Below are 57,671 nucleotides of genomic sequence, written 5' to 3'. Positions count from 1 at the left end.
CCTTTATGCACCTTAGTTAGTAGTATATTAACAAAGCACTATCTCCTAAATTTCCCAATCATAAATTCACCCCAACTCACAAATTATAATCTTTGAATTGATATTCCAAAGGGGGCTTCATTCAATGACTGTAATTACAAAACTAAAGCAAACTGTTTCTGGATTAAAAAGTGCACAAGCTAGCTTAGAGGGATTCGCTCTTGATACGGATAACCAACAAGCGAAGCAACTTTTCCAAACAGCTGCGCAACAAACGCAAACGATTATCGATTCTTTAAACCCACGCGTTGAAGAAGTCCAACAAGAAGAACCACAATACTCACAGCAATAACAGATTCGTCATGCTGTGAAATAGAAAAAGGATGATATGCAGTCATCCTTTTTCTATCACATTACATATTGCAATAGAAATGGAATGATAATTATGCGAAAACTCGGCCTCATAACCGCGTTATTTGCCCTTCTATGTAGCTCTTTTGCCGGATGTGATAATAGTCCCTTAGATAAAAAAGTGAAAGAAGAAGCAAAACGAACGGAGAAAGAAAAAGGTCCCAAACTAACAAAGACGAGTACGGAATCCTTTAATCAATCTATATCACAAGGAGCCAAGAAAAGGGCTCTCGCTATGGATGAAATTATAAAAAGCACAGCAGTGAATTCAAATTTAGATCTCTACATAGCAGTTACACCTGAGCATCACGAAAGGTTTGGGCTAAAAGCTTTGCGTAAGAAGCTTCAAAAGCAGCTAAGTGATGAGCATCCTACTTTCGATGTTCGTGTAAGTACTGATAAAAAAATCTTTATGTTACTCGAAAAGCTTGAGAGCAAAATTAAGAAAAAAGAAGTATCTAAAGACGAGATCAATAAGCAATTAAAACTCATTGGGAAAAAAATGGAGTCTAACACTTAACGCTTTTTAATAGAAAAGGAAGGATCGCAATGTCTAGTAAAGATAAGAACTTAACCCCTGTGCAACAAGAGTATAAAAAATTCGAGCAAGAACGCGAACCGAAGCGCCCTGTCTTGAAAAATTGTATTAAAGCCTTTTTCGTCGGTGGTTTTATTTGCTTCATCGGACAACTCATTTCTACGTTTTATATCACATATTTCGATTTCACTGAGCGTTCAGCAGGAAATCCAACAGTCGCAACTCTCATTTTCATTTCCATGTTACTAACTGGTTTCGGTATATATGACCGCTTTGGGCAGTTTGCTGGAGCAGGCACAGCTGTACCCGTTACTGGATTTGGTAACTCTGTTATCGCCGCATGTATCGAACACCGAACAGAAGGGTTCGTACTCGGCGTTGGTGGAAATATGTTTAAATTAGCCGGCTCTGTTATTTTGTTTGGTGTATTTTCAGCTTTCGTCATCGCACTTATTAAAACGATTCTCGTTCAATGGGGAGGGCTATAAATGTTACAAGGACACCGAACGTGGGTATTTGAAAACAAACCAGTTATTATTTCGACAGGAGTCGTTGGCGGGCCATTTGAAGCAAAAGGAAACATTCCAGAAGACTTCGATATCCTTCATGAAGATTTATGGCTCGGTCAGGATTCCTATGAAAAAGCACATAAAATTTTATTCGAAGAAGCTTGTAGCCGTGCTACTGAAAAAGCAGAACTTCGTAAAGATGATATTCAATTCGTACTTGCAGGAGATTTAATTAATCAAATCACTCCAACAAGCTTTGCCTGCCGCACACTCGGCACACCATATCTCGGATTATTTGGTGCTTGTTCTACTTCTATGGAAGGATTAGCACTCGGGGCAAGCATTGTAAATGCAAAAGGCGCAAAATATTTATTAACTGGGGCATCTAGTCATAACGCTGCTGTAGAGAAGCAGTTCCGATATCCAACTGAATACGGCGGTCAAAAACCACCTACCGCACAATGGACAGTAACCGGGGCGGGGGCGGCTATTTTAAGCGACACTGGACATGGTCCTAGAGTAACATCTGCCACAATCGGGCGAGTGATTGATATGGGATTAACAGATCCTTTTAATATGGGTGGTGCGATGGCCCCAGCAGCTGTCGATACGATTGAGGCCCATTTACGCGAACGACAAATTGACGCCTCTTATTACGACTTAATTGTAACAGGTGATCTTGGACATGTCGGTCGCGAAATTGCTTATGACTTACTACATAAACACGGAACGAAAGTAACGAGCGAACAGTTTCAAGATTGCGGCACACTCATTTATAGAGAAGGGCAACCTGTCATAGCTGGTGCTAGCGGACCGGGATGTTCCGCAACAGTCGTGTACGGTCATTTATTAAACCGAATGAAAAGAGGAGAGTTCAAAAAAATACTTGTCGTTGCGACAGGCGCTTTACTATCTCCACTTACATTCCAACAAGAAGAAACGATTCCGTGTATCGCTCACGCCGTTTCGATTGAATTTGGAGGTGCAACGCAATGATTTTTTTCTGGGCTTTCGTCATTGGCGGACTCATATGTGTAATTGGCCAACTTATGTTTGATGTCGGCAAGCTAACACCCGCTCATACAATGGCAACACTCGTTGTTGCCGGTGCTATATTAGACGGATTCAATTTGTATGAACCATTAATCGACTTTGCTGGAGCCGGGGCAACTGTACCGATTACAAGTTTCGGTAACGCCCTCGTTCACGGCGCAATGGAAGAAGCTGCAAAGCACGGCATCGTCGGTGTCATTACGGGAATGTTTAAAGTAACAAGCGCTGGTATTTCTGCTGCTATCATATTCGGATTCATTGGTGCATTACTATTCAAACCGAAAGGATAAGAGGTGTTTGTATGACAGTTATCGCTAGCGTTAAAACCTGCCTTGCTAGTGTAAGGGGCGCTCAAGCAAGTTTAAGCTCCCTTTCACTACATTCACAGGACGCGGAATCAAAACGTGTATTTCATGAATGTATGTTAGAAATGGACAGCATCATCGCTGATTTACAGAATAGAGTTTCATTATTAGAACGTGAAGAACCTCAATATAAAGGGTTTTAAGTAGACTGGAGGAAATGACTATGTCTCACCTGCCGGAATGGACACTTGTCATTCTTCGCTCTGTATTCATATTAATTATTTTATTCGCTATTACGAAATGGTTAGGGAAAAGACAAATTTCTCAGCTCTCCTTTTTTGAATACATAGCCGGAATGACAATCGGTGACATCGCTGCCCAAGTATCTACGGGGCTCGATTCAAAATTTTTCCACGGCGTCTTTGCGATACTCATTTTCGCTGTGGTACCTTTTTTCACAGGAATCCTCTCTTTAAAGAACAAAACAGCTCGAGATTTTTTTGAAGGAAAATCTACCGTATTAATAAAAGACGGAAAGATACTGGAAGACAACTTAAAGAAAGAAAAATATACAAGTGATGAATTACTGGAACTACTCCGTGGAAAAAATGCTTTCAGCGTAGCTGATGTTGAATTTGCCGTACTAGAACCGAGCGGAGAATTAAATGTGTTATTGAAGAAAGATCGCCAACCACTTACAGCAAAAGACGTTGGCTTAAAAGTACCGAATGAAAAAGAACCACAAACTGTTATTATGGATGGCAATGTCTTAGATGAACCTCTATCCTCTAGCGGACATAACCGTGCTTGGTTACATTCTGAACTCGAAAAGCTTGGTGTTGTTATTGAAAATGTCTTTCTCGGTCAAGTGGATTCATACGGACAACTTACTATCGACATTTATAATGACAAACTACAAATGCCTTCTCCTCAAAACAAGCCTTTATTATTAGCATCTTTAAAAAAATGTCATGCTGATCTTGAACTATTTTCCCTAGAAACAAAGTCGAAATCAGCAAGCGAAATGTATAGTAAAAACGCGAAACATATCGAAAAGATATTAAATAAAGTAACCTATCTTTTAAAAGAATAGATATCGCAAGAACGCTTCAGTAAAAAGGCGTTCTTTTCTTTTTACTACAGATTTCATGACGTTTAAATTTATGTAATTCGGTTATGATGTTGAAGATACATAAGCAGGGAATTTCAAAAATATAGCGAATAATTCATGGTACAACTACATATTTTTTTGATTTAAAGTGGTTTCGTTTGACCTTTATTGACCATAATTGTATTATAAGACTAAGAAAGCTTTAGAAGGAGGAAATAACAGATGAATTTAATTCCTACAGTAATTGAACAAACAAATCGTGGAGAACGCGCTTACGATATTTACTCTCGACTATTAAAAGACCGCATCATTATGCTTGGTAGTGCAATTGATGACAACGTAGCTAACTCAATCGTTTCCCAGCTTTTATTCTTGGAATCTCAAGATCCAGAAAAAGATATTCACATCTACATCAATAGCCCTGGTGGTTCTATCACAGCAGGTATGGCAATTTACGATACAATGCAATTTATTAAACCACAAGTATCAACAATCTGTATCGGTATGGCTGCATCTATGGGTGCATTCTTACTTGCAGCAGGTGAAAAAGGAAAACGTTATGCACTTCCAAACAGTGAAGTAATGATTCACCAACCACTTGGCGGAGCACAAGGTCAAGCGACTGAAATCGAAATCGCTGCAAAACGTATCCTATTCTTACGTGAAAAACTAAACCAAATTCTTGCTGACCGCACAGGTCAACCACTTGAAGTACTACAACGCGACACAGACCGCGACAACTTCATGACAGCTGAAAGAGCTCTAGAATACGGCTTAATCGATAAAATCTTTACAAATCGTTAATAGATATTTAAAGCGGAAGCGTCCTATAATAGGGCGCTTTTTTATGGTTAAACCTCCGCACGTGCATACCCCCACAGACAAACACCAAACAACAAACAACAAAACAAAAAAGCTATCGCACATGCGCGATAGCTTTTTATTGTATATATGCAGCTAATGCTTCTAAAGCTTCTTCTGCATCTGAACCTTCTGTTGTAATTGTTATCATGCTACCAGTTCCAATTGCTAAGCTCATAATCCCCATTATGCTCTTTGCATTCACTGTCTTTCCATCTTTCTCGATGAAGATATCCGCATGAAAGCGATTAGCCTCTTGTACAAACAACGCAGCCGGACGTGCTTGTAAACCGTTTTTTAATGAAACCTTAACTCGTTTTTGAACCACAGCTCCATTTCCCCTTTAACCTCTTATTTTTTTGCTACCGTTTCCCCCGCGCGTAATTTCTCTGCAATCTCATCGATTTTACGCAAACGATGATTAATACCCGATTTACTAATTTTCCCCCCGGATACCATCTCGCCTAACTCTTTCAATGTTACATCTTGATAATCTCTTCGTAATTGTGCGATTTCTCGCAGTTTATCTGGTAATATATCAAGACCAACCGTCTCATCAATATAACGGATATTTTCAATCTGCCTTAGCGCTGCACCAATTGTTTTATTTAAATTGGCTGTTTCGCAGTTCACTAAACGATTTACTGAATTACGCATATCGCGAACGATTCGAATATCTTCAAATCTTAAAAGTGCATTATGAGCGCCTATAATATTTAAAAACTCCGTAATCTTTTCTGCTTCTTTCAAATACGTAATGTACCCTTTTCTTCTTTCCAACGTCTTACTATTTAAATCAAATCCGTTCATCAGTTCACATATAGCATCATTATGTTCCTTATATAACGAAAAGACCTCTAAATGATAAGATGATGTTTCTGGGTTATTTACTGAACCACCTGCTAAAAATGCACCACGTAAATACGATCGTTTACAACATTTCTTCTCAATCAATTCTTGTGATATATTTCGGATAAACGAAAAGTCATCTCGAACAATATGAAGATCAGCTAATATTTCGCGAGACTTCTCAACAAGCCGCACAATATATACATTATTTTTCTTCAATCGCATTTTTTTACGAACAAGTAATTCTACCGTCACGTCATATCCTTTTTTCAAAAGCGTATAAATCCTTCTTGCAATTGCCGCATTCTCCGTTTGAATATCGATAGATAGACGACGGTTTGAAAAAGAAAGCGATCCGTTCATTCGAAGTAACGCTGATAATTCTGCTTTCTCACAGCATTCCTTCACCTCAAGATTCGTTAGCTCTTTCTTTGTTTCTGATGCAAATGACACAGTCAACACCTCCTTATACGATTACTTTGGAACAAAAATCTTGTCCTATATGAAATGATGAGCGTTACCTCAAACGAGGCAACGCACATCTACAACAATGAATATAAAATAGAAGCTAGTTTTAATGTATCGTGCCTTACAACACGATCATCATACTTCGCTAATTGATCTTGAATGACATCAATATTACTCTCTGTAAAACGCTCTTCATCTACTACAACCGGTGCCGACAGTTCTTCCTCATATAACTGACGTAATTCACAAGGAATATCACGGTTATTTACAATTGCAGTATCGATAAATGGTTTACCTAAATGATCATGTAACGCCTGCACATGGTCAAACGCAGTATATCCCATCGTTTCACCAGCTTGCGTCATAACATTACACACATATACCTTCTTCGCTTTTGCAGCAAGAACAGCGTCCCCGATTTTGTTAACAACTAAATTCGGTAATATACTCGTATACAAACTTCCTGGACCAAAAACAAGTAAATCAGCTCGTTTAATCTCAGCCAACGTTTCATGTAACGGCTCTACATCTTCTGGAGTTAAAAAGACGCGGTTAATCTTCTTCCCGGAATAAGGAATCTTTGATTCACCTGTTACAATTTCTCCATCTTCTAGTTCCGCATGAAGTACCGCACTTTGGTTAGCTGCCGGTAACACACGTCCTCTGACATTTAACACTTTACTCGTTTCCGTAATCGCATGGAAGAAGTCTCCTGTAATCGAGGTCATACCCGCTAATAATAAATTTCCTAACGCATGACCTTTCAGCCCGTCTCCCGTTGTGAAACGGTGCTGAAATAAAGCTTCCACCAGCGGCTCTACATCTGATAACGCAACAAGTACGTTACGAATGTCACCTGGGGGTGGAATTTCGAGCTCATCACGTAATCTACCTGAACTGCCACCATCATCAGCGATTGTAACAACTGCTGTAATATCAACTGGATATTGTTTTAATCCTCGTAATAAAACAGAGAGTCCAGTACCGCCTCCCATAATAACAATTTTAGGTTTTCTCTCTTTTTTCATCCCTTAATGGCCCTTTCTCTTCTCCACATCACGATGAGATACATGAACGCTATACTCTGGTTTCAAATGTTTCCCAAGGTATTCTGTAAGCGTAACAGAACGATGCTGTCCACCTGTACATCCAATTGCAATTACAAGTTGACTCTTGCCTTCTCTTTTATAATGAGGCAGCATGAAAGTAATAAGATCCGTCAATTTTTCTAAAAACTTATGTGTCTCATTAAATTTCAGCACATACGATGAAACTTCTTCATCTAGTCCTGTTAATGGCTTCATATGTGGAATGTAATATGGATTTGGTAAAAAACGAACATCAAATACTAAATCTGCATCAATTGGAATACCGTACTTAAATCCAAATGACATAACATTTACACGAAATGCTTGCTCAGTTTCAGTTGAAAACAGATGAACAATCTTTTCACGTAATTCTTTCGGTTTTAAATCCGATGTATCCAGCACAATATTCGCTCGTGCCTTCATATCAGTTAATAAGCCACGCTCCATCTCGATTCCCTTTAACGGCAAACCAGTTGGTGCAAGTGGATGCGAACGTCTCGTTTCTTTATAACGAGTTACAAGCGTGCCATCTTTCGCATCTAAGAATAAAATATGAGGAATAATCCATGTACGTTCTGATAAATCATCAAGCGCTCCCCATAAATGTTCGAAAAACTCTCGGCCACGTAAATCAACGCCAAGTGCCACTTTATTCATTTTCCCTTTTGAATCCGCCATAAGTTCAATAAACTTCGGCAATAACATCGGTGGTAAATTATCTACACAGAAATATCCTAAATCTTCAAAACTTTGTAAAGCTACTGTCTTTCCAGCTCCAGACATTCCTGTAATAATTACCATTTTTATATCATTATTCTCTGTCATCGTATCCTCTCCTTGACGGTTTAACTCGGATCTAATCGATATGAAAGCAACTCAAAATCTGGGGTATATACAAATGTACCGTAGATTATGCCATTTCCTTTAATTAAATAATCAATAATGTGATAATCTCCTGGTGCCATTGCTAAATCATCAATTTTGTCAAATGTATGCCAACCAATGATGCCTTCTTCGCTCTCTAGTTTGTTTTCTCCTGCAAAATCTGTCGCTAAAAAGGAGAACATCATCCATTCAGAAACAACTTTATCACCTTCTTGGATGACAAAGGTGAAGACCCCTTTTAACGCTGGGTTCTTTAAATAAATACCTGTTTCTTCACGATACTCGCGAACAACGGAATCTCTTACTGTCTCACCACGCTCCATTTTCCCGCCTGGTGCAACCCACCAATTTCGGCGAGGTTTTTGGAGTAAGAGTACTTCATTATCTCTAATTAACACACAGTTTGTCACTCTTTGCATGTTTCTTCACCTCAGCTACTTGCAGTAAATTTCTCACTGCATACTCATTTCATTATACTATCAAAAACAGTTTGCTACAACGAAGGAGCCAGTCCTCTTTCGCTAAGCACATGCTACTCAACAATTTTAAAAAAGCTTTCTAGAACAAGCAATGTAAATGCCTAGACTTTCAATGAATAGCATGAAAAATCCCCTTAACGATTTTTATCGCCAAGGGGATTAAAGTACTTATTTCTTACCGAAATAAGTAACAATCGCAAATCCTAAAATAAAGGTAATAATTGAACTTATAATTGAAAATCCTCCAGTTGGAATACCCGGGAACACAATTACGATTGAGCCGATAACAAGTCCAATAATTACCGCAAATGTCATACTTTTATAACGATCTAACAAGAAACTAATTCCTTTACTACTTACAACAAACCCTACCATAACACCAGCACCGATAACTACGATTAAAGGTAAGTTGAGTGTAGTTAAAGCATTAATTGCTGTCGGATACACACCAATAATTAATAAAATAAATGATCCGCTAATTCCAGGAAGCAACATAGCCATACTAGCCATCCATCCTGCGAAAAATAAACCAATTGCATTTAAAATTGTTAACGTCGTAATTGGATCTGCTGCCTTATCTGGTTTAAAGAAAGCTGTGATCGCAACAAGAATTGCTGCAACTATTAGTAAAACAATGTGCTTACCTTTAAACGAAGACTTTGCATCAGCTTCTCTCATTAACATCGGTAATATACTAATAATTAAACCGAGGAAGAAAAATTGAGTCGGTTCATAATGATTTGCAAGTAAATATTTAATAACGTGACTTAACGTTAAAAACGCTGCTGCCACACCAGCTGCAAGGGGAATTAAAAACCCTAAATGTTTTTTCCATTCACGACTAAAGAATCCACTAATTGCCGCAAGCAATTGTTCATAAATCCCTAACACAACAGCGATTGTACCACCGCTCACACCAGGAATTAAATCACTAACGCCCATACAAAATCCACGATATATATTACGCCATTCCATACTGAATAATTTCCTCATTTCTTATAGTGATTTTTCCGTAAAGTCCAGTATATCAATAAGAAAGCTTATAATCCTAATATTTTTTGACAAAACTTTGACATTTTCATAAAAAAAGAAGAAAGCTCCTATCGGTAGCTTTCTTCTCAAAAGGCATATTACCCCTTATTTTTCTGATACAGTTTTTAGTTCTTCTAATAATTCTTCTACATAATGTTGAGCACTTTGTGCTGCGATACTACCATCACCTGTTGCCGTTACAATTTGACGTAGCATTTTTTCACGAACATCTCCAGCTGCGAAAATACCAGGAACTTTCGTTTCCATACGCTCATTTGTTTCAAGGTAACCATTTTCATTTGTAATACCTAGTTCAACAAATGGTTTTGATAATGGTAACATACCGATGTATATGAACACGCCATCAGTTTTGACTTCTTTCTCTTCTCCACCGTTTACGTCTACAAGTGTTACGCTTCCTACTTTACCATTTGCATCGTTAATTTCTTTTATAGTGTGATTCCAAATGAAATCAACTTTCTCGTTTTGGAAAGCGCGATCTTGTAAAATTTTCTGTGCACGAAGAGTGTCACGACGGTGAACAATTGTTACCTTTGATGCGAATCGTGTTAAGAACACACCCTCTTCAACAGCAGAATCTCCACCACCAATAACTACAAGTTCTTTTCCTTTAAAGAAAGCCCCATCACATACTGCACAATATGATACACCACGGCCGCCAAGTTCTGTTTCGCCTGGCACACCAATTTTTTTATACTCTGCACCGCTTGCAACGATAATTGCACGTGCTTTATATTCTTTTTTACCAGCAATAATTGTTTTGTATTCTTTACCATCGATAACTGCTTTCACATCACCGTATGCATATTCAGCACCAAATTTCTTCGCATGCTCGAACATTTTATTTGATAAGTCTGGTCCTAAAATAGACTCATAACCTGGGTAGTTCTCTACATCCTCTGTGTTTGCCATTTGGCCACCTGGGATACCACGCTCAAGCATTAATGTGCTTAAATTCGCACGAGATGTATATACTGCAGCTGTCATACCAGCTGGTCCTGCACCAATAATAATGACATCATAAATTTTTTCTTCTGACACACTATTCACTCCTATTCATTCCTACACAATTAAGTTACCCTCATTATACTGTTAGCATCATTTTTTTCCCAATGATTTGCTTACCCTATGTGTGCGTACGCTTAACAGCCTGCACATACTTTCGAACAGTCGCTACAGATACATTATATACATCTCCAAGCTCCGACTGTGTCATCTTATTTCCTTGTTCGCCGCGCACAATATATTCAACCGCAGCTGACCAGCCGTATACATTTGTAAAAACTGCCCCAGATGTATATAAACGTATGAACGTACAAAACCAAAATTGTAAACACTCTTCGATTAATTCATCATCTTTTTTCGTATAATTATATAAAGCATCCGCAATTTGCGCGCACTGTTCAAATTGCTGTAAATCAGCTGGAATGCTCTTATGGCTATTAAGTAAAAAGAAATACTTTGCAAGTTGCGATACGATTGGAACACCATTTTTCGCCTGCGTTACATCAAAGAAGAATCCCACCTTCTCTGGCGTTGACAATTCATTCATTAAATATAAAGCTAGCATTTGTTCCTCTAGCGTCGCACTTTGCTGAAATGATTTTCGTAATTCTTCAAATAATACGTTTTGTCCTTCATCTGCTAAATTCAGCGCATTCCACGGTTCTTTTCCCTTTTTATCAGGGTGCAATTCTACAACATGCTGCCACATTTTTTCAGCTACTTGCTGATCTTTCACCATATAAGCAGAATATGCAAACCAATAATAAAAACTAACGTCTCCCTCGTATCCTTGACGCTTTAATACTTTGAACCATTTATATGCAGGCTCAAAATGGCCAATTGTTGCAAGTGTCGTTCCAAGTTTCAAACGATGCTCGAATGAAATCGGATATACTGAAACTAACTGCTCCGCTAACGCTTCTACTTGTTTATGCTCTCCAATTGAATATAGGAAAATAAGCGTATTACAAAGCGCATGTATATTACCAGGATTTTTCTCTAAAATCATTTCCGTTAACTTCAGAGCTTTATCTACATTACCAGATTGAAAATGTGCAATGGCTAAATTATTATGACCCGACCAAAATTCCGGATAATCTTTCGTAACAATTTCTAATGTAGCAATTGCTTCTTCCAATTGTCCGTTACGAATATAACGATTCGCTTCTTCCTGCATAACAATTAGATCATCTTCATCCTCAATCTCTTCCTCACCCATCGCTTCTTCTTCCATAATTTCAAGTAATTCTAATGTATCTTTTACAAATTCCTTCTCTTCTGCAACTTCTAAATAGCGATCCGCATACTTTTTCGCCTGCTGAAATAGCCCCATATATGCATAATTATTTGCAATAAAATAATAGCATTGTTCAAGTTCTGGATTAGATCTAACAAGCTTAAAGAAGATTTGATTCGACTCTTGATATTCACCAGCCTCAGATAATACTGTTGCTAATTGGCATAAAATAAACGGCTCCTTCTCACTTTGTGCCGCTCTTCGAAAATATTTAATTGCATCTTGCAATTTCTGCCCTTTGTAAGCCCTCATCCCTTTTTTATAAAAGAAGTCCGCTAATTGATTAAAAGAGATAACTTGTCCGTTCTCCTTATATATTCCTTGATTTTTCCCCATATATCCTCCAGTTTTTTGTTTTCTTCGTTCACACATTCTTCTATCTATAAGTATAAACGATTCCGTAAAAAACAAAACAGTATATTATACTCAATTATTTCCTTTTTATTCATTAAAAAAGAAGAGAAATGTTACATTTTTAGTATCAACCTTCTCTAGCATCCATTTCTTCTTTCGTATAAATAACACGCATTGGATTTCCACCCACGAAAGCACCACTTGGGACATCTCTATGAACAAGTGTGCCAGCTGAAACAATCGCGCCATCCCCAATTTTCACACCTGGTAATATAGTGGTATTTGCTCCAATCATCACTTCATTTCCTATGATGATCTCTCCAAGTCGATATTCACGAATTAAATATTCATGTGCTAAAAGCGTTGTGTTATAGCCGATAATTGAATTCTCTCCCACAGTTATCTTTTCTGGGAACATAATGTCCGGCGTTACCATAAGCGCAAATGATGTTTTCTTTCCGACTTTCATCCGTAAAAATGTACGGTACAACCAATTCTTGACGGATAAAAATGGTGTATAACGCGCAATTTGGATAATAATAAAGTTTTTCATTACCTTCCAAAAAGACACTGTTTTATACACATTCCATAATGAATTTTCTCCCGAAACAGGATAGCGCGTTGTCCGTCGCACTTAACTCGCTCCTCTACTAAAAAGTGAAACTGTAAGTTAGTAGGGAAATACACCCCTACTAACTTACTTGGACCTTTATAAACGGTTCATATTAGACAAAACCGGTAGCAAATCACTCATTTTATCTAGCATAAAATCCGGCTTATAAGCCTCTAAATATGCTCTACCTTTCAACGTCCATGAGACAGCAGCTGTTTTCGTTCCCGCATTTTGTCCACCAACAATATCATGGTGATTATCCCCAACCATCAATGCTTCTTCCGGTTTCGCATCTAATAACTCAAGCGCTTTTTGAAGTGGTTCTGGATGTGGTTTCACATGCTCTACATCATCAATTGTCACGACAACATCAAAAAATTCATCAAGCTTTGATAACTTTAATCCCATCTCAACTGTTTGTCTCGCTTTCGTTGTAACAATACCAACTTTATAGCCTTGATTCTTCAACTCTTGAACTGTTTCATATACAGTTTCATATTCTTCCACTAATTCATCGTGATGCTCATGGTTAAATTGACGATAACATGTAATCATCTCTTCAACCTTGTTTTCATTAATCTTGCTGAAAGTATCATGTAAAGAAGGGCCGATAAATGGCAATACATCTTCACGCTTATATTGATTTGGATAATATGTATGTAACGTATGTAAAAAAGAAGAAATAATAAGTTCGTTTGTATTAATTAAAGTTCCATCTAAATCAAATAACACTGTATTTATTCTCATTTCCTTAGTCCCTTCTCTTTCCTGAATATGAAAGAAGCAGCACCTTATAATAAGATGCTACTTTTCTCTAATTTTCCGAATATCTTTTATCAGCTTGCCCCATTTTTCGTCTCACAATAATGAAAATAATAGAAATAACAACAAGTCCAATTGACATTACTTGTGCGATACGAAGTGGTCCTAGCATTAAACTATCTGTACGTAAGCCTTCTACGAAGAAGCGCCCTATTGAATACCAAATTAAATATGTGAAGAATAATTCCCCGCGTCGTAAATTCACTTTTCGTAATGCAAGTAATAAAATGACACCTGCAAAATTCCATAATGATTCATATAAAAACGTCGGATGATAGTACACACCCTCAATATACATTTGATTAATAATGAAATCCGGTAAATGAAGCCCTTCTAAAAACTGTCTCGTTACTTCATCACCATGCGCCTCTTGGTTCATAAAGTTTCCCCATCGACCAATTGCTTGTCCTAATAAAATACTTGGCGCAGCAATATCAGCCAACTTCCAGAATGAAACCCCGCGTCGTTTCGCAAAAAGAACCCCTGTAATAACAGCCCCGATTAAACCACCATGAATCGCCAAGCCACCTTGACGAATATTAATAATTTGACTCGGGTTTTGCGCGTAATATTCCCATTCAAAAATAACATAGTACATTCTCGCAAATAGAATAGCGATCGGTACTGCAATTAATACAAGGTCAACAAATGTATCTTTTGGAATACCTAGTCTTTCTCCCTCGCGAGTTGCTAGCCAAAGACCTAATAGCACGCCTGTACCGATAATAATCCCATACCAATATACAGGAAACGGCCCAAGTTGGATCGCTACACGGTCAAGCTGCGGTACAGAACCTAACAGCATATGTATGACCTCCCTCTCCAAAGTTTACTCCTGATTTCCTAACTCAATCGCACTCATTAATCGTTCAGAGAACTGCTGTGCTGCATTGACTCCCATACGTTTTAAACGGAAGTTCATCGCTGCTACTTCAATAATAACAGCCAAGTTTCGACCAGGACGGACTGGAAGTGTAATCTTCGTAAGTTCTGTATCAATAATCTTCATCTTCTCTTCATCAAGACCTAAGCGATCGTAATTTTTCTTTTGATCCCAAATTTCAAGATTAATAACAAGCGTAATACGCTTATAATTTCGCACTGCCCCTGCACCGAATAACGTCATAACGTTAATGATACCTAGACCACGAATTTCTAATAAATGCTCAATTAAATCTGGTGAGCTTCCTACTAATGTGTCTTCATCTTCTTGGCGAATTTCTACACTATCATCCGCAACAAGGCGGTGGCCACGCTTCACAAGTTCAAGAGCTGTCTCACTTTTACCGACACCACTTTGACCTGTAATTAAAACACCAACACCGTAAATATCTACTAATACACCATGAACAGCAGTTGTTGGTGCTAGCTTACCTTCTAAATAATTGGTTAAACGACTTGATAATCTCGTTGTCGTTTGAGAAGAACGTAATAAAGGCATGCCTGATTCACGTGATGCTTGTAATAACTCATCTGGTACATCTTGATTACGAGTTATGATAATACATGGCGTCTCCTCGGTACAAAGCGCTTTCATTCTCTCTTGTTTTTGCTCTGTTGTTAACGTATCAAAGAACGTAAGCTCCGTTTTTCCAAGAAGCTGCACGCGATCAGCTGGATAATATGTAAAGAATCCTGCCATTTCAATTCCAGGTCGTGATAAATCACTTGTATCAATCGGACGATGAATTCCCTCTTCACCACTTATTAACTCCAATTGAAATTGTTCAATTAAATCTTTTGTCCTTACTTTCGGCATATGTATAAACCTCCACTCCGCTGCGGGTTCAGTCTCATTTGATGTAAAATTCCATTCTACCGGATATTGTACCATTTTTTTCTGGAAACAAGAAATACGGTTTCTAATAAATAGAAAAAAACATTTCATATACATCATGAAATGTTTTTCTTTTTGTCATTTTCTCTTTTTTTCATATAAAGGTTCTACAATTGCCTTTTCAATAATCATATTAAAAATTGAAATACAAATTGCCGCAACGATTGCTACACCGAACCCTGATATATTAAACGCATCTCCTAATAATGAATCTGCTATTTTTAACGTAATCGCATTAATAACAATTAAGAAGAACCCGAAAGTTACAAGAGTAATTGGTAGCGTAATTAAAATTAAAAACGGTTTTACGAACACATTTAAAACAGCTAAGATAATACTCGCAATAATTGCAGTCTGTATATTTGCTACGTAAAACGCGTCTGGCGCAATCCCTTTTAAAAGTCCCGATACAGCGATTAACACAACACTATTTACAAGAAGTGATACAATCCATCTCATTTCGTTACACATCCTTTTAAACATATATATTTCATCATACGCTAATAGATAAGAAACGCAAGTATCATACAAACACTTATATCAACTTATTCTACTCTTCATGCTTGTATACCTACCAACATTTCTTTGTGAAATAGGGACCACACCATCTATGTTCATGAATTTTTACAAAAGTCCAAGTGAACTCTTTATCTACAATATAGATATCGCCTTTATACATATCGTCCCTCTCACACAATATATCCTCCATATGTAACAAACTCTTATCTTTTATTAGCAGTACATCATCACAATTTTGATAGAATATATAGCAATCCTTTTTCACTACATTATGAAACGCGTTCTCCGCTTCTTCACCCTCTAAACACTTCTTTTTCTCATAACTAAATATGTGCCAAAGATACCCACATGCATACTTATCTCCATACAGGAAAATGTCTTCTTTTGCCTCATCACTTAAATGGTTTGCAAAATGATCCTCCCAGCGCTTGCGAAAATATACACCCCAACTTTGAAACTCTCTTACTTTCATATTTTTCTTTCTTAAAACATCTATAAACTCCATTTTCTCCCCCTATGAACGAAAAACCGAGTGGCATTTCCACTCGGTTTTTCGTAATACACTTATTGAGATAGCTCTACTTCTTTTATTTTCTCTTTCATTCTTGCTTTATCACGAACTAAAATATCTTTTAAATACTTACCTGTATACGAGCGCTCTTCTTTCACTACTTGCTCTGGCGTTCCGGAAGCAACGATTTGTCCACCCTTGTCTCCGCCCTCTGGTCCAAGGTCAACGATATAATCAGCCGTTTTAATTACATCTAAATTATGTTCAATTACAAGTACGGTTTCACCGCTCTCAACAAGACGTTGCAGAACTTCTAGAAGACGCGCGATATCATGTGCATGTAAACCAGTCGTTGGCTCATCTAGAATGTATAACGTACGCCCAGTAGAACGACGGTGTAATTCAGAAGCTAGCTTCACGCGCTGTGCTTCTCCTCCAGATAACGTCGTAGCTGGTTGGCCTAATTTCATATAACCAAGTCCAACGTCTACAAGCGTTTGAAGTTTACGCTTAATTTTTGGGATATTAGCAAAGAACTCTACTCCATCTTCAATTGTCATCCCTAACACTTCAGAAATGTTCTTATCTTTATATTTCACTTCTAACGTTTCGCGGTTATAACGTTTACCATGACAAACTTCACATGGAACGTATACGTCTGGTAAGAAGTGCATTTCGATTTTAATAATTCCATCACCACGGCACGCTTCACAACGTCCACCTTTTACATTAAAGCTGAAACGTCCTTTTTGATATCCGCGCACTTTCGCTTCATTCGTTTGTGCAAACACATCACGAATATCATCGAATACACCTGTATACGTCGCTGGATTAGAACGTGGTGTACGCCCGATTGGCGATTGATCAATATCGATTACTTTATCTAAATGCTCAAGACCTTTAATTTCTTTATGAGTACCTGGCTTCGCTTTCGCTTTATATAACTTTTGCGCTAATGATTTATATAGTACTTCATTAATCATCGTACTTTTACCGGAACCAGATACACCCGTTATCGCTACAAACGTACCAAGCGGGAATGACATCTTCGCATTCTTTAAGTTATTCTCTTTTGCACCGATAATTTCCACTTTACGTCCGTCACCTTTACGTCTTTCAAGTGGAACCGGAATAAACTCTTTACCGCTTAAATACTTACCTGTTAGCGAATTATCATCTTGCATCACTTCAGCTGGCGTCCCCGCCGATACAACTTGACCACCGTGAATACCTGCACCAGGTCCGATATCAAGTAAATAATCAGCAGCCATCATCGTATCTTCATCATGTTCAACGACAATTAACGTATTTCCTAAATCACGCATTTCTTGCAACGTACGAATAAGACGATCGTTATCGCGCTGATGTAAACCGATAGAAGGCTCATCAAGAATGTAAAGTACGCCAGTAAGACGAGAACCGATTTGTGTCGCTAAACGAATACGCTGCGCCTCACCACCTGATAAAGTTCCTGCAGCACGACTTAACGTTAAATAATCTAAACCGACGTTCACTAAGAATCCAACGCGCTCTTGGATTTCTCTTAAAATTAAATGAGCAATTTTTTGTTGCTTCTCCGTTAGCTCTACATTCGAGAAGAATTCCTGTACTTCTTGAACAGAATACTTCGTTACGTCAGCAATCGTTTTATCACCAACGAAAACAGCTAAACTCTCAGGCTTTAAGCGTCCACCTTTACACTTCGGACAAGCTTGCTCTGCCATATATTTCTCCATTTGCTCACGAACATAATCAGAACTCGTTTCACGATAACGACGTTCGATATTTGGAATAACACCTTCAAATAAAATCTCATTTTCCTTTACTTGACCAAATTCATTTACATAGCGGAAATAAACTTTTTCTTCTCCGCTTCCGTACAACACTTTATCAAATAAATCTTTCGGTATATCTTTCACAGGCATATCCATATCAACGCCGTAATGATTACATACAGATTGTAAAAGCTGTGGGTAATATTGTGAGCTTGTCGGCTCCCAAGGCGCAATCGCGTGTTCATTTAATGATAAATCCCAATTCGGAATGACAAGTTCTAAATCCACCTCTAACTTTGAACCAAGTCCATCACAAGAAGGACATGCCCCGAATGGACTGTTGAATGAGAACATACGTGGCTCTAATTCTCCGATTGAAAAACCACAATGCGGACAAGCATGATGTTCACTAAATAGAAGTTCCTCTTCTCCCATTACATCAATTAACACTCGGCCCCCGCCAAGCTTTAATGCACTTTCAAGAGAATCCGCAAGACGGCTTGCGATTCCTTCTTTTACAACAATACGGTCAATTACAACTTCAATAGAATGCTTCTTATTTTTATCTAGCTCAATATCTTCAGATACATCCAGCATTTCACCATCAACACGTACACGAACATATCCTTGCTTCTTAATGTCTTCAAGTACTTTCACATGTGCACCTTTACGCCCAGAAACGATAGGAGCTAACACTTGTAATTTCGTACGTTCAGGATATTCAAGTACACGGTCTACCATCTGCTCTACTGTTTGTGATGTAATTTCAATACCATGATTCGGACAAATCGGCGTACCAATTCGCGCAAATAATAAACGTAAATAATCATAAATCTCCGTTACCGTTCCGACAGTTGAACGTGGATTACGACTCGTCGTTTTTTGATCGATTGAAATCGCTGGAGATAAGCCTTCAATCGTATCCACGTCAGGTTTATCCATTTGTCCTAAAAACTGGCGCGCATACGCAGATAACGATTCTACGTATCTGCGTTGCCCTTCTGCATAAATCGTATCAAACGCTAATGATGATTTCCCTGAACCAGACAATCCCGTCACAACAACAAGCTGATTTCTCGGAATGGTTACATCAATATTTTTTAAGTTATGTGCTCTAGCACCTTTTACGACAATAAAATCCTTGCTTATGCTCACTCTGTTCACCCTTCCGCTTTTAATTCTAATAGTAAATCTCTTAATTCAGCTGCACGCTCGAAATCTAACGCTTTTGCTGCTTCTTTCATCTCTGCTTCCATCTTCACAATTGTCTTTTCACGCTCTTTTTTCGTCATCTTCTTAGCTGGTGCCGCTTCATACATTTCCGGTTCTTCAGCAGCTGTCGTTGCACGGATAACGTCACGCACGCCTTTTTGAATCGTTTTCGGCGTAATGCCATGCTCTTTATTGTAAGCTTCTTGTATAGTACGACGACGCTGCGTTTCTTCAATTGCAATTCCCATTGATCTTGTTATACGATCTGCGTACATAATAACGCGGCCATTTTCATTACGTGCCGCACGACCAATTGTTTGAATTAATGAACGCTCTGAACGCAAGAATCCTTCCTTATCAGCATCTAAAATAGCTACAAGTGCTACTTCTGGAATATCTAATCCTTCTCGTAATAAGTTAATACCGACAAGTACGTCAAACTTACCAAGGCGAAGGTCACGGATAATTTCAATACGTTCTAACGTTTTAATTTCAGAGTGAAGATAGTTCACTTTAATTCCTACATCTTTTAAGTAATCCGTTAAATCCTCTGACATTTTTTTCGTTAAAGTCGTAATTAATACACGTTCATTTTTCAAAATACGATCTTGAATTTCTCCTAACAAGTCATCAATTTGACCTTCAATTGGTCGTATATCAATCGGTGGATCTAAAAGCCCTGTTGGACGAATAATTTGTTCTATTACTTGTGGTGATTGTTCTAATTCGTATGGTCCTGGCGTTGCCGAAACATAAATAACTTGATTCGTTTTCTCTTCAAACTCATCAAACGTGAGCGGTCTATTATCTAAAGCTGATGGCAGACGGAATCCATGATCCACAAGCACTTGCTTACGCGCTTGGTCTCCGTTATACATCGCCCTTACTTGCGGCACCGATACGTGCGACTCATCCATCACAATTAAGAAATCTTCTGGAAAATAGTCTAACAGTGTATATGGTGTTGAACCTGCTGGACGAAGTGTTAATTGACGGGAATAGTTTTCAATCCCTGAACAAAAGCCCATCTCACGCATCATTTCTAAATCATAGCGTGTACGTTGTTCTATGCGCTGCGCTTCTAACAATTTACCGTTATCATTTAATTCTTTTAAACGTTCTTCTAATTCTTTTTCAATATTTTCAATAGCAACCTTCAGCTTTTCTTCACGTGTAACGAAGTGAGATGCTGGGAAGATTGCTACATGATCACGTTCTGCTAATACTTCACCCGTTAATGCATTTACTTCTCGAATACGATCGATTTCATCACCGAAAAATTCAATTCGAATACAATGCTCGTCAAGCGATGCCGGGAAGATCTCAACTACATCTCCGCGAACACGGAATGTACCACGCTTGAAATCAATATCATTACGTCCATACTGTACATCAACAAGTTCACGAAGCAATTGATTGCGGTCCTTTTCCATACCAACCCGAAGTGAAACAACTAACTCGCGGTATTCTTCCGGTGAACCTAAACCGTATATGCACGACACACTCGCAACGATAATAACATCATCTCGTTCAAATAAAGAAGACGTTGCCGAGTGACGTAATTTATCGATTTCATCATTAATTTGCGCATCTTTTTCAATAAATGTATCCGTATGTGGTACATAGGCTTCCGGCTGATAATAATCGTAATAACTAACAAAATATTCAACTGCATTATTCGGGAAAAAATCTTTCAGCTCACTATATAATTGTCCTGCTAACGTTTTATTATGAGCCATGACAAGTGTTGGTTTCTGCACTTCTTTAATGACATTTGAAATCGTAAATGTCTTACCCGTCCCTGTTGCTCCAAGCAATACTTGCTTTTTCTTTCCACTATTAATTCCTTCTACAAGCTTCTCTATCGCTCCCGGCTGATCACCTTGCGGGGAATATTCTGAGATAATTTCAAATGGATGTTCCAACTAAAAACCGACCTCCTCATAAAAATCTGTATTATTATTTTACCACGAATGCCCATAAAAAACCTAAAAAAACGAACAGATATTCGGTAAAACTTTCGACAATATATACATAGAAAAAGGAAGGAGTACATACTTCCTTCCCCTACTAACTCTATTTTTTAGGCACATATAATAAGTCATATCCATTGCGCCCATCTTCATTCGTACAATCTATTAACCTATAAGTGATTTCTAATTCACGCTGCTCTTTAACAATCCTTTTACAGCTATCTTCATCTATATCTGTATGATTACCAGCAAATCGATCTTGCCTATTATCTAACATATGAATTATATCTGTTCCACTATACTCTAACGTTTGAAAAACCGGATCACCTTCATGTGTATAATGTACAATTCTTATTTTATCAACTTCCCCTTGTTCCACATTCAAAACGAACTTTTTGAATTTATCTAGATTAGAAATTTCTGTTCCCTTTACAACAACATCATTCTTCTTATCAATTGTAATGTTAGGTTATGAGCATGCTACTAAACTAAAGAGAAATAAGCATATAAAACCTGTTTTTCCTATTGTTATCCTCTCCTATACAAACTATTGGTATACTAGAAAAAGCTACTTTCCTCTACGAAAGTAGCTTCTCTTTTCCTTTCTCCTTCTTCGGGAAAAGAACATATGAAAATGAAATAACTGTATCCACTAAAAGTATAATCGCCCAAACTTGACTAACGCGACTAGCTGGTTCATTTAAAACAATCCCCGTCTCTAACCAATTATGCCATTGTTCAAACGGGACAAAACCGTACAGAAAGAAAAAGAAAATATGCACAACAACGAATAAAACAAGATGCAATACCCAATTTTTTATTTCCTGCTTCGCATAGGCCATACCTGTTAATTCTACCTGTTCTTCGATAATAGGCGCTGGTTCATTCCGCCATTTCGCAACTAGCTTTTGCGCAAATATATCAAGCTTCTTCAAATCCTTTTTCCCGTAGAAAACTGCATACAATAAAATAATTACAGTAATGATTTGAAAATTAGAGAACTTCCCTGTTTGATAATAGTCCACTACCCCTAAAGTTAAAATAAACACTTCATTTACGAGGAGTACAATCCCCATAATAAAGCTCGCCTTTTTCAAACGGAATCCGTAACGAAGTAAAAAGAAACCGATAGCCGATAACCAAAATACAATCTCTGCCCCAATTAAAAAGTACCAACGATATTCTGCGAGTATACTCATTTATCCCTCTCCTTTTCATCATATATACGAAAAGCCTCATCCATATATAATAAAAGTTCTTCTTCAATTGGATACATGCTCATTTTCTGTGAATCTTCCTTCGATTTTCTAACTTCCCATAACTTATCTAAAAACGCTTCGTCACCATTGGCCATTTCTAAACACTTCTGTATTAATCTCTTCGTTGCCCCTTGTACCTCATCACTCGCAGCTTCTTTGCCGTCTTTCATAAAAGTACGTAATTGCTTTAATAAATCTACCCATTCTAAAACATTCGGATCTTCTTCACTCATATTTGGCAAGTTATGAAGCAATTTTTGTTCTTCCTTTGAAAATACTTCATTTTGAAATATTTCACGTATACGAGACGACTGTTTCGAAAGCTGAATCAGTTCAAACATAACTTTCCAATCAAGTTCTCCCTCCACATCCACCGAATAAACAACAGCTTGTAAAACACGCTCCATTCGATTAAACTTCTTTTGTTCTTCCTGTACAAACCGAAGTTGTTTCTCAAGAGAACCCTTTAAGTTAAGCTCACCTTTTACTAACATATTCGCAGCCTCTTTCAATGAAAAGCCCATTTCCTTTAAAAATAAAATTTGCTGCAGCCGTATTACGTCAGCTTCACTATATAAACGATGTCCACCTTCAGTCTTCCCGCTCGGCTTTAATAAATCTATTTGATCATAATAACGTAATGTCCGTACTGTTATCCCTGTCTCTTTCGTCAATTGTTGTATTGAAATCACTACCATCACCTCTTCCCCTTCATTATAAAAGATGACGTTACGTAACTTTCAAGACTTTTGTAAAAAAAATACAAAAAGCTGTTTATACTTTTTGTATAAACAGCTTTTACGGAAATAATCCCTTTTGCACGGCACGCCCACAAAATAAAATAAGTGCTCCAACAACACTCGTTGCTGTTTTATGATAATGAGCTGAAACTAATAAATAATATGATAAACCTACAGTACCGAGCATAATACAAATACTTGGCACTGGATTACGAGAGAAGTTCTGCATTCCCCAAAACAAAGCAAAAATAGCCGTAGCGACACATAATACCGGTAATCCCATCCCAGTTCCCCTTTTTCTATTTATCTCTTACTCAGGCGATGCCAAACTCATACATGATCAGCCTCTTTCTGATTTCTATATTTCCACTTCGGCCAATAGTTCACAAGAAAATACACCCACTGCCCTAGTACAAATAAAACAAACGGCATACCCGCATTTCCATCAACAATTAAATTATATAAACTCCATACCGCTAAACTAATCGTAAAAAATAACCCTACATATTTAAACGCTTTATCTGACTGGAATCTCTCAAACTCATCTTGCATTTTTCATTCCTCCTATCTCTATGCTCGTTTCCCTATCATGACTCCTATGATGAGACTACCCGCAAATAAGGAACTACATATCATAAATATTTCTTGCACTGGTATAACAGCTCTGCCCATTGCTTTACTCGCAACAATATAAACAATAAGCAATAGAAACGCGAATACAAATGAGACGTTTACATATTTTTTTATATTTTCATTTACTCGCTCATCTATATCTGGAAGTTCTTCTTTTTTGTACTTACGCTTTTTGTAATAGGCATACACTATCAAAAATACAATTGCTAAAACGCTACTCACTACGAGCGGTAAAATTGGTATAGCCGGATTCATAATATGAACTACAATGTCTCCCAAGAACAATCCAATAGTCGCACCAATCAATAACTTTTTAGTATCTTCCATTTTTTCTCCCCTTACTCTAGCGTAAATATTTCCTCCACCTTCACCCCAAAATATTTGGCGATTTTTAGGGATAACTCTAGACTCGGGTTATAATGATGGTTTTCAATCGCCACAATCGTCTGCCGTGTCACCTGCATCGCCTTTGCCATTTCAACTTGCGTTATATGATGTTGCTTTCTTAACTCTTTTATTTTATTTTTCACACCCATAGGCTCCACCTTCAAAAGTAAAGATATCTTTACTTTAATTATAAATATTTTCCAGTTACAAGTAAAGATATCTTTACTTGTAACTGGAAAATATTTCACTGAACATCTTCTCTAACCAAGTACAAGAGTAATTCAATTTATATCGGCGATTTTTTTAATATATCGACATCCATAGCACCATAATCATAAGAAAAAAGCTGTCCCAAAATATGTTTTGGAACAGCTTCTTCGTCCTACTACATAAATCCTAGCGCATATACAAGAACGTATCCAAGAATAGAAAGGCAAACCGAGCCGATCAGCCCCGCCACGAATGCCTTACTTCCTAACTTACGGAACGTTTTAAACTCTACATTTAAACCAAGCCCCGCCATCGCCATTGCAATAAGCATGTAAGCAATGACAACAATATAGCCGGCAACAACTTCTGGTATAACCCCGAGCGAATGCACTGCACTCATCGCTAAAAATCCGAAGATGAACCACGGAATTGGAAGGTCGCGCCACGATTTTTTTTCCTCGCTACCTTCACTCTTACCAAACCATAATCCAATTAAAATCGCTACTGGCACAAGCATTGCAACGCGCGTTAATTTCACGATAACTGCGATGTCTACAGCCGTACTTCCTCCTGGTGCGGCAGCTGCGATGACATGAGCGATCTCATGCAGCGTCGCACCTGAGAATACACCGTAACCGTACGGTGAGAAGCCAAGCACTGGGTATAATAGCGTATAAATAAGTGTAAATATTGTACCTAAAATTGCAATAATCGCTGCCCCAACTGCCGTTTCTTCATCCTTCGCTTTCACTTGCGGTGCAATTGCCACGACCGCAGCCGCGCCGCAAATTGCTGTTCCGCACGCTGTTAAAATTCCAAGTTTCTTCTCTACTTTAAATACTTTCGTTAATCCATATACAACGAAAATCGTGAATGTAATAACAACCGCAGCGATGACCAATACTTTTGGCCCCGCCTTCGCAATATCAACAAGATTTAACCGCATTCCAAGTAAGATGATCCCAAAGCGCAGCAATTTCTTACTCGCAAAGTTCGTCCCTGCAATCGCATCTTGCGGGATTCCAATTGCCGCACGCCAAACCATCCCAATTAGAATAGCAATTACTAATTGTCCCATAATATTTAAAAATGGCAGCTCTGCTAAATATTTCGCCGCAATTGCGATTAATAATGTAATCCCAATCCCTTGTGAAAATCCAAAGCCCTTCTTCTTTTGTATAACAAGTGTTTGTTCCACTTTGAACCACTCCAATAATCGTATTGGAACATGCATGTTCTTTCTACTTACATTATAAGAGAGTTTCTATAATAAGTTTAATACCAATACCAAATCTCTATCATCAGAAATACTTATGATAAGATGATAGAAAAAGAAAGGAGCCCATTACATGAACGTAGACATTTTAAAAATATTTGTTACTGTCGTTGAACAGAAGCATTTCTCCCGTGCAGCAGAATTATTAAACCTTTCACAACCTGGCGTAAGTATGCATATACGCAACTTAGAAAACGAATTTGGCACTACTCTTATTCAGCGCTCCCCAAAGCACGTCCAGGTGACGGAGGCTGGAAACATATTATATATACATGCAAAGCAAATGCTCTCTCTTTACGAAGATGCTAAGCAAGAAATTAACGAGCTACATAACGTTGTAACAGGAACTCTTCGCATCGGTGCTAGTTTCACAATTGGCGAATACTTACTTCCAAAAATACTGGCTAACTACGCGAATGAAAATCCACACGTCGAAGTTCATACCTTTATCTCAAATACAGAAGACGTTTTGCAAAGCCTTCGCTCTAATCAAATTGATATCGGCTTAGTGGAAGGGCAAGTCGTATACGCCGACGTTGACGTTGAAACGTTTATGCAAGATGAAATGAAGCTCGTCGTCCCGCCAAATCATCCACTGCTCCGCACAAATGAAATAAATGAAAGCACACTCCAAGATCAAGTATGGGTATTAAGAGAAAGTGGTTCTGGTACACGCGCTTATAGTGACCGCTTTATTCATCAACACCATTTGAAAATGAAACGATTCTTTACATTTAGTAGTATCCAAAGCGTAAAGGAAGCAGTTAGTGCCGGGCTTGGCATCGCTATCCTTTCTGATTGGACTGTACGAAAAGAGCTACTGGCAAAAGAGCTATTCCACGTCGAAGTTCCAAATGAACAACTTATCCGTCCATTCTCCATCGTGCGCGGCAAATACTTCATCCTGTCTAAAGCTATTCAAGTGTTTTTAAATCATGTAGACTCTTTTGCGAAAAAACAGCATTGACCTTCACATTAGTGTGAAGGTTTACAATACATGTAAAGGGAGTGAAACACATTGCGAATTGGAGAATTATCAAAAGAAACCGGGGTTAGCGAAAGATCACTAAGACATTATGAAGAAAAGGGATTACTCCCTTCTAAGCGCCTCGCAAATGGCTACCGTGACTTTGATGAAAGTGCCATCGAAAAGGTGGAGCTTATTCAAATGTACTTACAAATCGGCTTAAATTTAGAAGAGACGGCAAGGATGCTGCGCTGCCTCGAAATAGAGCCGCACCTGTACGAAAATCCTTGCAGCAGTATCCTTACGCTTTATGAAGATAAACTTAATGAAGTAACGAAGCAAATCTCATTACTTTCTAGCATTCAAACGAATTTGCAAAAACACGTTTCACTCCTAAAGCAAACAAAAGAAAAGGGATGATTACATGTTTGTTATACATGGCAGTTCAAGACAAAACGGAAATACAGAAGCTTTAACACATATGGTGATTGATGGAATTGAAACAGAACAAATTTACTTGCGAGATCATATCGTCCACCCAATCATAGATCAGCGCCATGATGCAGAAGGATTCCAACCTGTAAATGATGACTACGAGCAGTTAATCGAGCGTATGTTAGAGCACGACACAATTATCTTTGCTACACCGCTATACTGGTATGGAATGAGCGGTCATATGAAAAACTTCGTCGATCGCTGGTCACAAAGCTTGCGTGATACATCTCTTCATTTCAAAGAAAAAATGAAAGGGAAAAAAATGTACGTTGTCATCGTTGGCGGAGACAATCCAAAGCTGAAAGCATTACCGCTTATTGCTCAGTTCCAATACATCTTTGATTTTGTTGGTTCATCATTTGAAGGGTATGTTATTGGGGATGCGAATGGATTGGGTGAAATCAAAAATGATGCTGAAGCACTAGCAAAGGCACAACTGTATAATAACGAATTCAAAAATCACAAGCAAAAAGAACTTTGACAAACCACTTTGTATGCGCATACAATAAAAGTAACATTATGAAAGGAAGGTACTTTGACCAATGAAGTTCTAATTCTCTTATTTATTTCATCCATCACAAATAGTGAACAAAAAATGATGAAAACTAGCAGAGGATTAGTCTGTCCATTTGTCGATACTTTCTTTCGAAACGATCATGTAAAAAAATCGTTTATTTATGTACGATTTTTTACATGCAAGGGCGACGTTTATCCTCTCTAGTGAAACTAGGGAGGTTTTTTTATGACTATTTTATTCGCACGCAATATTGAAAAGAGCTTTGGTGATCGCACACTATTTACGTTACCGTCACTGGAAATTCAAGCACAGGATCGTATAGGAATTGTCGGAGTCAACGGAGCTGGTAAATCTACGTTATTACAAATATTAAGTAAAGAAATAGAAGCTGACAATGGCATAGTAACTCACCATAGTTCTATCAGCATCATTCCTCAGCTTAGCGAAGAACTACCGGAAACCGCTTCTTCTCTCGCAAAAGGAAAATGGAGTATTTCAAACATTACAGATGCAATGAGCGGTGGTGAACGAATGCGACTAAAGATTGCCCATGCTCTCGAGCAAGAGGCAGGCACTTTATTTGCTGATGAACCAACAAGCCACTTAGATATGGTCGGTACAGAGCAATTAGAAAAAGCACTTTTATCTTATAAAGGGGCACTTGTTTTAATATCGCACGATCGTGACTTTTTAGATAATATATGTACAAAAATCATCGAAATCGAAGACGGTACTATTCAAGAGTATAAAGGTAATTATTCAAACTATCGCAAGCAAAAAGAACGTGAGCGAATACAAAAACAAGCAGAATATGAGCAATATGTACAAGAAAAAAATCGTTTAGAGCAGTCCATTTTACAAAAAAAGCAACGTGCTTCTAGCATGACAAAAATCCCAACACGGTTCAGTTCATCTGAATCTAAACTTTATAAATTAAGTGGGGCTCATGGCCAAGAACAGGTTAGTAAAGCAGCGAAAGCATTAGAGACACGTCTCGAAAAACTAGAAAAGAAAGAAAAGCCAAAAGATCTTTCTCAAGCACAGTTTGACGTGCAATACCATACACCCATTCATAGTAAAGTGGCAATACAGTTCAATAAAGCAACAAAGAAAATAGGTGACCGCACACTATTTAAAAATATGAATGGAACTATTGCTCCTGGTGCAAAACTTGCTATTTTAGGGGCAAACGGAAGTGGAAAAACGACTCTGTTCAACATGCTTCTCACAAACGAGCGTGGCATTCAGCTTTCGAAAAGTTGTAAAATTGGATACTTCGAACAAACACTATCCATTTTAAAAACAGATAAAACCATTTTAGAAAACGTTCTAGAAGAAACTAACTATACAGAAGCATTCGTTCGAACAATACTTGCACGGCTTCTATTCCGCCGTGAAGATGTTCATAAACCTGTGCACGTCTTAAGTGGCGGCGAACGAATGAAGGTTGCGCTCGCAAAAGTATTTTTAGGAAATTATAATATGCTTCTGCTCGATGAACCGACAAACTATTTAGACTTAGCGACACAAGAAGAATTAGAAATCATGTTACAAGAATACCCTGGCACAATACTTTTCATTAGCCATGACCGTGCCTTTATTCGCTCTGTTGCAGACCATATTCTACAAGTAGATGAGAGTGAACCAAGAATATTCCACGGTAATTACGAGCAATACACAAAAAGAACAACCGGGGATTCTGTAAACGTTACTGAACAAGAATTATTACGATTACAAACAAAATTAACAGAAATCATCGGCCGAATTTCCATACCAAATCATCACGATGACATCACATCTCTCGAACAAGAATACGAAACATTATTAGTTCAAATCCGAAAATGTAAAGAAGCGCTCTAACGTCTTCCCTATATATCGACAAGGCCTTCCGCATTTCCCAAGAAATATTGGAACTTCGACATAGAATAGCATCAATCAAAGTAAAAAAGCCGTGCATCAGCACGGCTTTTTTACTTTGATATACGGACAGCAGTCCCGCTCACTGCAACCATTAGCATTCCTTCGCGAACTACTTCGTAATCCACGTCGATACCAACAATTGCATTCGCATTTTTTTGTCTTGCGAAAGTTTTCATCTCTTCCATTGCAATGTCGCGCGCTTCTTTTAATTTACTTTCATAAGCGCCTGCACGACCACCGACAACGTCACGGACAGAGGCGAAAAGGTCACGAACGATATTCGCCCCCATAATTGCCTCTCCATTCACGATATCGATATACTCAATAATTTCTTTTCCTTGAATTGTAGACGTTGTTGTTACAATCATACTTTATAGCCTCCCATATGTGATTTTCACCTACTTATGGTGCACTAATTCAGTACAAATTATATTTACGAACTGAACTGAGCTTCGTATAAACGGCTATATCCTCCGCCTTGCTCAATTAGTTCCTCATGCGAACCTTGTTCTGCAATACCATCTTTATTTACAACGACGATACGATCTGCATTTTTAATCGTTGCAAGTCTATGAGCGATAACTAATGTTGTACGGCCGACAGATAGTTCAGCAAGTGATTTTTGAATCGCTAGTTCCGTCTCTGTATCTAATGCGGAAGTCGCTTCATCTAATATTAAAATTGGCGGGTTTTTCAAGAACATACGAGCAATCGCTAGACGCTGCTTCTGTCCACCAGAAAGTTTCACACCACGCTCACCGATAACGGTATCTAAACCGTCTGGTTGTGAGTAAATTAAGTCTTCTAACTGCGCACGTTTTACTGCCTGCCAAATTCCAGCTTCTGACGCCTTTAAATTTCCGTAAGCAATATTTTCACGAATCGTTCCTGAGAATAAGAACACATCTTGCTGTACAATTCCGATTTGCTTACGAAGTGAAGATAACGTCATATCTTTCGTATCAATACCATCAATTTGAATCGATCCTGACGATTGTTCATAAAAACGTGGTAAGAGGCTACATAACGTCGTTTTCCCAGCTCCTGATGGTCCAACGAACGCAACCGTTTCACCTGCATGTATTTTCAAACTAATATCATTTAAAATCGGTTCTTTATTTTCATATCCGAATGTAACGTTGCTATATTGAATATCACCATGTACATGTTTAACTTCCATCGCATCTTTAGAGTCTACAATATCCGGCTCTGTTTCAAGAAGCTCTACATATCTCTTAAAACCAGCGATCCCTTTCGGATAGCTTTCGATTACCGCATTAATTTTTTCAATTGGGCGGAAGAAAATATTCGTTAATAGAACGAATCCGATAAATCCACCGTATGTTAATTCACCTTGCAGAACAAACCATGTACCGCATATTAAGACGAAGAGCGTTACGAGACGCATGAGCATATAACTAATCGATGAATTTAACGCCATAATTTTATACGCCATTAATTTCGTTGTACGGAAACGAGCATTGTTTACAGCAAATTGATCTTTCTCAAACCTTTCATTTCCGAATGCTTGTACAACACGGATACCACCAACGTTATTCTCAATACATGCATTGAAATCAGCAACGTCTGAGAATAAACGTCTAAACGTACCTGTCATTTTTTTATTAAAGTAAAGTGCTAACCATAATAAGAATGGAATGACGAAGAATGTTAGAAGTGCTAACTTCCAGTTGATCATCATCATAAATGAAAATGCCCCAACTAAAGTCATTACGGCGATGAATAAATCTTCTGGCCCATGGTGAGCAATTTCCCCAATTTCCATTAAGTCGTTTGTAAGACGCGAAATTAAATGACCTGTTTTATTATTGTCAAAAAATCTGAATGATAGCTTTTGAATGTGATCAAATAATTTCTGCCTCATATCCGTTTCAATGTTAACACCAAGCATATGTCCCCAATATGTAACGACATATTGTAAGCCTGCATTTAATATATACACTGCAAGTAAACCGAAACAAGCCCATAAAATAAGCGTCCAGTTTTGTCCTGGCAATAACTTATCAATAAATTGATTTACGATAAGCGGGAAGCCAAGTTCTAGTAACCCTGCGACAACTGCGCAAGAAAAGTCGAGTATAAATAAACCTTTATACGGTTTATAGTAAGAAAAAAATTTACGTAGCATATCTTACCTCCATTTTCCAAAATTAAAAAGACTCCCTAAATGATAACCATTATCAAATAATTATTCAAGTTATCCGTCTATGAAACTGAAAATAAGATTTACGCTAGTTGTTGTTTTTTGCCGAAAAGTCGATATAAATTTCATTTGCTACTACCATCACCACTCACACACAAAAAAGGGGTGTCACCTATAGGTGACACCCTCACTTCTATTACATCGCTTCCGAATCCCATTCATGCTCCTGCTGAACAAACACAATTCCTAATTCGTGATGTCCTCCGGCGTATAATGCCGTTTGAGCAAGACGAAGCTCTCCTTTTGTATCTAATACTTCTAACTTACAAAATGCTCCTGTCGTCTTCGTTTGAAGCGCATCATAAAATTCCTCAGCGCTTCCTGGAATGACTCCATTTACTTTCGTAACTACTTCTCCAGGCAGTAAATTCAGCTCTGCCCCAATCGTATTCGGGATTGTATCTAATACAACAAGTCCATCATTACGTACAGCGAAGTACGCCGGTCTTGTCTCATCCGCAATTTTTTCTTGCATGGAAATTGTGAAACGCCCAAGCATTGCGACTCCCATTGCGATAATGGCAAGTACGTGCCACCAATAACTTGCGATTCCTAAAACAAGTACAATTCCTGCTAATCCGTACACACGTCTTCCTGTAAATAATAAAGCTTCCGTTGGCTCATAACTTCTAATCTTTCTCATAAATCCAATTAAAAATGGAACGAGGAATAGAGAATAGGTATGTGAACCGATTGAAACGACAGGCCACCATGAAATAAACTGCGTTACTGCATCACCTGGTACAAGAATAAAAATAGGCACGATCCATAAACGCTTTGATTCGTGTAAACCAATTTTTAGCCCACGCTTACCCTTCCTAATCTTCGGCGTAGAATATCCTACTGCATTTTTAGAAATCAACAAGCCCTCTACAACAAGCATGACGCCTAGTAAAATAGCAAGAGATACAATCGTACCCTCTTCACCTTCTCCAAGCTGTAAGAAGGAAACTGGTAGCTTAGAAGATGATAGAACGCATACAATTGCGATACTAAATGTATAAGCTGCTGATAAATATCGATACATAGCAGTTAATCCAAATAATAACGTCCAAAGTAAGATGACCCATAAACTCGCTTTGGAAACGACAAGGCCAAGTCCAATTGTAATAATAGATACGATTAATCCGTATCCAACTCCCGCAAATAGAGCTGTTCGCAGTTCAAACCAAATATCATAAACTTTAAAGGAAAAATCCTTTCGTTCTCGTAACATACGTAAGTATCCAACGAAGATACTACTTATTAAAAATACATAGACAGCAGGGTGTAAGAAAAAACGTCCAACTGCCCGCATTATTTCAAAAATCCATGCCTCCACGAACCCATTCACCACCATTTATATCATTCTTTCTTTTTATATTATCATAACTGGACAAACGTTTGTTTAACACAAAAAAATACAGGCAGCAAACTGCCTGTATTTCTTTTTATTTCGCTATTAATTTTAATGCGGACTGTAATTGTAAATCATTTTCTCCAGAACGGATTTTTTCAATAATTTTAGTTTGAATCGCCTCAGCTGTCTTTTTATCCAGCTGTCCTGTCGCTTCCATCTCATTCGCATTTTGGAATGCTTTCAGCGCTGATTCTGTCTCTTTACTAAAGTATCCATCTTCACGCCCCGGTACATATCCTAAACTCTTAAGCATTTCTTGCGCGTGTTTTACTTGCACATCATTTGAATTGTATGAAAGTGTTTTTTCAATTTGAATTGGTGTCGCATGATAATAATCTGGTTGCTTCACTTCTACTGTTGGCGCGATTCCTTTTTTATGAATCCAGTTTCCATCCGGTGTTAACCATTTAAACATCGTTAATTTAATGTTGCTGCCATCTTTAAATGGAACGGCTTGCTGAACAGTACCTTTACCAAACGTTTTTTCACCAATTAAATCGTATCCTTCTCCCTCTTTTAGCGCACCCGCTAAAATCTCTGAAGCAGAAGCACTCCCGTTATCAATTAATACTGAAATTGGATATGGCTTTTTCTCTTTCAGTTCCGTAGAGAATTTCTTTTTCTCACCATTTCGTTGCTCTACTTGTAGCATCGGCTTTTTATCCGTCATAATTTCCCCTAGTATCTCTTCTACACTATTTAAGTAGCCACCAGGATTACCACGCACGTCAATAACTAAGCCTTTTATATTTTTCTTCTCTAACTCTTTTAACTGATCCTTAAATTCTTTCGCCGTATTTTCAGCAAAAGAAGTGATTTGCATATAACCGATATCTTTTCCACTCTCTTGTTTCACAGAACTAAACACTGTGAAGATTGGAATTTTTTCACGCTTAATTTTAAATACAATCGGATCAGCTACTCCTGCACGCTTAATTTCAATCGCGACAGTCGTTCCTTTTTTACCACGAATCTTTAATACTGCTTCTTCACGTGATAAATCTTTCACACTATTTCCATCTACAGATAAAATTTGGTCATTCGGTTTAATTCCAATCTTTTCTGCCGGTGAGCCTTTAATTGGAGATACGATAATAAGCTTACCGTCCGTTTTGTTCACCTCAGCCCCGATCCCCTCTAGCTCAGGATCAAGTGATTCACTAAACTGTTTAGCCGTTTCTTTATCCATATACGTGGAATAAGGGTCCTTCAGCGTAGACAACATGCCTTGTATTGCACCTTCGACTAACTTGTCATCCTTCACGTCTTCCACATAACGTGAATCAATTAGTGCATACGCCTCATTAATTTTTGCCAAATTCCCTTGCGCGGCGCTAGCGTTTCCACTCGAAATTGTTTGCGTTACTTCTGCTGGGTTAACCCCAAATAAAGACATACCTGCAAACATTCCGCCAGCACCAATTAAAAATGCAACAACCATTCCAATAATTGCAACTCTACGTTTCAATGCGGAATTCCCCTTTCCAAAACACACAGGTGGTGTAGCAAAAGGCATCACACAGTGTGTGATGCCTTTACCTATTTCTACTATATGATAAGCTTGTACGAATTATGTTTGCAACTTTTTATACTTTTAAGAAGCGACGAATTGACATTACACTTCCCCACATACCGATTAAAGCCCCGATTAACACTAGTAAACCAGCTAATTGGAATACGAAAGGACTGTATGGTAGAAGTTCGAAAATTGTTCCGCCAAGTTTTTCGTTAAACACACTTTGTAGTGAATTATACGTAACTAGAATTAAGCCAATTGGAATAATTGATCCTAATACTCCTAGGAATAATCCCTCTAATAAGAACGGCCAACGAATAAACCAGTTTGTTGCACCTACCAGTTTCATAATTTCGATTTCTGTACTACGAGCATAAATTGTAATTTTAATTGTATTAGAGATTAAGAACATCGCTGTGAATAAAAGACCTGCAATTAACGCAATCCCGATATTACGTCCTGTTTTTACAGTATCAAATAATTTTTCAACTTGGCCTTTACCGTATTGAACATTACTTACAAACTGCATTTTTTCAATCTTTTTCGCGATTGTCGCTGTATCTGTTGGTTCTTTTGCTTTTACAATGAATACGTTTTTAAGTGGGTTATCTTGTTCAAATAACTCAAACGTTTTTCCGCTATCACCTAAGCTTTTAATTAAGCGTTTTAGCTCTTCTTCTTTAGAAGAATATTTAATAGATTCTACTTTCGCAATCTTACTCATATCATCTTCTAATTTCTTTTGATCAGCTTCTTTTGCTGCTGGATCAATGTGTACACGAATCTCTACATCTTGCTCTACTTTCGTCGCAAAATGGTTCATATTCATTATCGCTGTTAAAAAGACACCTACAAGTAATAATGTAACTGTTACTGCACTAACAGAAGCAAATGTCATCCATCCGTTACGTGATAGATTCTTTACACCTTCTCGCAAATGTCGACTAAGGGTCTTAGCCTTCATATCCGTATCCTCCCTCAATCTCATCTCGAACAATTTTTCCGCCTTCAATCGCGATTACACGATGACGAATTGTATTTACGATATCTGAGTTATGTGTCGCCATAACAATCGTTGTACCACGCTCGTTAATACGCGTAAAAATCTTCATAATATCAAGAGCTGTTTCAATATCTAAGTTACCTGTTGGCTCATCGGCAATTACAACCTTTGGTCTATTAACAATTGCTCTCGCAATCGCAACACGTTGCTGCTCTCCGCCCGAAAGTTCACTTGGTAGTGCGTCTGCACGATCCTCAAGACCTACAAGACCTAAAACTTCTGTTACACGCTCACGAATGGCTTCTTTTTCTTCTTCAATTACTTCTAAGGCAAACGCAACATTCTCATATACCGTTAACTTAGGTAGTAATTTAAAATCTTGGAAAATTACGCCTAATTGACGACGGAAATATGGAACATCTCTTTCTGCTAATGTTTCAATAACAAGTCCATTTACATTAATTGATCCTGTAGATGGCTTCTCTTCACGATACATCATTTTAATAAATGTAGATTTCCCGGCTCCACTCGGTCCAACTACGTATACAAACTCACCTTGTTTAATGTTAACTGTGAGACCAGCAATGGCTTTCATACCATTCGGGTACTCCTTATAAACATTCGTCATTTTTATCATTATTTATCACCCAATACTTAATGATTTTTTTCGAAATACTTTTCTGTACATCTGAAAATAAAAAATTTATTCTCACTTAACCACTCTTGTTGAAGGTAGCTTCCATTCATGCTTTTTATTAGCAGCGCTACTCTATGTAATATATTTCAGCAAAATTCTACAAACCCCATTGTAACATCAAACGGTTTCCAGTTCGGATACATTTTTGTTACAGTTATGTTACACTCCAAAAAAAGGAAACGAGTCGTCATAGTTCTTACCCAAAATCATTTTGGGATAAGATTATATAACCAACTCGTCCACTTTACCTTTTTTATTTATGTTCAGCTAACCACTCAGCTACTTTTTTCGCATCCTCACCTTGAATGATTCCTGGTGACATGGAACCGCGACCTTTTTCAATAATCTTTTCAATCTCTGCTGCATCATATTTCTGTCCCACTTTTCGTAAATCCGGTCCAGTTGCTCCCGATAAATCTTTCGCGTGACAGCCTATACAACTTTTTTGGTAAATTTGCTCTGCGCTATCTGTGCTTGCAGATTGTTTCGAAGGCTTACTCTCTTCTTTATTTCCACATGCTCCTAAAGCAAAAACGACTGATGTTCCTAACGCAATAGCCAACAATTTCTTTTTCACTTCTATCGCTCCCCATTGTTGATATTCTTTTCATTCCTAACACACTCATTTTCATTATAAGCATTATCTTTATATAGAAAAACTAAGGTATATTTCATATTTTTCAAAAACACAGTAAGAACCCTGATAATATAAAGCTTTCATAAGTTGTTTCAATTCTGTGAACAACGTAAAAACTTCTATAAAGAATTCTTGTTGAACAGAAAATCAGAAAAGTTCTGTTAAAGTCTTACCCTATTGCCGCTCTGTTTTACTATTCTCTACTTTTTACAAAACAATATACAACATTGTATGCTACATATAATCTCATCAAAAAGAGAAGTTGTCGTTTCCAACTTCTCTTCCTCTTTACTTCATCTATAGAAATAAAATCAAATTCTTTATCTCCTCGACTATCCTCAGCATACGCCGACAACTTTGTTGGCTTTTTTTCGCTTATTAGATGCGAGAACGTAAGTAAGCATCAATAAATGGATCAATTTCTCCATCCATAACCGCTTGTACGTTACCAACCTCTGTATTTGTACGGTGGTCTTTCACAAGAGAATACGGGTGGAATACGTAAGAACGAATTTGGCTACCCCATCCGATTTCTTTTTGTTCACCGCGAATTTCATCTAACTCCGCTTGTTGCTCTTCTAGTTTCTTTTGATACAATTTCGCTTTTAACATTTTCATCGCGTGCTCACGGTTTTTAATTTGTGAACGCTCTGACTGACATGTTACAACTGTATTTGTTGGTGTATGTGTAATACGAACTGCTGAGTCTGTCGTATTAATATGCTGTCCACCTGCACCACTTGCACGGTACGTATCAACTTTTAAGTCTTCTGAACGTATTTCGATTTCAACTTCATCATTGAACTCAGGTACAACTTCACAAGATACGAACGATGTATGACGACGGCCTGAAGAATCGAATGGCGAAATACGTACAAGACGATGTACACCTTTCTCTGCCTTTAAATAACCGTAAGCGTTATGACCTTTAATTAATAAAGTAACACTCTTAATACCAGCTTCATCACCTGGTAAATAGTCAACCGTTTCTACTTTAAACCCACGTTTTTCAGCCCAACGTGTGTACATACGTAATAACATAGAACCCCAGTCTTGTGACTCTGTTCCACCAGCACCTGGGTGTAATTCTAAAATAGCGTTATTTTTATCATAAGGATCGCTTAGTAGTAGCTGAAGCTCATACTCATTCATTTCTTGAATTAAGCCTTTCACTTCTGATTCAAGCTCCTCATGTAAATCTTCATCATACTCTTCTTTTAAAAGCTCATGCGTGATTTCTAAATTTTCGAATGTCTCATCTAACTGACGGAACTTTCCAACCATCTCTTTCAGTGCATTAGCTTCGTTAATTACAACTTGTGCGCCTTGTTGGTCATCCCAAAATCCTGCACCCATCATTGTTTCTTCTAACTCTGCAATTTGTTTCTCCTTAGTAGGAAGGTCAAAGAGACCCCCTAAAAGCCGCTAATCTCTTAGCCATTTTCTCTAATTCTTGTCTAATTTCTACTAATTCCATTTCCTTCACCTCTATGTAATTACTGTTACTTTCTTATGAAAACAAGGGAAACTCTCTCCACTTATGACGGAGAGAGTTTAATCTTTCTTAATTATACATTTTTGATGTAAAATTTTGCAAAGTAATCTGGGCTACCGCCCTGTATTACTTCCCGATACCACAGCAGTTTTTATATTTTTTACCGCTACCACATTTACATAAATCATTGCGGCCTACTTGGTCTCCTTTTACAACTGGTTTTTTCTTCGCTTCTTCGCCATCGCTAGATGGATGAACAGCTTCACCTTGAACAACTTCTTGACGCTCTAAGTTTTGTTCAATTTCAGCTTTCATAATGTAACGAGAGATTTCCTCTTCAATAGAAGCAATCATTGACTCGAACATTGCGAATCCTTCCATTTGATACTCACGAAGTGGATCAATTTGACCGTAAGCACGTAAATGAATACCTTCACGAAGGTGATCCATCGCATCAATATGCTCTGTCCATTTCGTATCTACTACACGGAATACAACAACTTTTTCAAACTCACGCATTTGCTCTTCTGGCAGAAGCTTTTCTTTGTCGTTGTAACGCTCTATTAATTTCGCGATAATTGGCTCGCTCATTTCCTCTGGAGCAAGACGACGTAACTCTTCTTCTTTTATATCGCCTTCTTGCAGAAGGTTTGTATTTAAATAGTCAACAAGACCTTTAATGTTCCAATCTTCTTCAATTTCCTCTTGTGTATGAAGCGCAACAGCACGTTCTACTGTAGATTTCATCATACCTTCAATAATACTGCGTAAGTTCTCAGAATCCATTACTTCTTGACGCTGTTTGTAAATAACTTCACGTTGCTGACGAAGTACATCATCGTACTGCAGTAACTGCTTACGTGCATCATAGTTATTTCCTTCTACACGTTTTTGCGCAGATTCTACCGCACGAGAAACCATTTTACTTTCAATCGGCTGTGAATCATCCATACCAAGACGATCCATCATCGCTTTCATATTGTCAGAACCGAAGCGGCGCATTAGTTCATCTTCCATAGACAAGTAGAACTGCGTTACACCAGGGTCCCCTTGACGCCCAGCACGACCACGTAACTGATTATCAATACGACGACTTTCGTGACGCTCTGTACCGATAACTGCTAGACCAACGTTTTTAATATCGTCTCCAAGCTTAATATCCGTACCACGACCAGCCATATTCGTCGCAATCGTTACAGCACCTTTCATACCAGCTTCTGCAATGATATCTGCTTCTCGCGCATGGTTTTTCGCATTTAAAATGTTATGGCGTACACCTTTACGTGTTAACATTTTTGAAATAAGCTCTGACGTTTCAATTGCAACTGTACCAACAAGAATAGGTTGCCCTTGTTTATGACGATTTACAATATCCTCAACAACTGCATTGAATTTGCCTTCCATTGATTTGAAGATTAAATCAGCACGGTCATCACGAATAATATCTTTGTTCGTTGGAATTACGATAACATTCATATTGTAAATACTACGGAATTCTTCTTCTTCCGTTTTCGCTGTACCAGTCATACCAGATAACTTTTCATACATACGGAAATAGTTCTGGAACGTAATTGTTGCGAGTGTCATACTTTCATTTTGAATTTCTACGCCTTCTTTTGCTTCAATAGCTTGGTGCAAACCTTCGCTATAACGACGACCTTTCATAAGACGACCAGTGAATTGGTCTACAATTACGATTTCGCCTTCTTGTACAACATAATCTGTATCAAGGTGCATGACAACGTGTGCACGAAGCGCCTGATTAATATGGTGAAGAAGTGCGACATGTTTTAAATCGAATAAGTTTTCAATATGGAAAGCTTTCTCTGCTTTCGTAATACCATCTTCAGTCAACATTACATTTTTCGTCTTCACATCAAATGAATACTCTTTTTCATTTTCTAATGTACGAACAAATGCATTTGCAAACATGTATAACTCTGTTGATTTTTGAGCTTGTCCCGAAATAATAAGCGGCGTACGTGCTTCATCGACTAAAATAGAATCGACTTCATCGATAATAGCGAAATGAAGTGGACGCTGAACGCACTGTTCTCTATATAAAACCATGTTGTCACGTAAGTAATCGAATCCAAGCTCATTATTTGTGCTATACGTAATATCAGCAGCATAAGCCTCTTGTTTCTCTTCGCGTGACATGCTGTTTAAGTTAATTCCTACTGTTAAGCCTAGGAACTCATGAAGTTGTCCCATTTCGCTCGCATCACGTTGTGCTAAGTATTCATTGACTGTAACAACGTGAACACCTTTTCCTGTTAAAGCATTTAAATATACAGGTAATGTAGATGTTAACGTTTTACCTTCACCCGTTTTCATCTCAGAGATATTTCCTTCATGTAAGGCAATACCCCCCATTAACTGCACGCCATACGGACGCATTCCAAGAACACGAGTCGCAGCTTCGCGAACAACTGCAAAAGCTTCAGGAAGTAGATCATCTACTGTCTCACCTTTTGTTAAACGTTCTTTAAATTCAAGCGTCTTTCCTTTTAATTGCTCATCTGTTAGTGGCTTAATAGATGATTCTAATGCATCAATTTGCTCAACTGTCTTCTGCATACGTTTAATTTGGCGTTGATTTACATCAAATACCTTTTTTAAAATACCGATCATAGGAAATACGCTCCTCTTTTTTATTAAAATAAAACTTCCGATTGTTTTTTCTTTTTCTATTACAATCAGTCGTTATAAAAATCAAATGTATGTTATGCCAATTTTTCTCCTAATTAAAAAAACTAAAATGTATATACCTAATGATAATTGTAACACTTGTCTTATAACTATGACAACAATCGGCCGAATGTCAGGCCTTATATTCAGAAAAAGTTTTATTTCATTTGTTACGTTTCTCTTCTCTGTCTCGTTATTTCAAGTTCACGTTACAAATTTCGTATTAAATCTAAGTCATTTTCCTTTCAAAAAAAATGACTAGAATATACTCCTTAATAAAATCTAAATCGATAATTACAAAAAGCCGAAGATTTCGTCGGTGCAGCATCCATAGATACTTACACCTGCGCAAAACCTCCGACTTTAAAAGATAATATTATGTTGCAAGATATACTCAACCACGGCACCCCTAAAGCAAACTTAAAATATATCTGTATCAATCATGCATTAATTTATCGGTATTTCCAATTCATGATATTTCCCTTTCTTATCCTTCATAAAAGAAATGAATTTCACTTTAGTTGATTCATTTGAAAAGTTTTTATAATTTTTATAAAGGTCATCTCCTATAAAATAATTTGTCCCTATATATCCTCTTACTGTTTTACCAGCAGGTATTACAGGTTCAAACTGATATTTTTCAGGTAATTCCATTGAATAAGGAATCAAATTATAAAACTCGCCTATTTTAGAATAAAACATTGTACTGGAAATAGACTTATTACTAAGTAAATTAATATCCCGATTCGTTGTATTTGTAATATCTAAAGGTAACACATACGTCATTAATTCACGGTCTTCATAAGGATCATAAACTTTTGTAGGATCAAGAGGATCAAGTGCATGAAACGTAACTCCTTGTCCATCTTCAAAAGTTCTATTAGATAAAAACTCATCTTTTACCACTTTATAAGATTCATTATTTAGATTTAATGTTTTAAATCTAAATAAACTAGCAAATATACATAGCAACACACACAACCCAATAATTATTAAGATATGTTTTTTTGTCACTCTTAATCTACCAACTTTCCATTATTAACATGTACAATACGATCTACTATTTCATTATCTAGAACATGCACATCATGACTAGCTACTATAATAGTCGTTCCCTTAGATTTTTCTACTTTCAAAATATCTAAAACATCTTTTATCCCATCAATATCTAAAGCATTAGTTGGCTCGTCTAATAGCAATAATTTTGGTTGTTCCATTAAAGCTTGCGCTATCCCTAAACGTTGTTTCATACCTAAAGAGTATCTTTTATACTTTCTCTTATCTGTTTTATCAAGTCCAACCCTTTGAATAATATTATAAATTTCCTCATCAGAAATTTTATTGTTAATCGATGATAAAAATTTCAAGTTCTGAAAACCAGTATACCCTGGAATAAAACTTGGATATTCAATCAATATTCCCATAGAATCAGGAAATTGCTTTTGTTTTCCAATCATTTCATTATCTACATAAACAACTCCAGAATTCAAACGCATTAACCCTGATATAGCGCGTAAAATCATCGTTTTACCAGATCCATTATGCCCCTTCAAAACTAAAAATTCGCCTTTTTTTACTGACAAACTAATATTATCTAACACAATATTTCCTTTTAATCTTTTCGTCATACATTCACATTTAATATAATTGTCCATAAATTATTCACCTATCACATCTAGTTTTTTAAAACAAAAACTACCTAATAAAATCATTACAACAACAATTACTACTCCTATTAAAAGTAAATCATTCCATTGAATAGATTGATTATTACCTAAAGTCAATTGAATTGAACTGTGATCAACAAAATACCAACGATTTGGCATAACAAAAGAACCTAAAAAATAAATACTATGAAAGAAAATAGAAAAAAATAGGTACATCAACATCAGTATAAAAACAATAGTTATTGGTATATAAAGCGTTAAAAACTCAAAAATTAAAGCTAATAAAAAGCTGATAATTATTTGAATTAGCATAGTACCTACTATCTTATAAGAAAATTGACGATATACATTTGAAAAATAATGCTCGCCAAAAGTAAGCAAATAATAAACAGTAAACCAAATCAAATACATAACAATCCAAATACTAATTATGTAAAAAAACAAAGATAGTATTTTTGTTAACCAAAGAAAATGCTTCTTCTTAACACGAGGAAACAAATAAACACCATTCTGTTGAATATCCGAAAAAGCAAACTTCCCTACTAGCAACAAAGGAACAATTTGAAAGAATATCCAATAAAAAGGGATAGAAAATCGCCCCTCCTTATAAAAATAAGATAAATCTACAAAGTCTACTCCATGAAAAAATCGATAAAAGGTAACATATAACAATGAGGGTTCTTTACCATTACTAAGAGGCTGATTGTATAAAAAAGTAACTACAATCATAGCGTAAATTAAGAATAAAAAAACCATTATCTTGATGGAATCTCTAAACCTTACATGTAAATCTCTTTTTAACAAATAATATAAAATCATAATGTAAACTAGATCACCTCTGTCTCATCATTCATAGAAATATAACTTTTTTTAGCTAAAATCCATACACTTATAAAAAAGATAAAAAAACATCCAAATAAGCGTATAAGTAAGTCAATAGCATCTTCAAACACATTTATATAAAAAACATTTGTAAATAAAAATCCATGTAATATAAATCTATCTAGTAAAACGGCAGTGATCATACATATTATTACAAGTAAACTAGGTAAAAATAATTGCAATAAAGCACTTATCATACATATAAAAATATTCGCAAATAATTGAATGCAAAATAACAATGCATAATTCACATAAATACTATTTACAGCCATCATATTTGCCATCAAAAATAACTGTAAAATCATACTCCCAGTAAAAAAGCAAACAAAAACGAATAGTTTCAAATAATATATAGAAACTAATTTCAATGCATTATTCACTCGGTAAACTACATAAATACTAAAAAAATTCGACATAGAATATACAGAAAAAACGATAGTTAAAGGAATAAATATAGTCGATAAATTATAAAACGACATGACCTTATACAAAGCTTCCAATTCGTTCATTTTCTCTTTTACAATTCCATGTTCAAAGTAATTGAACAAACAACCAATGATACTGACGTTAAGTAAGAAGAGAACACTTAACCAAACATATTTCATCCCTATAGTTTCTTTCATTACATTATAAAAGAACATGCTTCCTACTCCCCCGTAAATAAAGAACTACAGAACAAAACCAAATACATAACAGCACACTAAGAAAAATTTGTAATTCAAAAAAACCGAAGTCTTTAATTAAATAATCTTTAGGATTGAGAATCCCCTTTCCAATACCAAGCCAAAAAATATGTAAAATAAATGGAACTAAATAAATAAAATAAACTCGTCTTATAAAAAACGAAACTGATAAAGCCAAACTTGAAAAAACCGCACCGTATAAACCATTTAAAAATACATACATAAGAAAATATAAAGTAGGATACTCATAATAAACCGTATTAAATTGAGCTGTTGGTGAAACAGTAGCAGCCATATAATTTAATATCGGATGCGGAGCAACTGTTGGATAAGTCATCGCATATAAATAAAAATGAAATAGTAAAGGGACACTTATAATAAAAAAAGATACAATAAAATTAATAAAATAAAGTAACCTAAAATAATGACATGTTCCCATCTTAGAAATAACAGGATAAATAAACCCATAATTTTTATCAATTCCATAAATTCCTGCTACAGCCATTGCAGAAATCATAGGAAATATTAATAGATAAAATTCACTATAAAATGGTAATCTATTAAAATGTAAAATGTTAGATAAATATGGAGATACCTTTATAATCCCAGCATCGTTAAATCCTTTCGTTGTTACAAACATAGCAATATATTGAGCAATGACAATTACTAACATAATAAATAAAGCAACCCAAAACATCCTACCTTTTAAAATCCGTCCTAAAAAGTAACTCATCTACAACTCCTCCATAAACCATTATTGAAATTTAAATCTTTTTTAATATGAAGAATTGATCCGCAACACCATAACATTTATTTTCTTTATTTATCCAAATGTAACGAAAGGAAACATGTGCTTTCTCCCCCTCAAACTTAGGAAATTCAACTTCATACTGATAAACATTATCTGTACCTTTTCTTTTTACACTCTTAACTTCTTGTTTCCACTGAATTACTTTTCCATCAGTTTGTTCAATCCGCCCCAAAAGATACGTTGGTTTTTTCTTATTCGTCACACCCGTTAAAAAAACATAATAATTTTCCGGTATAACTCCCAACTTTAATTTTTCATCTAAAAGCTTATCTTCTATTCCAATATCATTTCTATGTGTTTGACCTTGAAAGAAATCCTCACCATTTTCATTCTCAAAAAATATTTGTTCAAAAATAGTATTTTTCTTAATTTCTTGTAACTGAATACTTTTTAAATTATCTTTTTCCGTTAAAGTATCTTCAATATTTACAATAGGTTCATCCATTTCCTTTTGACAAGAAGCTAAGAAACAAATACTCAATAAAAAAAAGCCTAAAACATATTTGGAAATAACCTTCATTACAGCTCCTCCTATTTTTAAAATTACATAGCAGAAAAAGTCATATAATCCAAATTCGGAACTATACGACTTTTTCTAGCACTACAAAATAAATAATTTCAATTTATAATTTCTAAATCAATATTCAGTGTAAGGTCCACCAGGTCTTACACTATCAGGACTCCAAGCAGTAGGATAGGCATTATTTTCTCTAGAATAACCACCAAATCTCACAGGTACATTTTTTCCATATCTTTCATATGCGTAATTTTGGAAAAGATACGTTTTACCTGGTTGCACCGTTCCTTCATGCTTACCTGAATCACCTGAAACATTTACCCAATCTCTATCACCTTTATTTTTATTTTTATCTGCTTCTGTCCAAACGTTAAAAGAACCACCGCCCTTCTCACTACTCTTCACACGCATATACATAGAAGTAGGTGTCCCTTTAGGACGTGCATTAGTAAAATCATATGCACTCCAAAGTCTAAAGGTAAATTCTACATGATCATCCCTTGTATCAGCCTTAGCAGGTTCGGTTAAAGCAAAAGTACTAGCTAAAATACCTAAAGATAAAATAGCCCCAAACATAAAATGACTTTTTTTCTTAATACTCAATAAAAACACCTCCGATAATTTATAGCATTATATTGATTTTATTTTTTCACTGAAGGAATAAACTAAATCTATATAACGCAATATTATAGTAATAACACCTCGATATACCTTCAATGGATTTTGGAATATTTAATATTATCTTTACACTTACGAACATTTCGTTAAATTTTAAAAAACAACAATATATCCCTAGCAAAGAATTACTTGTAAAGATAACTGCTTACCTACGCCTGTTCCAAATAATAAAGAGTAACTCACCTTTCCAAGTTTTTAATTTCCCCGTACTGTTTTGACGAAACACTGTCCAAAAATCACTTCTTAATGAAATTGGCTACTTATAAATTTTTTCACCTCTCGAAAAGAAAAAGCTAAAACATAAAAAAAGCGCAGCCATTTCGGCTGCGCTTTTGAATTATTATTTAGTTTCGATTAAACCATATTTCCCATCTTTACGGCCGTATACAACATTAGTTTCATTTGTATCAGCATTTGTGAAGACGAAGAAATTATGTCCTAGCATATCCATTTGTAGGATCGCTTCTTCAACGTCCATCGGTTTTAAATCAAATCGTTTTGTACGTACAAGTTCTAATTCATCCTCTTCTACCGCATCCAGAACAGCTACTGCTTCTGGAAGGATAAAGTTCGTTTTCACAGAACCTTTCTCACGTAACTTACGATTTACCTTTGTTTTATGTTTACGAATTTGTCGCTCAAGTTTATCAACTACTAAATCGATAGCAGCGTACATATCGCTATTAGTTTCTTCTGCACGAAGTAATAAATCAGTAAATGGAATTGTTACCTCGACACGTTGCTTGTCAGAGTATACTTTTAAATTAACTTTAATCTCTGGGAATGTATCAAAATAACGCTCTAACTTACTTAGTTTTTTCTCTACATATTCCTTTAATGCTGGAGTTACTTCAATATTTTCACCACGAATGTTGAATTTCATAGATGAATTCCTCCTTTCAAGCCTATGTACTATAATTTCGACATTGGCTTAAAAACTCCTTCTAACTTTTTTAAAAAAATTAGTGGAATTGCTATTTTTTTATCGTTTTTTGTTGAAATGAAAAGATGCATCGTTTCTATCTTTATTTTATCCTATTAACATCGTGAATAACGAATATAACTGTGGACAATTCGTTACAGAAAAGAAACAACTTTTTGACAACTTGATTTATAACAAAAACCCCTTGCAAAAAACAAGAGGTTCTACCATATATATAACGTTGCCACAAAAGCAGCTTTCTCTTCCCAAAAACAATATTCCTACAGTTTTACAACATTAGCTGCTTGTGGTCCACGTGCTCCATCTACAATGTCAAACTCAACTCGTTGCCCTTCTTCTAATGACTTATATCCATCTTGTTGAATAGCAGAAAAATGAACAAACACATCATCACCATCTTCACGCTCAATAAACCCAAATCCCTTTTCTGCATTGAACCATTTCACTCTTCCTTGCATGTTCATTCCATTCCCTTCACTCTAAAAATCAGGGCATTCACCCCATACTTTGACTATAACGAATGACAACTTACGAAGTCAAAGAAGACTTATCGTCTTTTTATTATCCCTTTCGACAGTTACAGATCAACTTCTACAGAGCGTCAAACTAGAAACTTCCCTTGCTCCTCTATCGTATAAAAGACTTCCAATTTGTCTAACTGTAATTCCTGTCGTATATACATCATCAACGAGTAAGATATGTTGATCATGAAACATATCTTCTCCCTGAAAATAAAAAGGATTACTTCCCGAAAGCCTTTCTTTACGTGTCTTCTTACTTTGCTTTTCTGTTTCCCTTCTTCTTAATGAGGGATAAGAAATTTTGACAGGTAAACAAGCTGCTAATAACTCTGCCTGATTAAAACCACGTTCATATTCCCGTTCCCTACTAAGCGGAACAGCAATAACACTTGAAACATCCGTAAAATGCTTTTGAAATAGCTCCCGAAAGGATCGATAAAAAATATGAACTAACTCCGCATCCCCCCGAAACTTAAACTGTGCTAATATTTCTTTCATCTCATCATCGTACACGTGCAAAGAACGATTTTTAAAAGGACGATACTTCTCCACATTTATCCACCTTACGCAATCCACACAAATATCATTTTCTTTATATTCAGAAGGCAAGTCCTCTAAAGGTCGCCCACACTCCATGCAAATCTCTCCTATAATATAGGAAAGTTTCCGCTCACACCTATCACATATATATTTTGTGTGAGACTTTACAAAGAAGGTGTACCAACTAACTGTTTCCAACATATACTCATCGCAAAGTAGACAATGCATTAATCGATTAATCCTTGTTCTTTCGCCTTTTTGTTCATACTTTGAATATGCCTTTTCGCGCGTACCATCGCCTCTGCCTTACCGTAATGAAAATAAATAACCTCACCATAAGGTTCTTCAAAACTACGACCTGCTCGGCCTGCAATTTGTACGAGCGCACTTTCTGAAAATATTTCTTCTTCTGCCCCTAACACCGCAACTTGTAAATTCTTCACAGTTACTCCTCTCTCTAAAATTGTCGTTGTAACTAATAACGGAATTTCTCCCTTTCTGAAAGCTGCTACTTTTTCTTTTCTCATCGAATCTTCTGCATGTACACCATCGATTCTATGATCCAACACTTTCAATAACAGGCTCAATTCTTCTATATATCGCACATGAGGAACAAATAAAAAAATAGGATATTTTTTGTTTATGTACATTTCTAACCATTGTAGTAACACTCGAGGGATTTTTTTATGATGGAGGCTTTTCTTCCAATTTCCGCACCAGCAAAATAGAGGAACTGGTAACGGATGACGATGGTATCGTCCAGAGACAATGATGCCCTTTTGTTTCCCGCTTCTGAAATTACGCTTCCACTTTTCATCTGGAGTTGCAGTTAAATAAATACGCGCTGCTTTCTCTTTCATCGCTTGTTGCACCGCATACTGTAACATTTGATCCGCATAATACGGGAAGGCATCTATCTCATCTACAACCATGACATGAAACGCTCTATAGTAACGTAACAGTTGATGTGTAGTTGCAACGACTAACGCTGCATCTTTGTCCCTATCTTCACTTCCTCCGTATAAGGACGCTACATTTACATTTGGAAACACTTTTTGTAATCTCGGCGCTAATTCTAGTACAACGTCTGTTCTTGGTGTTGCGATACAAACCCTTTCTCCTTTTCGCAATGCCTCTTCCATACCGTAAAATAACATTTCTGTCTTTCCAGCCCCGCACACAGCCCAAATAAAAAACGATTCTTTCTGCTTAATAGCTTCTATAACACCTTGCGCCGCCAACTCCTGACCAGTAGACAAAGTCCCGTTCCACTGTAAAGAATTTAAACCTTTTTCTCCTCTTCTTTCAGCGATCCCACGAACAAGTACAGCACATTCACTAACTCTCCCCATCGTTATGCACTTCCGGCAATACGTACATACTTTACTGCACCTTTTACATAAAAATGACGCAAATAGTCGCTGCTCTATATTTCCGCAGCGCTGACATATATATTTAGAAGCCTTCTTTATTACACCTTGTACACATACGACCTCCCTCTTCTTTTTCAAATCATGTAATGTATCCCGTAAATCTGAAGAGAGTTCCTCTAATAGTAACTGTTTTCCTGCTAACATCAGCAACCACCTCCAGCACTACTATAAACCCTTCTCATAATCTCGTAAAAACTCAAAAAAGCCGATAACCTACTTATAAAATAGTAAGCTATCGACTTTATACACATTTTTTTATTGAATTATAATCCTATAATCTTCCGTAACCTAAGAAATGTTTTTGGTTATAACTACTGCTTAAGCTAGCGTAAGCAATCCCTTTATCACCAGCATGAATCATTTGGCCATTACCAACGTAAATACCGATGTGAGATGGACCTGGTTTATAAGTACCTTGGAAGAATACTAAATCTCCAGGTTGTGGGCTACTTACTTTAGAAACTGAATTCCAGTAACCTGCAACATCTTGACGTCCTACACCATAGATGTAAGAAATGAATCCACTACAGTCAAAACCACCGTTTGATGGAGATGCACTTCCCCAAACATATGGCATACCTAAGTATTGTTGTGCTTTACCAATTACGCCAGGAGCTGGAGCTGGGCCTGGTGTTGGTGCTGGTGCTGGTTTTTTCTCTTCTTTTTTAGGTTCTTCTTTTTTAGGTTCTTCCTTTTTAGGCTCTTCTTTTTGAGCTTGTCCACCATTATTTGCTGGTGCAGCTTGCTCTGCAGGTGCTGGCTGAGCTTGCGCAGCTTTAGCAGCTTGTTCTGCTTGTTTTTGAGCAGCAGCTTCTTGTGCAGCTTTTTCTTGTGCTTCTTGTTCAGCGATACGTTGTAATTGTAATGCTTGTTTTTCAAGATCTTTCAATTGACTTTCCGTACTTGTCATTGAAGTTACAACTGTATCCATTTTACCGCTTAAATCATTTACTGCTGTTGCTTTTTTCGCTTTTTCAGCGTCAAGTTCTTTCTTAGCAGTTTCAATTTGAGCTTGCGCTTCTTTTAATTCTTTTTGCTTTGTTTTTACCGTTTCAACATCTTTTTTCACGTTCGCTTGATCTTCTTGTTGTGTTTTCATGATATCTTCATCAGACTCAAGAATTTTAGAAACAGAAGTTAAACGATCAACTAGATCTGCAACGTTTTTAGAGTTTACAAGAACTTCTGTTACAACGTTTGTGTTTGGTTGTTCTTGAAGTGCAACTAAACGTTTTCTTAATAACTCTTCACGTTTTGCAATTTTCGTTTGTAGTTCTGCAATATCTTTATTTTTATTTTCGATTAATTGCTCAGTATCAGCAACTTTTTTCGTTGTTTCATCAAGCTTTGAAGCATTCGCTTGAACAGACTTATCCAAACCTTGAATTGTTTTGTTTAAGTCATTCATTTGCTTTTGTAATTCATCACGTTCTTGTTGTTGTTTATGTAAAGTGTCATTTTGTGTATTAATTTGTGATTTCACGTCAGAAATTTTATCTTCTGCAAATACATTTGGTGTTAGTCCTGAAAACATTAACCCTGCAACTAATGCGCAAGATGCCATTTTTAGCTTTTTCATTTTATTTTTTACACCGCTTTCTTTTGTCTTTTTCCGTATATAACCTATAAAATTTATACCATAATTCGGGATTTTTTTTGCTAATGTTACGCTATTGTAAAACAAATGTAATATTATATGTAACTCTATCGCAAAATATGCATATTTTTGTATATATGTGTAGAATTTAAAAGGCTTTTTATAAGCAAAGAAAAAACGCAAGGTTTCCCTTACGTTTTGTTAAATACACTAATACGAATGAAATCAAAACGTTATTTCATCCATTTCTCAGCCCAATTTTGGACTTCATCCATAACACTTTCTAATGCTTTCCCTTTTTCAGTTAAGCCGTACTCGATTCGAACTGGTACTTCTGGATAAACATTACGAACTACAATGCCTTCGCTTTCCAATTCCTTTAAACGCTCTGACAACATACGATCGCTCATATTCGGTATAATATCTGCGATTTCTCTAAAACGTTTTGACTCTTCAAGCAAAGATTTAATAATCAAGCCAGTCCATTTTTTACTAAGTAAAGTAAAAGCTGACTCAAACTTTGGACATAAACAAGAATTATGCTCCATATGTTTCACCTCTCTTCTATTATAATATAGTTTCTTGTAAAAAGTAAGTTATAAAACTTTCCTCATTATTTTATTTTACGTACATTTTACCATTTCCAAATATTAACTTGTCAACTACACGTAAAATATCCGTAAAAAAACCCTCTTCAAAAAGAGAGCTTTTTATATCTTATTACTTCGTATACCATCCAAGACCTAGTGCACCTTCACCTAAATGCGTACCAATTACAGCACCGAAATAGCCTGTGCGGATTGTAACATGAGGATATTTTGCTTCTAATTCTGCCTTCCATTCATTCGCTTCCTCTTCACGTTGTGCATGAATGATAACTACTTCCATAGGTACACCTTGACTTGCTTGCTCATCAAAAATTTCAACAATTCGTTTTAACGCTTTTTTACGTGTACGAATCTTTTCAAATGGAATAATGATTTTATCTCTAAAATATAAAACGGGCTTCACTTGTAACAAACTACCAATGAAGGCTTGTGCACTATTTAATCGTCCTCCACGTTGTAAATGATGTAAATCATCCACTACAAAATAAGCGTCCATCGTTTTCTTCATTTCATCAAAACGGGCAACGATCTCTTTCGGATCCTTTCCTTCGCTTGCTAATTTTGCCCCTTCACGTACATAGAATCCTTGTACTTCACAACTAATTTCAGAGTCGTACGTATATACATCAATACCCTCTACCATTTGCCCGGCTGTCGTTGCCGTTTGATATGTACCACTAATCCCACTTGAAAGATGAATGCTAATAACCGCATCATAATCCTTAGATAGTTCCTCAAATAACTCAACAAACTTTCCGATTGCTGGCTGAGAAGTTTTCGGAAGTTCTTCTTGCTCACGTACTTTTACATAGAAATCATCTACTGAAATTTCAGCTTCTTCTTGATAAGATTCCGTTCCAAACACAACGTTTAATGGAATCATATATATATTGAGTTCATCACGAATATGCTTCGGTATATATGCTGTACTATCAGTAACAATAGCTGTTTTCATTTGCGTACCTGCCTTATAAAAAAATTTTTATTCCCTAAGTTTACACGAAAACTAAAAATGGTGCATCCATACATGAAAATGCCGATTTGAAATAATACTTACCATCTCGACAAATTACAACAAAAAGGTGAAATACTCACCAAAAATTTCAACTTATTTATAAAAAATGTTTGAATATAAAAACGCTCGCTTTTAAAATGTAAAGTACTAGTCATTTTGGTAGATAGGGGCGTATACGAGTGTTATTACAATATTTAACAATCAAAGACTACGGTGAGCACGAAATTGTCATTCAAAAATCAAGATTTATTTGTTATGTTAGCAGAGCTACAACCGAAGCAGAAGCTCAAGAATTTATACAAAAAATAAAAAAACAAAATTGGAATGCCACACATAATTGTTCTGCGTATTTGATTGGCGAACAAGATCAAATCCAAAAAGCAAATGATGATGGAGAACCTAGCGGTACAGCTGGTGTACCTATGTTAGAGGTACTAAAAAAACGCGGTTTAAAAGATACCGTCGTTGTCGTTACACGCTATTTTGGTGGCATCAAACTTGGCGCAGGTGGATTAATTCGCGCATATGGAAAATGTACAAGCGAAGGCATTAATCATGTCGGTGTTGTTCTGCGGAAACTAATGCGTGTTATGCAGACCGAAATTGATTACACATTACTTGGCAAAATTGAAAATGAATTACGTAATTCGAAATATGCCATTAAAGATATACATTATCTCGAAAATGTCACATTTGATACGTATGTAGAAGAAGACGGAAAACAAGCATTCACGGATTGGATGATTGAGTTAACAAATGGGAAATGTACAATTACAGAAGGAGATATGTTGTACTTAGAACAAGATGTTATCTAAGAATAACTACATCCTCACCTTTAAAGATTAATGTAGTGAATTACTTTCCTACAAATGAACTAAGGAGATTATATATGGAAGAACGTTATTATCATCTCCAAAATAGCAGAATAAAAAAGAAACGAAGAAGAAAGTTTTTCTACTTCCTTATTTTCGTATTTTTATTTGGTGGTGTAGGACTTTATATATTAAATTCCTACTCTTCTCTCATGGGGATGTATAGTGGTTTTACTCGTCAAAAATCGGACTTGAGAACCGAAGATGTAGAAATTACAAAGGAGCCTTTTACACTCCTCATTATGGGCATAGAAGATTATGCAACGGACGGTCAAAACGGTCGTACAGATTCATTAATGTTTGCGACCGTCAATCCTAAAACTAAAAAGATTTCGCTTATGAGTATCCCTCGTGATAGTCGCGTTCCAATTGTTGGTAAGAACAAAGAGGACAAAATTAACGCTGCGCACGCTTACGGTGGAGAAGAAATGGCAATCAAAACTGTCGAAGGTTTTCTAAAAGTTCCTGTAGACCATTATATTAAAATTGATTTCCAAGGCTTTAAAGGTATTGTTGATGCTGTTGGCGGTGTTACTGTTGATGTCCCATTCGATTTTTGGGAGCGTTCGGACGTGGATTACTACAAAAAAATCGAATTTAAGCAAGGACAACAAGACTTAAATGGGGAAGAAGCACTCGCATACGTACGTATGCGAAAGCAGGATCCAAACGGCGATTATGGTCGGGCCGCTAGACAAAGACAATTACTAGCCGCTGTTGCTCAAAAACTAAATTCAGCCTCTACCGTATTTAAAATTAAAGATTTAACGGCAGTCGTTGGAAAATATATAAAAACTGACATTCCTATTTCTGACGGACTTGCACTTTACAATAAACTATCTGGGTTTGATCCTTCTACAATACAAACGTTCAAGCTTGAAGGAGAAGACAAAAAAATAGGTGGTATTTATTACTTCCTTCCAGATCCAATCGGTGTAGAGACAGTACGTAATGAAATTAAAAAAGAATTAGGAGAAACAGCAAACACTCAAGAAAATCCAACTACAAAAACCGAATCAAATCCTTCTTCAAATTCTAACTCTGACGAAAAAGCAAAGAAAGAAACGAATCAGAATCAGAACAAAACACCAACTGAACCACCTCCTTCTACGAATGCTCATGCAGAGTGGATTATGAGAAATCAGCAATAACAAAAAGAGCCAAATCGCACATGATTTGGCTCTTTTTTATTTACTTATTAAAGTGTTGCAAAATTGCTTCTACAATGCGCTCTGATGCACGGCCATCACCGTAAGGATTAGATGCTTTTGACATCTTATCATGAGCTTCTTTATCTGATAACAACTCATCAGCAAGACCAAAGATTGTCTCTTCGTCTGTTCCTGCTAATTTCAACGTACCTGCTTCAATACCTTCTGGGCGCTCTGTTGTATCACGAAGAACAAGAACTGGTACACCAAGTGACGGCGCTTCCTCTTGTACACCACCAGAATCAGTTAACATTAAGTATGAACGAGCTGCAACATTGTGGAAATCAATTACATCTAGCGGCTCAATTAAATGAATGCGGCTGTGATCGCCTAAAATATCATTCGCTGTTTCACGAACAACAGGGTTCATATGAACAGGATACACAACTTGTACGTCTTCATGCTTATCAACAAGACGTTTAATTGCACGGAACATATTACGCATTGGCTCTCCTAAGTTTTCACGGCGGTGAGCTGTCATAAGTACAAGACGATCGTTTCCAAGTTTCTCTAATACAGGATGACTATATGTTTCTTTTACAGTCGTTTTTAGTGCGTCAATCGCTGTATTTCCTGTTATGAAAATGCGTGACTCATCTTTATTTTCTTTCTGTAAGTTCGTTGCTGATTTTGTTGTAGGTGAGAAATGAAGATCTGCCATAACGCCTGTTAATTGGCGATTCATCTCTTCTGGGTATGGAGAATATTTATCCCATGTACGAAGTCCTGCTTCAACATGACCTACTGGAATTTGATTGTAGAAAGCAGCTAAACTTGCAATAAATGTTGTCGTTGTATCACCATGTACAAGTACAATATCCGGCTTTGCTTCTTTCATTACTTTATCCAAACCTTCTAAACCACGCGTTGTAATATCAATTAAAGTTTGGCGGTCTTTCATAATATTCAAATCGAAATCTGGCGTAATTCCAAAGATACTTAATACTTGGTCTAACATTTGACGATGTTGTGCTGTTACAGTCACAATCGATTCAATTTTGTCTGGATGCTTTTGCAACTCTAATACAAGAGGTGCCATTTTAATTGCTTCTGGACGTGTCCCGAAAATTGTCATTACTTTTAAACGTTCAGTCATTTCATTGCCTCTTTTCTTTCACTAGTTACAAATTCTATTATGACATATAAGAATATACATGAATACATGCCTTTTTAACGAATAACGGAAAAGTCCCTCTTACAAATACTTTCTCTTCCAACCGAATAATAATCTATCTCTTGCTTCTTGACATCTCCAATAGTATAACAATTTCTTCCATCTAATAAAATAGGCTCTCTCATAAGTTGTGCGTACTTTTCTAACGGATAAGCTCGGATAGCCTCCCATTCTGTCATGATAAAAGCCGCACTCGCTCCTCTAATCGATTCATCTATACATTCGCTATATTGTATAGTCTCTCCAAAGATATTTTTCATATTTGGAATCGCTTTTGGGTCATATAGAACTACATCCGCACCTATATGAATTAATTCTTGTATCATAATAAGAGATGGTGCGTCTCTTATATCATCAGTATTCGGTTTAAATGCCGCTCCCAGCACCGCAATCCGCTTCTTGTTCATATTTAATACTTTCTTCGCTTTCTCAATCAATAACAACTGTTGTTTATTATTCACTTCAATAACTGCTTTTAACAAGCGAAAATCATGCGCCACATTCCCTGCAATTTGCACAAGGGCTTTCGTATCTTTCGGAAAACACGATCCCCCATAACCAATGCCCGCATTTAAAAAAGACGTCCCAATTCTCTTATCCATTCCCATCCCTTGTGCAACGTCTAATACATTAGCTCCTACCTTCTCACATATATTTGAAATTTCATTGATAAAACTAATTTTTGTCGCTAAAAAAGCATTCGATGCATATTTAATCATCTCTGCACTTTTTATATCTGTAACATACGTTTTTAAGCGTAATTCACTATACAAATTCTCCACTTTTCGTGCCGCTTCCTCATTATCTGCTCCAATTACAATACGATCTCCCTGAAAAAAATCGTAAATCCCTGAACCTTCCCGTAAAAATTCCGGATTCGATACGATATGTAATTCATATCTATTTTGTAATTTCTCCTCAATCCATCCCCTCATAACATCATTTG

General features: G+C 36.7%; 62 protein-coding genes and 1 pseudogene (1 of these 63 running past the window's edge). 14 read left to right on the top strand and 49 right to left on the bottom strand.

From position 1 onward, the window contains the following. Positions 1-124 precede the first annotated feature (124 nt). From MKO96_RS18330 to clpP, 8 genes are all read left to right on the top strand, one after another. The gene (locus MKO96_RS18330; protein ID WP_000216166.1) at positions 125-331 is read left to right on the top strand and encodes a DUF1657 domain-containing protein; all 207 of its coding nucleotides are present in this window, start codon (positions 125-127) and stop codon (positions 329-331) included. A 93-nt stretch (positions 332-424) separates the two neighbouring features. Then, complete coding sequence (locus tag MKO96_RS18325; RefSeq protein ID WP_048563460.1) at positions 425-910, top strand: YhcN/YlaJ family sporulation lipoprotein; 486 nt, start codon at positions 425-427, stop codon at positions 908-910. Between the two features lie 29 nt (positions 911-939). Further along, positions 940-1,416, top strand: coding sequence for a stage V sporulation protein AC (gene spoVAC, locus MKO96_RS18320; protein WP_000095399.1), 477 nt, complete (start codon positions 940-942; stop codon positions 1,414-1,416). Then, entirely contained in the window at positions 1,417-2,433 is a 1,017-nt protein-coding gene (spoVAD, locus tag MKO96_RS18315; RefSeq protein WP_240588296.1) for a stage V sporulation protein AD, read from the top strand. It abuts the gene before it with no gap. Then, positions 2,430-2,780 (top strand): stage V sporulation protein AE, encoded by a 351-nt coding sequence (spoVAE, locus tag MKO96_RS18310; protein ID WP_000575918.1) that lies wholly within the window; start codon positions 2,430-2,432, stop codon positions 2,778-2,780. The genes spoVAD and spoVAE overlap by 4 nt, the downstream gene beginning before the upstream one ends. Before the next feature lie 11 nt (positions 2,781-2,791). Continuing rightward, positions 2,792-2,998 carry a DUF1657 domain-containing protein gene (locus tag MKO96_RS18305; protein WP_000215899.1) on the top strand — a complete coding sequence of 69 codons (207 nt, stop codon included), beginning with the start codon at positions 2,792-2,794 and terminating at the stop codon, positions 2,996-2,998. Between the two features lie 20 nt (positions 2,999-3,018). Beyond that, positions 3,019-3,888 (top strand): DUF421 domain-containing protein, encoded by an 870-nt coding sequence (locus MKO96_RS18300; RefSeq protein WP_046955590.1) that lies wholly within the window; start codon positions 3,019-3,021, stop codon positions 3,886-3,888. A gap of 240 nt (positions 3,889-4,128) precedes the next feature. Next, positions 4,129-4,710 carry an ATP-dependent Clp endopeptidase proteolytic subunit ClpP gene (gene clpP / locus MKO96_RS18295; RefSeq protein WP_001049163.1) on the top strand — a complete coding sequence of 194 codons (582 nt, stop codon included), beginning with the start codon at positions 4,129-4,131 and terminating at the stop codon, positions 4,708-4,710. Between the two features lie 136 nt (positions 4,711-4,846). Here clpP and MKO96_RS18290 read toward each other — a convergent pair whose 3' ends face one another. From MKO96_RS18290 to MKO96_RS18175, 24 genes and pseudogenes are all read right to left on the bottom strand, one after another. After that, positions 4,847-5,095: an HPr family phosphocarrier protein gene (locus MKO96_RS18290; protein ID WP_000250305.1), complete on the bottom strand. Its 249-nt coding sequence runs from the start codon at positions 5,093-5,095 to the stop codon at positions 4,847-4,849. Positions 5,096-5,118: 23 nt separating this feature from the next. After that, the gene (gene whiA, locus MKO96_RS18285) at positions 5,119-6,069 is read right to left on the bottom strand and encodes a DNA-binding protein WhiA (protein WP_000006568.1); all 951 of its coding nucleotides are present in this window, start codon (positions 6,067-6,069) and stop codon (positions 5,119-5,121) included. Positions 6,070-6,158: 89 nt separating this feature from the next. After that, positions 6,159-7,112, bottom strand: coding sequence for a gluconeogenesis factor YvcK family protein (locus tag MKO96_RS18280; protein ID WP_000712181.1), 954 nt, complete (start codon positions 7,110-7,112; stop codon positions 6,159-6,161). A gap of 3 nt (positions 7,113-7,115) precedes the next feature. Beyond that, on the bottom strand, positions 7,116-7,997 hold the full coding sequence (rapZ, locus tag MKO96_RS18275) for an RNase adapter RapZ (protein WP_000138461.1): 882 nt from the start codon (positions 7,995-7,997) through the stop codon (positions 7,116-7,118). A 20-nt stretch (positions 7,998-8,017) separates the two neighbouring features. Then, positions 8,018-8,476, bottom strand: a complete 459-nt coding sequence (locus MKO96_RS18270) for an NUDIX hydrolase (protein ID WP_001190080.1) — start codon at positions 8,474-8,476, stop codon at positions 8,018-8,020. Positions 8,477-8,704: 228 nt separating this feature from the next. After that, on the bottom strand, positions 8,705-9,511 hold the full coding sequence (locus tag MKO96_RS18265) for a DUF368 domain-containing protein (protein ID WP_000455199.1): 807 nt from the start codon (positions 9,509-9,511) through the stop codon (positions 8,705-8,707). 162 nt (positions 9,512-9,673) lie between these two features. Further along, entirely contained in the window at positions 9,674-10,630 is a 957-nt protein-coding gene (gene trxB / locus MKO96_RS18260) for a thioredoxin-disulfide reductase (protein WP_240588295.1), read from the bottom strand. 85 nt (positions 10,631-10,715) lie between these two features. Next, the gene (locus tag MKO96_RS18255; protein WP_087983071.1) at positions 10,716-12,227 is read right to left on the bottom strand and encodes a tetratricopeptide repeat protein; all 1,512 of its coding nucleotides are present in this window, start codon (positions 12,225-12,227) and stop codon (positions 10,716-10,718) included. A gap of 145 nt (positions 12,228-12,372) precedes the next feature. Beyond that, the gene (locus MKO96_RS18250) at positions 12,373-12,879 is read right to left on the bottom strand and encodes an acyltransferase (protein WP_087983073.1); all 507 of its coding nucleotides are present in this window, start codon (positions 12,877-12,879) and stop codon (positions 12,373-12,375) included. Between the two features lie 75 nt (positions 12,880-12,954). Next, positions 12,955-13,605 carry a pyrophosphatase PpaX gene (gene ppaX, locus MKO96_RS18245; RefSeq protein ID WP_240588294.1) on the bottom strand — a complete coding sequence of 217 codons (651 nt, stop codon included), beginning with the start codon at positions 13,603-13,605 and terminating at the stop codon, positions 12,955-12,957. A 67-nt stretch (positions 13,606-13,672) separates the two neighbouring features. Next, positions 13,673-14,485, bottom strand: a complete 813-nt coding sequence (gene lgt / locus MKO96_RS18240) for a prolipoprotein diacylglyceryl transferase (RefSeq protein WP_240588293.1) — start codon at positions 14,483-14,485, stop codon at positions 13,673-13,675. Positions 14,486-14,509: 24 nt separating this feature from the next. Then, positions 14,510-15,439 carry an HPr(Ser) kinase/phosphatase gene (gene hprK, locus MKO96_RS18235; RefSeq protein WP_001127251.1) on the bottom strand — a complete coding sequence of 310 codons (930 nt, stop codon included), beginning with the start codon at positions 15,437-15,439 and terminating at the stop codon, positions 14,510-14,512. A 156-nt stretch (positions 15,440-15,595) separates the two neighbouring features. Continuing rightward, positions 15,596-15,976: a phage holin family protein gene (locus MKO96_RS18230; protein WP_001267307.1), complete on the bottom strand. Its 381-nt coding sequence runs from the start codon at positions 15,974-15,976 to the stop codon at positions 15,596-15,598. A gap of 112 nt (positions 15,977-16,088) precedes the next feature. Further along, the gene (locus MKO96_RS18225) at positions 16,089-16,541 is read right to left on the bottom strand and encodes a DUF4275 family protein (protein ID WP_240588292.1); all 453 of its coding nucleotides are present in this window, start codon (positions 16,539-16,541) and stop codon (positions 16,089-16,091) included. A gap of 59 nt (positions 16,542-16,600) precedes the next feature. Then, positions 16,601-19,471, bottom strand: coding sequence for an excinuclease ABC subunit UvrA (uvrA, locus tag MKO96_RS18220; protein WP_140386949.1), 2,871 nt, complete (start codon positions 19,469-19,471; stop codon positions 16,601-16,603). 11 nt (positions 19,472-19,482) lie between these two features. Then, positions 19,483-21,459 carry an excinuclease ABC subunit B gene (uvrB, locus tag MKO96_RS18215; protein WP_240588291.1) on the bottom strand — a complete coding sequence of 659 codons (1,977 nt, stop codon included), beginning with the start codon at positions 21,457-21,459 and terminating at the stop codon, positions 19,483-19,485. Positions 21,460-21,610: 151 nt separating this feature from the next. Next, positions 21,611-22,039, bottom strand: a pseudogene (locus MKO96_RS18210) (DUF4362 domain-containing protein). Between the two features lie 46 nt (positions 22,040-22,085). Then, a complete protein-coding gene (locus tag MKO96_RS18205) occupies positions 22,086-22,706 on the bottom strand; it encodes a hypothetical protein (RefSeq protein WP_240588290.1) in 621 nt (206 codons plus the stop codon). Continuing rightward, a complete protein-coding gene (locus MKO96_RS18200; protein WP_240588289.1) occupies positions 22,703-23,464 on the bottom strand; it encodes a MerR family transcriptional regulator in 762 nt (253 codons plus the stop codon). The genes MKO96_RS18205 and MKO96_RS18200 overlap by 4 nt, the downstream gene beginning before the upstream one ends. Before the next feature lie 100 nt (positions 23,465-23,564). Continuing rightward, on the bottom strand, positions 23,565-23,789 hold the full coding sequence (locus MKO96_RS18195; protein ID WP_240588288.1) for a hypothetical protein: 225 nt from the start codon (positions 23,787-23,789) through the stop codon (positions 23,565-23,567). A 47-nt stretch (positions 23,790-23,836) separates the two neighbouring features. After that, positions 23,837-24,058, bottom strand: coding sequence for a hypothetical protein (locus MKO96_RS18190; RefSeq protein ID WP_001150203.1), 222 nt, complete (start codon positions 24,056-24,058; stop codon positions 23,837-23,839). Between the two features lie 18 nt (positions 24,059-24,076). After that, complete coding sequence (locus MKO96_RS18185) at positions 24,077-24,466, bottom strand: hypothetical protein (protein WP_240588287.1); 390 nt, start codon at positions 24,464-24,466, stop codon at positions 24,077-24,079. Positions 24,467-24,477: 11 nt separating this feature from the next. Then, positions 24,478-24,675: a helix-turn-helix transcriptional regulator gene (locus tag MKO96_RS18180; RefSeq protein ID WP_000538359.1), complete on the bottom strand. Its 198-nt coding sequence runs from the start codon at positions 24,673-24,675 to the stop codon at positions 24,478-24,480. 236 nt (positions 24,676-24,911) lie between these two features. Beyond that, positions 24,912-25,934, bottom strand: a complete 1,023-nt coding sequence (locus MKO96_RS18175) for a YeiH family protein (protein WP_000438412.1) — start codon at positions 25,932-25,934, stop codon at positions 24,912-24,914. Positions 25,935-26,085: 151 nt separating this feature from the next. Here MKO96_RS18175 and MKO96_RS18170 point away from each other — a divergent pair, with 151 nt between their 5' ends. The 4 genes from MKO96_RS18170 to abc-f all read left to right on the top strand — a co-directional run bounded on the left by MKO96_RS18170 (position 26,086) and on the right by abc-f (position 29,851). Beyond that, on the top strand, positions 26,086-26,979 hold the full coding sequence (locus MKO96_RS18170; protein WP_172554571.1) for a LysR family transcriptional regulator: 894 nt from the start codon (positions 26,086-26,088) through the stop codon (positions 26,977-26,979). Between the two features lie 51 nt (positions 26,980-27,030). Further along, positions 27,031-27,399 (top strand): MerR family transcriptional regulator, encoded by a 369-nt coding sequence (locus MKO96_RS18165; protein ID WP_046955576.1) that lies wholly within the window; start codon positions 27,031-27,033, stop codon positions 27,397-27,399. Positions 27,400-27,403: 4 nt separating this feature from the next. After that, on the top strand, positions 27,404-27,955 hold the full coding sequence (locus MKO96_RS18160; RefSeq protein WP_240588286.1) for a flavodoxin family protein: 552 nt from the start codon (positions 27,404-27,406) through the stop codon (positions 27,953-27,955). Positions 27,956-28,216: 261 nt separating this feature from the next. After that, on the top strand, positions 28,217-29,851 hold the full coding sequence (abc-f, locus tag MKO96_RS18155) for a ribosomal protection-like ABC-F family protein (protein ID WP_240588285.1): 1,635 nt from the start codon (positions 28,217-28,219) through the stop codon (positions 29,849-29,851). A 110-nt stretch (positions 29,852-29,961) separates the two neighbouring features. Here abc-f and MKO96_RS18150 read toward each other — a convergent pair whose 3' ends face one another. The 23 genes from MKO96_RS18150 to MKO96_RS18040 form a co-directional block, all read right to left on the bottom strand. After that, entirely contained in the window at positions 29,962-30,279 is a 318-nt protein-coding gene (locus MKO96_RS18150) for a YbjQ family protein (protein WP_240588284.1), read from the bottom strand. Positions 30,280-30,344: 65 nt separating this feature from the next. Next, a complete protein-coding gene (locus tag MKO96_RS18145; protein WP_240588283.1) occupies positions 30,345-32,060 on the bottom strand; it encodes an ABC transporter ATP-binding protein in 1,716 nt (571 codons plus the stop codon). Between the two features lie 211 nt (positions 32,061-32,271). Continuing rightward, positions 32,272-33,456 carry a PDZ domain-containing protein gene (locus tag MKO96_RS18140; RefSeq protein ID WP_240588282.1) on the bottom strand — a complete coding sequence of 395 codons (1,185 nt, stop codon included), beginning with the start codon at positions 33,454-33,456 and terminating at the stop codon, positions 32,272-32,274. Positions 33,457-33,565: 109 nt separating this feature from the next. After that, the gene (locus MKO96_RS18135; protein ID WP_087983108.1) at positions 33,566-35,002 is read right to left on the bottom strand and encodes a S41 family peptidase; all 1,437 of its coding nucleotides are present in this window, start codon (positions 35,000-35,002) and stop codon (positions 33,566-33,568) included. Positions 35,003-35,120: 118 nt separating this feature from the next. Continuing rightward, complete coding sequence (ftsX, locus tag MKO96_RS18130) at positions 35,121-36,014, bottom strand: permease-like cell division protein FtsX (protein ID WP_000645020.1); 894 nt, start codon at positions 36,012-36,014, stop codon at positions 35,121-35,123. Then, positions 36,004-36,690 (bottom strand): cell division ATP-binding protein FtsE, encoded by a 687-nt coding sequence (gene ftsE, locus MKO96_RS18125; RefSeq protein ID WP_000594325.1) that lies wholly within the window; start codon positions 36,688-36,690, stop codon positions 36,004-36,006. Before ftsE ends, ftsX begins: the two co-directional genes overlap by 11 nt. Positions 36,691-37,003: 313 nt before the next feature. Continuing rightward, a complete protein-coding gene (gene cccB, locus MKO96_RS18120) occupies positions 37,004-37,327 on the bottom strand; it encodes a cytochrome c551 (RefSeq protein WP_000727965.1) in 324 nt (107 codons plus the stop codon). 438 nt (positions 37,328-37,765) lie between these two features. Then, positions 37,766-38,864 (bottom strand): peptide chain release factor 2 gene (prfB, locus tag MKO96_RS18115; RefSeq protein WP_240588281.1). Its coding sequence is split into 2 segments (ribosomal slippage): positions 37,766-38,791 and positions 38,793-38,864, totalling 1,098 coding nucleotides; the frame shifts between segments, so codons are not numbered across the junction. Between the two features lie 144 nt (positions 38,865-39,008). Further along, a complete protein-coding gene (secA, locus tag MKO96_RS18110) occupies positions 39,009-41,516 on the bottom strand; it encodes a preprotein translocase subunit SecA (protein WP_000579393.1) in 2,508 nt (835 codons plus the stop codon). A 504-nt stretch (positions 41,517-42,020) separates the two neighbouring features. Continuing rightward, positions 42,021-42,548: a hypothetical protein gene (locus tag MKO96_RS18105; protein ID WP_240588386.1), complete on the bottom strand. Its 528-nt coding sequence runs from the start codon at positions 42,546-42,548 to the stop codon at positions 42,021-42,023. Between the two features lie 41 nt (positions 42,549-42,589). Then, entirely contained in the window at positions 42,590-43,228 is a 639-nt protein-coding gene (locus MKO96_RS18100) for an ATP-binding cassette domain-containing protein (protein WP_087983116.1), read from the bottom strand. Between the two features lie 3 nt (positions 43,229-43,231). Then, positions 43,232-43,996, bottom strand: coding sequence for a hypothetical protein (locus tag MKO96_RS18095; protein ID WP_240588385.1), 765 nt, complete (start codon positions 43,994-43,996; stop codon positions 43,232-43,234). A 71-nt stretch (positions 43,997-44,067) separates the two neighbouring features. Further along, a complete protein-coding gene (locus MKO96_RS18090) occupies positions 44,068-44,763 on the bottom strand; it encodes a hypothetical protein (RefSeq protein WP_240588280.1) in 696 nt (231 codons plus the stop codon). Beyond that, on the bottom strand, positions 44,750-45,538 hold the full coding sequence (locus MKO96_RS18085) for a hypothetical protein (RefSeq protein WP_087983119.1): 789 nt from the start codon (positions 45,536-45,538) through the stop codon (positions 44,750-44,752). The genes MKO96_RS18090 and MKO96_RS18085 overlap by 14 nt, the downstream gene beginning before the upstream one ends. Before the next feature lie 31 nt (positions 45,539-45,569). Then, complete coding sequence (locus tag MKO96_RS18080) at positions 45,570-46,136, bottom strand: hypothetical protein (protein WP_240588279.1); 567 nt, start codon at positions 46,134-46,136, stop codon at positions 45,570-45,572. A gap of 117 nt (positions 46,137-46,253) precedes the next feature. Further along, positions 46,254-46,736, bottom strand: a complete 483-nt coding sequence (locus MKO96_RS18075; RefSeq protein WP_087983123.1) for a hypothetical protein — start codon at positions 46,734-46,736, stop codon at positions 46,254-46,256. 415 nt (positions 46,737-47,151) lie between these two features. After that, the gene (gene hpf, locus MKO96_RS18070; protein WP_000671193.1) at positions 47,152-47,694 is read right to left on the bottom strand and encodes a ribosome hibernation-promoting factor, HPF/YfiA family; all 543 of its coding nucleotides are present in this window, start codon (positions 47,692-47,694) and stop codon (positions 47,152-47,154) included. A 320-nt stretch (positions 47,695-48,014) separates the two neighbouring features. After that, positions 48,015-48,212 (bottom strand): cold shock protein CspC, encoded by a 198-nt coding sequence (gene cspC / locus MKO96_RS18065; protein ID WP_087983233.1) that lies wholly within the window; start codon positions 48,210-48,212, stop codon positions 48,015-48,017. Between the two features lie 126 nt (positions 48,213-48,338). Beyond that, positions 48,339-49,043 (bottom strand): ComFC family protein, encoded by a 705-nt coding sequence (locus MKO96_RS18060; RefSeq protein ID WP_240588278.1) that lies wholly within the window; start codon positions 49,041-49,043, stop codon positions 48,339-48,341. Continuing rightward, entirely contained in the window at positions 49,043-50,392 is a 1,350-nt protein-coding gene (comFA, locus tag MKO96_RS18055) for an ATP-dependent helicase ComFA (protein ID WP_240588277.1), read from the bottom strand. The genes MKO96_RS18060 and comFA overlap by 1 nt, the downstream gene beginning before the upstream one ends. A 127-nt stretch (positions 50,393-50,519) precedes the next feature. Beyond that, entirely contained in the window at positions 50,520-51,932 is a 1,413-nt protein-coding gene (locus MKO96_RS18050; RefSeq protein WP_240588384.1) for a C40 family peptidase, read from the bottom strand. Between the two features lie 146 nt (positions 51,933-52,078). Then, complete coding sequence (locus MKO96_RS18045) at positions 52,079-52,393, bottom strand: winged helix-turn-helix transcriptional regulator (RefSeq protein WP_000400858.1); 315 nt, start codon at positions 52,391-52,393, stop codon at positions 52,079-52,081. Positions 52,394-52,565: 172 nt separating this feature from the next. Further along, positions 52,566-53,408, bottom strand: coding sequence for a DegV family protein (locus MKO96_RS18040; protein ID WP_240588276.1), 843 nt, complete (start codon positions 53,406-53,408; stop codon positions 52,566-52,568). Positions 53,409-53,647: 239 nt separating this feature from the next. Here MKO96_RS18040 and MKO96_RS18035 point away from each other — a divergent pair, with 239 nt between their 5' ends. Both MKO96_RS18035 and MKO96_RS18030 read left to right on the top strand, forming a co-directional pair. Next, complete coding sequence (locus tag MKO96_RS18035; protein WP_240588275.1) at positions 53,648-54,283, top strand: YigZ family protein; 636 nt, start codon at positions 53,648-53,650, stop codon at positions 54,281-54,283. 74 nt (positions 54,284-54,357) lie between these two features. Further along, positions 54,358-55,491, top strand: a complete 1,134-nt coding sequence (locus MKO96_RS18030) for an LCP family protein (RefSeq protein ID WP_240588274.1) — start codon at positions 54,358-54,360, stop codon at positions 55,489-55,491. 40 nt (positions 55,492-55,531) lie between these two features. On the opposite strand, the gene wecB is transcribed toward MKO96_RS18030, so the two are convergent. Next, positions 55,532-56,647 (bottom strand): non-hydrolyzing UDP-N-acetylglucosamine 2-epimerase, encoded by a 1,116-nt coding sequence (gene wecB, locus MKO96_RS18025; protein ID WP_000140113.1) that lies wholly within the window; start codon positions 56,645-56,647, stop codon positions 55,532-55,534. Between the two features lie 74 nt (positions 56,648-56,721). Beyond that, positions 56,722-57,671, bottom strand: the 3' portion of a protein-coding gene (locus tag MKO96_RS18020; protein WP_240588273.1) for a UDP-glucose dehydrogenase family protein. The gene runs 421 nt beyond the window's last position; only the last 950 of its 1,371 coding nucleotides appear in the window; its start codon lies beyond the right edge, outside the window; the stop codon is at positions 56,722-56,724.

Source organism: Bacillus sp. ES1-5 (genome assembly GCF_022487605.1).
Classification (GTDB): Bacteria; Bacillota; Bacilli; order Bacillales; family Bacillaceae_G; genus Bacillus_A; species Bacillus_A wiedmannii.
This window is presented reverse-complemented; position numbering and strand designations above follow the sequence as displayed.

Excerpts from the sequence above, each read along its gene's own strand:
- MKO96_RS18330 (WP_000216166.1), top strand. The coding sequence starts at position 125 with ATGACTGTAATTACAAAACTAAAGCAAACTGTTTCTGGATTAAAAAGT.
- MKO96_RS18325 (WP_048563460.1), top strand. The coding sequence starts at position 425 with ATGCGAAAACTCGGCCTCATAACCGCGTTATTTGCCCTTCTATGTAGC.
- spoVAC (WP_000095399.1), top strand. The coding sequence starts at position 940 with ATGTCTAGTAAAGATAAGAACTTAACCCCTGTGCAACAAGAGTATAAA.
- spoVAD (WP_240588296.1), top strand. The coding sequence starts at position 1,417 with ATGTTACAAGGACACCGAACGTGGGTATTTGAAAACAAACCAGTTATT.
- spoVAE (WP_000575918.1), top strand. The coding sequence starts at position 2,430 with ATGATTTTTTTCTGGGCTTTCGTCATTGGCGGACTCATATGTGTAATT.
- MKO96_RS18305 (WP_000215899.1), top strand. The coding sequence starts at position 2,792 with ATGACAGTTATCGCTAGCGTTAAAACCTGCCTTGCTAGTGTAAGGGGC.
- MKO96_RS18300 (WP_046955590.1), top strand. The coding sequence starts at position 3,019 with ATGTCTCACCTGCCGGAATGGACACTTGTCATTCTTCGCTCTGTATTC.
- clpP (WP_001049163.1), top strand. The coding sequence starts at position 4,129 with ATGAATTTAATTCCTACAGTAATTGAACAAACAAATCGTGGAGAACGC.
- MKO96_RS18280 (WP_000712181.1), bottom strand. The coding sequence starts at position 7,112 with ATGAAAAAAGAGAGAAAACCTAAAATTGTTATTATGGGAGGCGGTACT.
- rapZ (WP_000138461.1), bottom strand. The coding sequence starts at position 7,997 with ATGACAGAGAATAATGATATAAAAATGGTAATTATTACAGGAATGTCT.
- MKO96_RS18270 (WP_001190080.1), bottom strand. The coding sequence starts at position 8,476 with ATGCAAAGAGTGACAAACTGTGTGTTAATTAGAGATAATGAAGTACTC.
- MKO96_RS18265 (WP_000455199.1), bottom strand. The coding sequence starts at position 9,511 with ATGGAATGGCGTAATATATATCGTGGATTTTGTATGGGCGTTAGTGAT.
- MKO96_RS18255 (WP_087983071.1), bottom strand. The coding sequence starts at position 12,227 with ATGGGGAAAAATCAAGGAATATATAAGGAGAACGGACAAGTTATCTCT.
- ppaX (WP_240588294.1), bottom strand. The coding sequence starts at position 13,605 with ATGAGAATAAATACAGTGTTATTTGATTTAGATGGAACTTTAATTAAT.
- lgt (WP_240588293.1), bottom strand. The coding sequence starts at position 14,485 with ATGCTGTTAGGTTCTGTACCGCAGCTTGACCGTGTAGCGATCCAACTT.
- hprK (WP_001127251.1), bottom strand. The coding sequence starts at position 15,439 with ATGCCGAAAGTAAGGACAAAAGATTTAATTGAACAATTTCAATTGGAG.
- MKO96_RS18230 (WP_001267307.1), bottom strand. The coding sequence starts at position 15,976 with ATGAGATGGATTGTATCACTTCTTGTAAATAGTGTTGTGTTAATCGCT.
- MKO96_RS18225 (WP_240588292.1), bottom strand. The coding sequence starts at position 16,541 with ATGGAGTTTATAGATGTTTTAAGAAAGAAAAATATGAAAGTAAGAGAG.
- MKO96_RS18205 (WP_240588290.1), bottom strand. The coding sequence starts at position 22,706 with ATGAGTATACTCGCAGAATATCGTTGGTACTTTTTAATTGGGGCAGAG.
- MKO96_RS18200 (WP_240588289.1), bottom strand. The coding sequence starts at position 23,464 with ATGGTAGTGATTTCAATACAACAATTGACGAAAGAGACAGGGATAACA.
- MKO96_RS18195 (WP_240588288.1), bottom strand. The coding sequence starts at position 23,789 with ATGGGATTACCGGTATTATGTGTCGCTACGGCTATTTTTGCTTTGTTT.
- MKO96_RS18190 (WP_001150203.1), bottom strand. The coding sequence starts at position 24,058 with ATGCAAGATGAGTTTGAGAGATTCCAGTCAGATAAAGCGTTTAAATAT.
- MKO96_RS18185 (WP_240588287.1), bottom strand. The coding sequence starts at position 24,466 with ATGGAAGATACTAAAAAGTTATTGATTGGTGCGACTATTGGATTGTTC.
- MKO96_RS18180 (WP_000538359.1), bottom strand. The coding sequence starts at position 24,675 with ATGGGTGTGAAAAATAAAATAAAAGAGTTAAGAAAGCAACATCATATA.
- MKO96_RS18170 (WP_172554571.1), top strand. The coding sequence starts at position 26,086 with ATGAACGTAGACATTTTAAAAATATTTGTTACTGTCGTTGAACAGAAG.
- MKO96_RS18160 (WP_240588286.1), top strand. The coding sequence starts at position 27,404 with ATGTTTGTTATACATGGCAGTTCAAGACAAAACGGAAATACAGAAGCT.
- abc-f (WP_240588285.1), top strand. The coding sequence starts at position 28,217 with ATGACTATTTTATTCGCACGCAATATTGAAAAGAGCTTTGGTGATCGC.
- MKO96_RS18150 (WP_240588284.1), bottom strand. The coding sequence starts at position 30,279 with ATGATTGTAACAACAACGTCTACAATTCAAGGAAAAGAAATTATTGAG.
- MKO96_RS18145 (WP_240588283.1), bottom strand. The coding sequence starts at position 32,060 with ATGCTACGTAAATTTTTTTCTTACTATAAACCGTATAAAGGTTTATTT.
- ftsX (WP_000645020.1), bottom strand. The coding sequence starts at position 36,014 with ATGAAGGCTAAGACCCTTAGTCGACATTTGCGAGAAGGTGTAAAGAAT.
- ftsE (WP_000594325.1), bottom strand. The coding sequence starts at position 36,690 with ATGATAAAAATGACGAATGTTTATAAGGAGTACCCGAATGGTATGAAA.
- secA (WP_000579393.1), bottom strand. The coding sequence starts at position 41,516 with ATGATCGGTATTTTAAAAAAGGTATTTGATGTAAATCAACGCCAAATT.
- MKO96_RS18100 (WP_087983116.1), bottom strand. The coding sequence starts at position 43,228 with ATGGACAATTATATTAAATGTGAATGTATGACGAAAAGATTAAAAGGA.
- MKO96_RS18095 (WP_240588385.1), bottom strand. The coding sequence starts at position 43,996 with ATGGTTTTTTTATTCTTAATTTACGCTATGATTGTAGTTACTTTTTTA.
- MKO96_RS18090 (WP_240588280.1), bottom strand. The coding sequence starts at position 44,763 with ATGTTCTTTTATAATGTAATGAAAGAAACTATAGGGATGAAATATGTT.
- MKO96_RS18085 (WP_087983119.1), bottom strand. The coding sequence starts at position 45,538 with ATGAGTTACTTTTTAGGACGGATTTTAAAAGGTAGGATGTTTTGGGTT.
- MKO96_RS18080 (WP_240588279.1), bottom strand. The coding sequence starts at position 46,136 with ATGAAGGTTATTTCCAAATATGTTTTAGGCTTTTTTTTATTGAGTATT.
- hpf (WP_000671193.1), bottom strand. The coding sequence starts at position 47,694 with ATGAAATTCAACATTCGTGGTGAAAATATTGAAGTAACTCCAGCATTA.
- cspC (WP_087983233.1), bottom strand. The coding sequence starts at position 48,212 with ATGCAAGGAAGAGTGAAATGGTTCAATGCAGAAAAGGGATTTGGGTTT.
- MKO96_RS18060 (WP_240588278.1), bottom strand. The coding sequence starts at position 49,043 with ATGCATTGTCTACTTTGCGATGAGTATATGTTGGAAACAGTTAGTTGG.
- comFA (WP_240588277.1), bottom strand. The coding sequence starts at position 50,392 with ATGTTAGCAGGAAAACAGTTACTATTAGAGGAACTCTCTTCAGATTTA.
- MKO96_RS18045 (WP_000400858.1), bottom strand. The coding sequence starts at position 52,393 with ATGGAGCATAATTCTTGTTTATGTCCAAAGTTTGAGTCAGCTTTTACT.
- MKO96_RS18040 (WP_240588276.1), bottom strand. The coding sequence starts at position 53,408 with ATGAAAACAGCTATTGTTACTGATAGTACAGCATATATACCGAAGCAT.
- MKO96_RS18030 (WP_240588274.1), top strand. The coding sequence starts at position 54,358 with ATGGAAGAACGTTATTATCATCTCCAAAATAGCAGAATAAAAAAGAAA.
- wecB (WP_000140113.1), bottom strand. The coding sequence starts at position 56,647 with ATGACTGAACGTTTAAAAGTAATGACAATTTTCGGGACACGTCCAGAA.